The 57,362-nt window shown below is 70.1% G+C and carries 49 protein-coding genes and 5 pseudogenes (2 of these 54 cut by a window edge); 27 read left to right on the forward strand and 27 right to left on the reverse strand.

Annotation, left to right across the window (positions count from 1 at the left end):
• Positions 1-2,460: the 5' portion of a protein kinase domain-containing protein gene (locus ALI22I_RS09945; protein ID WP_077005169.1), read on the reverse strand. Its footprint begins 846 nt before the window's first position; 2,460 of the gene's 3,306 nt are visible here — the first part of the coding sequence; its start codon is at positions 2,458-2,460; its stop codon lies beyond the left edge, outside the window.
• Between the two features lie 319 nt (positions 2,461-2,779).
• Here ALI22I_RS09945 and ALI22I_RS09950 point away from each other — a divergent pair, with 319 nt between their 5' ends.
• Complete coding sequence (locus tag ALI22I_RS09950; protein WP_077005170.1) at positions 2,780-3,757, forward strand: L-threonylcarbamoyladenylate synthase; 978 nt, start codon at positions 2,780-2,782, stop codon at positions 3,755-3,757.
• Positions 3,758-3,809: 52 nt separating this feature from the next.
• On the opposite strand, the gene ALI22I_RS09955 is transcribed toward ALI22I_RS09950, so the two are convergent.
• Positions 3,810-4,451 carry a carbonic anhydrase gene (locus tag ALI22I_RS09955; RefSeq protein WP_077005171.1) on the reverse strand — a complete coding sequence of 214 codons (642 nt, stop codon included), beginning with the start codon at positions 4,449-4,451 and terminating at the stop codon, positions 3,810-3,812.
• 300 nt (positions 4,452-4,751) lie between these two features.
• Here ALI22I_RS09955 and ALI22I_RS09960 point away from each other — a divergent pair, with 300 nt between their 5' ends.
• Positions 4,752-5,675 (forward strand): ISL3 family transposase, encoded by a 924-nt coding sequence (locus ALI22I_RS09960; RefSeq protein ID WP_238598275.1) that lies wholly within the window; start codon positions 4,752-4,754, stop codon positions 5,673-5,675.
• A gap of 159 nt (positions 5,676-5,834) precedes the next feature.
• Positions 5,835-6,005: pseudogene (locus ALI22I_RS55505) on the forward strand (hypothetical protein); the annotation flags it as partial.
• Between the two features lie 43 nt (positions 6,006-6,048).
• On the opposite strand, the gene ALI22I_RS09970 reads toward ALI22I_RS55505, so the two are convergent.
• Positions 6,049-7,494: a family 43 glycosylhydrolase gene (locus ALI22I_RS09970; protein WP_077005173.1), complete on the reverse strand. Its 1,446-nt coding sequence runs from the start codon at positions 7,492-7,494 to the stop codon at positions 6,049-6,051.
• Between the two features lie 1,958 nt (positions 7,495-9,452).
• Here ALI22I_RS09970 and ALI22I_RS09980 point away from each other — a divergent pair.
• The gene (locus ALI22I_RS09980) at positions 9,453-12,200 is read left to right on the forward strand and encodes a beta-L-arabinofuranosidase domain-containing protein (protein ID WP_077005234.1); all 2,748 of its coding nucleotides are present in this window, start codon (positions 9,453-9,455) and stop codon (positions 12,198-12,200) included.
• A gap of 694 nt (positions 12,201-12,894) precedes the next feature.
• Here the strand turns inward: ALI22I_RS09980 and ALI22I_RS53415 are convergent.
• Together ALI22I_RS53415 and ALI22I_RS53420 are read right to left on the reverse strand one after the other, a co-directional pair.
• A complete protein-coding gene (locus ALI22I_RS53415; protein ID WP_238598253.1) occupies positions 12,895-13,047 on the reverse strand; it encodes a hypothetical protein in 153 nt (50 codons plus the stop codon).
• A gap of 51 nt (positions 13,048-13,098) precedes the next feature.
• Positions 13,099-13,242, reverse strand: coding sequence for a hypothetical protein (locus tag ALI22I_RS53420; RefSeq protein WP_238598254.1), 144 nt, complete (start codon positions 13,240-13,242; stop codon positions 13,099-13,101).
• 90 nt (positions 13,243-13,332) lie between these two features.
• Here ALI22I_RS53420 and ALI22I_RS53425 point away from each other — a divergent pair, with 90 nt between their 5' ends.
• Both ALI22I_RS53425 and ALI22I_RS09990 read left to right on the forward strand, forming a co-directional pair.
• Entirely contained in the window at positions 13,333-13,572 is a 240-nt protein-coding gene (locus tag ALI22I_RS53425; protein ID WP_338013481.1) for an RICIN domain-containing protein, read from the forward strand.
• 439 nt (positions 13,573-14,011) lie between these two features.
• Positions 14,012-15,100 carry an alpha/beta hydrolase gene (locus ALI22I_RS09990; protein ID WP_143532106.1) on the forward strand — a complete coding sequence of 363 codons (1,089 nt, stop codon included), beginning with the start codon at positions 14,012-14,014 and terminating at the stop codon, positions 15,098-15,100.
• 207 nt (positions 15,101-15,307) lie between these two features.
• Here ALI22I_RS09990 and ALI22I_RS09995 read toward each other — a convergent pair whose 3' ends face one another.
• Both ALI22I_RS09995 and ALI22I_RS10000 read right to left on the reverse strand, forming a co-directional pair.
• A complete protein-coding gene (locus tag ALI22I_RS09995; protein WP_077005175.1) occupies positions 15,308-16,546 on the reverse strand; it encodes an amidohydrolase family protein in 1,239 nt (412 codons plus the stop codon).
• Positions 16,547-16,723: 177 nt separating this feature from the next.
• Positions 16,724-17,236, reverse strand: a complete 513-nt coding sequence (locus ALI22I_RS10000) for a hypothetical protein (protein ID WP_077005176.1) — start codon at positions 17,234-17,236, stop codon at positions 16,724-16,726.
• 169 nt (positions 17,237-17,405) lie between these two features.
• Between ALI22I_RS10000 and ALI22I_RS50630 the strand changes: the two genes are divergently transcribed.
• From ALI22I_RS50630 to ALI22I_RS52350, 6 genes are all read left to right on the forward strand, one after another.
• On the forward strand, positions 17,406-17,909 hold the full coding sequence (locus ALI22I_RS50630) for a hypothetical protein (protein WP_179118173.1): 504 nt from the start codon (positions 17,406-17,408) through the stop codon (positions 17,907-17,909).
• A gap of 715 nt (positions 17,910-18,624) precedes the next feature.
• Positions 18,625-18,885 carry a hypothetical protein gene (locus ALI22I_RS10010; RefSeq protein WP_202970908.1) on the forward strand — a complete coding sequence of 87 codons (261 nt, stop codon included), beginning with the start codon at positions 18,625-18,627 and terminating at the stop codon, positions 18,883-18,885.
• A gap of 94 nt (positions 18,886-18,979) precedes the next feature.
• Positions 18,980-19,615 carry a cation diffusion facilitator family transporter gene (locus ALI22I_RS10015; RefSeq protein WP_077005177.1) on the forward strand — a complete coding sequence of 212 codons (636 nt, stop codon included), beginning with the start codon at positions 18,980-18,982 and terminating at the stop codon, positions 19,613-19,615.
• A 140-nt stretch (positions 19,616-19,755) separates the two neighbouring features.
• Positions 19,756-19,980, forward strand: coding sequence for a hypothetical protein (locus ALI22I_RS53430; protein ID WP_238598256.1), 225 nt, complete (start codon positions 19,756-19,758; stop codon positions 19,978-19,980).
• 133 nt (positions 19,981-20,113) lie between these two features.
• Positions 20,114-20,479 carry a hypothetical protein gene (locus ALI22I_RS53435; protein ID WP_238598257.1) on the forward strand — a complete coding sequence of 122 codons (366 nt, stop codon included), beginning with the start codon at positions 20,114-20,116 and terminating at the stop codon, positions 20,477-20,479.
• Entirely contained in the window at positions 20,433-20,825 is a 393-nt protein-coding gene (locus ALI22I_RS52350) for an integrase core domain-containing protein (RefSeq protein ID WP_238598258.1), read from the forward strand. The genes ALI22I_RS53435 and ALI22I_RS52350 overlap by 47 nt, the downstream gene beginning before the upstream one ends.
• Positions 20,826-20,833: 8 nt before the next feature.
• Here ALI22I_RS52350 and ALI22I_RS54590 read toward each other — a convergent pair whose 3' ends face one another.
• Positions 20,834-21,229 (reverse strand): NAD(P)-binding domain-containing protein, encoded by a 396-nt coding sequence (locus ALI22I_RS54590; protein ID WP_202970909.1) that lies wholly within the window; start codon positions 21,227-21,229, stop codon positions 20,834-20,836.
• A gap of 29 nt (positions 21,230-21,258) precedes the next feature.
• The gene (locus ALI22I_RS54595; RefSeq protein ID WP_202970910.1) at positions 21,259-21,675 is read right to left on the reverse strand and encodes an NAD(P)-binding protein; all 417 of its coding nucleotides are present in this window, start codon (positions 21,673-21,675) and stop codon (positions 21,259-21,261) included.
• 154 nt (positions 21,676-21,829) lie between these two features.
• Here ALI22I_RS54595 and ALI22I_RS10030 point away from each other — a divergent pair, with 154 nt between their 5' ends.
• The 4 genes from ALI22I_RS10030 (at position 21,830) to ALI22I_RS10045 (ending at position 26,248) form a co-directional block, all read left to right on the forward strand.
• The gene (locus ALI22I_RS10030) at positions 21,830-22,585 is read left to right on the forward strand and encodes an SDR family NAD(P)-dependent oxidoreductase (protein ID WP_077005178.1); all 756 of its coding nucleotides are present in this window, start codon (positions 21,830-21,832) and stop codon (positions 22,583-22,585) included.
• Positions 22,586-22,601: 16 nt separating this feature from the next.
• Positions 22,602-22,925 carry a hypothetical protein gene (locus tag ALI22I_RS10035; RefSeq protein ID WP_077005179.1) on the forward strand — a complete coding sequence of 108 codons (324 nt, stop codon included), beginning with the start codon at positions 22,602-22,604 and terminating at the stop codon, positions 22,923-22,925.
• 417 nt (positions 22,926-23,342) lie between these two features.
• Positions 23,343-24,824, forward strand: a complete 1,482-nt coding sequence (locus ALI22I_RS10040) for a family 43 glycosylhydrolase (RefSeq protein ID WP_077005180.1) — start codon at positions 23,343-23,345, stop codon at positions 24,822-24,824.
• Positions 24,825-24,862: 38 nt separating this feature from the next.
• Complete coding sequence (locus ALI22I_RS10045) at positions 24,863-26,248, forward strand: glycoside hydrolase family 43 protein (RefSeq protein ID WP_077005181.1); 1,386 nt, start codon at positions 24,863-24,865, stop codon at positions 26,246-26,248.
• Positions 26,249-26,381: 133 nt separating this feature from the next.
• On the opposite strand, the pseudogene ALI22I_RS10050 reads toward ALI22I_RS10045, so the two are convergent.
• Both ALI22I_RS10050 and ALI22I_RS10060 read right to left on the reverse strand, forming a co-directional pair.
• Positions 26,382-26,711 (reverse strand): annotated as a pseudogene (locus ALI22I_RS10050) (helix-turn-helix domain-containing protein); the annotation flags it as partial.
• Positions 26,712-27,950: 1,239 nt separating this feature from the next.
• Positions 27,951-28,553, reverse strand: coding sequence for an SIS domain-containing protein (locus ALI22I_RS10060; RefSeq protein ID WP_238598259.1), 603 nt, complete (start codon positions 28,551-28,553; stop codon positions 27,951-27,953).
• 86 nt (positions 28,554-28,639) lie between these two features.
• Between ALI22I_RS10060 and ALI22I_RS10065 the strand changes: the two genes are divergently transcribed.
• Positions 28,640-29,347: an SDR family oxidoreductase gene (locus ALI22I_RS10065; protein ID WP_077005183.1), complete on the forward strand. Its 708-nt coding sequence runs from the start codon at positions 28,640-28,642 to the stop codon at positions 29,345-29,347.
• 402 nt (positions 29,348-29,749) lie between these two features.
• On the opposite strand, the gene ALI22I_RS10075 is transcribed toward ALI22I_RS10065, so the two are convergent.
• Both ALI22I_RS10075 and ALI22I_RS48980 read right to left on the reverse strand, forming a co-directional pair.
• On the reverse strand, positions 29,750-30,838 hold the full coding sequence (locus ALI22I_RS10075) for a glycoside hydrolase family 3 C-terminal domain-containing protein (protein ID WP_077005185.1): 1,089 nt from the start codon (positions 30,836-30,838) through the stop codon (positions 29,750-29,752).
• A 16-nt stretch (positions 30,839-30,854) separates the two neighbouring features.
• Positions 30,855-31,217 carry an integrase core domain-containing protein gene (locus tag ALI22I_RS48980; RefSeq protein ID WP_077005186.1) on the reverse strand — a complete coding sequence of 121 codons (363 nt, stop codon included), beginning with the start codon at positions 31,215-31,217 and terminating at the stop codon, positions 30,855-30,857.
• Positions 31,218-31,625: 408 nt separating this feature from the next.
• Between ALI22I_RS48980 and ALI22I_RS10085 the strand changes: the two genes are divergently transcribed.
• The 5 genes from ALI22I_RS10085 to ALI22I_RS10105 all read left to right on the forward strand — a co-directional run bounded on the left by ALI22I_RS10085 (position 31,626) and on the right by ALI22I_RS10105 (position 39,811).
• Positions 31,626-32,501 (forward strand): SDR family NAD(P)-dependent oxidoreductase, encoded by an 876-nt coding sequence (locus ALI22I_RS10085; protein ID WP_077005187.1) that lies wholly within the window; start codon positions 31,626-31,628, stop codon positions 32,499-32,501.
• 47 nt (positions 32,502-32,548) lie between these two features.
• Positions 32,549-35,728, forward strand: coding sequence for a bifunctional cytochrome P450/NADPH--P450 reductase (locus tag ALI22I_RS10090; protein WP_077005188.1), 3,180 nt, complete (start codon positions 32,549-32,551; stop codon positions 35,726-35,728).
• A gap of 3 nt (positions 35,729-35,731) precedes the next feature.
• Positions 35,732-36,922 carry an MFS transporter gene (locus ALI22I_RS50635; protein ID WP_077005189.1) on the forward strand — a complete coding sequence of 397 codons (1,191 nt, stop codon included), beginning with the start codon at positions 35,732-35,734 and terminating at the stop codon, positions 36,920-36,922.
• Positions 36,923-37,064: 142 nt separating this feature from the next.
• On the forward strand, positions 37,065-38,411 hold the full coding sequence (locus ALI22I_RS10100; RefSeq protein ID WP_179118174.1) for a flavin-containing monooxygenase: 1,347 nt from the start codon (positions 37,065-37,067) through the stop codon (positions 38,409-38,411).
• Positions 38,408-39,811, forward strand: coding sequence for an aldehyde dehydrogenase family protein (locus tag ALI22I_RS10105; protein ID WP_077005190.1), 1,404 nt, complete (start codon positions 38,408-38,410; stop codon positions 39,809-39,811). The genes ALI22I_RS10100 and ALI22I_RS10105 overlap by 4 nt, the downstream gene beginning before the upstream one ends.
• 3 nt (positions 39,812-39,814) lie before the next feature.
• Here the strand turns inward: ALI22I_RS10105 and ALI22I_RS10110 are convergent, their stop codons facing one another.
• Together ALI22I_RS10110 and ALI22I_RS10115 are read right to left on the reverse strand one after the other, a co-directional pair.
• Positions 39,815-40,888: an AraC family transcriptional regulator gene (locus ALI22I_RS10110; protein ID WP_077005191.1), complete on the reverse strand. Its 1,074-nt coding sequence runs from the start codon at positions 40,886-40,888 to the stop codon at positions 39,815-39,817.
• Between the two features lie 89 nt (positions 40,889-40,977).
• Entirely contained in the window at positions 40,978-41,496 is a 519-nt protein-coding gene (locus ALI22I_RS10115) for a hypothetical protein (protein ID WP_077005192.1), read from the reverse strand.
• Between the two features lie 211 nt (positions 41,497-41,707).
• Between ALI22I_RS10115 and ALI22I_RS55510 the strand changes: the two genes are divergently transcribed.
• Positions 41,708-42,280 (forward strand): glycoside hydrolase N-terminal domain-containing protein, encoded by a 573-nt coding sequence (locus ALI22I_RS55510; protein ID WP_083751610.1) that lies wholly within the window; start codon positions 41,708-41,710, stop codon positions 42,278-42,280.
• 69 nt (positions 42,281-42,349) lie between these two features.
• Here ALI22I_RS55510 and ALI22I_RS55515 read toward each other — a convergent pair whose 3' ends face one another.
• The 4 genes and pseudogenes from ALI22I_RS55515 to ALI22I_RS10130 all read right to left on the reverse strand — a co-directional run bounded on the left by ALI22I_RS55515 (position 42,350) and on the right by ALI22I_RS10130 (position 45,780).
• Positions 42,350-43,804 (reverse strand): helix-turn-helix transcriptional regulator, encoded by a 1,455-nt coding sequence (locus tag ALI22I_RS55515; protein ID WP_443216920.1) that lies wholly within the window; start codon positions 43,802-43,804, stop codon positions 42,350-42,352.
• A pseudogene (locus ALI22I_RS55520) lies at positions 43,787-44,566 on the reverse strand (tetratricopeptide repeat protein); the annotation flags it as partial. The gene ALI22I_RS55515 and the pseudogene ALI22I_RS55520, both read right to left, overlap by 18 nt.
• Before the next feature lie 84 nt (positions 44,567-44,650).
• Positions 44,651-45,154, reverse strand: a pseudogene (locus tag ALI22I_RS55525) (ATP-binding protein); the annotation flags it as partial.
• The gene (locus tag ALI22I_RS10130; protein WP_077005195.1) at positions 45,151-45,780 is read right to left on the reverse strand and encodes an MBL fold metallo-hydrolase; all 630 of its coding nucleotides are present in this window, start codon (positions 45,778-45,780) and stop codon (positions 45,151-45,153) included. The gene ALI22I_RS10130 and the pseudogene ALI22I_RS55525, both read right to left, overlap by 4 nt.
• Positions 45,781-45,967: 187 nt before the next feature.
• Here ALI22I_RS10130 and ALI22I_RS10135 point away from each other — a divergent pair, with 187 nt between their 5' ends.
• Positions 45,968-47,122 (forward strand): serine hydrolase domain-containing protein, encoded by a 1,155-nt coding sequence (locus tag ALI22I_RS10135; protein WP_077005196.1) that lies wholly within the window; start codon positions 45,968-45,970, stop codon positions 47,120-47,122.
• 6 nt (positions 47,123-47,128) lie between these two features.
• Here the strand turns inward: ALI22I_RS10135 and ALI22I_RS50640 are convergent, their stop codons facing one another.
• Entirely contained in the window at positions 47,129-47,290 is a 162-nt protein-coding gene (locus ALI22I_RS50640; protein WP_179118175.1) for a hypothetical protein, read from the reverse strand.
• A 10-nt stretch (positions 47,291-47,300) separates the two neighbouring features.
• On the reverse strand, positions 47,301-47,498 hold the full coding sequence (locus ALI22I_RS10140; protein WP_238598260.1) for a hypothetical protein: 198 nt from the start codon (positions 47,496-47,498) through the stop codon (positions 47,301-47,303).
• A gap of 222 nt (positions 47,499-47,720) precedes the next feature.
• Between ALI22I_RS10140 and ALI22I_RS10145 the strand changes: the two genes are divergently transcribed.
• From ALI22I_RS10145 to ALI22I_RS10155, 3 genes are read left to right on the forward strand one after another with little or no spacing between them, the layout of a single operon-like run.
• Entirely contained in the window at positions 47,721-48,116 is a 396-nt protein-coding gene (locus ALI22I_RS10145) for a GntR family transcriptional regulator (RefSeq protein ID WP_077005197.1), read from the forward strand.
• Complete coding sequence (locus ALI22I_RS10150; RefSeq protein WP_077005198.1) at positions 48,113-49,018, forward strand: ABC transporter ATP-binding protein; 906 nt, start codon at positions 48,113-48,115, stop codon at positions 49,016-49,018. The genes ALI22I_RS10145 and ALI22I_RS10150 overlap by 4 nt, the downstream gene beginning before the upstream one ends.
• Positions 49,015-50,001, forward strand: a complete 987-nt coding sequence (locus ALI22I_RS10155; RefSeq protein WP_077005199.1) for an ABC transporter permease subunit — start codon at positions 49,015-49,017, stop codon at positions 49,999-50,001. Before ALI22I_RS10150 ends, ALI22I_RS10155 begins: the two co-directional genes overlap by 4 nt.
• A gap of 454 nt (positions 50,002-50,455) precedes the next feature.
• On the opposite strand, the pseudogene ALI22I_RS55530 reads toward ALI22I_RS10155, so the two are convergent.
• From ALI22I_RS55530 to ALI22I_RS10185, 6 genes and pseudogenes are all read right to left on the reverse strand, one after another.
• Positions 50,456-50,624 (reverse strand): annotated as a pseudogene (locus ALI22I_RS55530) (IS110 family transposase); the annotation flags it as partial.
• Positions 50,625-50,720: 96 nt separating this feature from the next.
• Positions 50,721-52,187, reverse strand: a complete 1,467-nt coding sequence (locus ALI22I_RS10165; protein ID WP_077005200.1) for an arabinofuranosidase catalytic domain-containing protein — start codon at positions 52,185-52,187, stop codon at positions 50,721-50,723.
• A 713-nt stretch (positions 52,188-52,900) separates the two neighbouring features.
• Positions 52,901-53,782, reverse strand: coding sequence for a hypothetical protein (locus tag ALI22I_RS50645; protein WP_077005201.1), 882 nt, complete (start codon positions 53,780-53,782; stop codon positions 52,901-52,903).
• 83 nt (positions 53,783-53,865) lie between these two features.
• Positions 53,866-54,810, reverse strand: coding sequence for a hypothetical protein (locus ALI22I_RS10175; protein ID WP_077005202.1), 945 nt, complete (start codon positions 54,808-54,810; stop codon positions 53,866-53,868).
• Positions 54,811-55,352: 542 nt separating this feature from the next.
• On the reverse strand, positions 55,353-56,297 hold the full coding sequence (locus ALI22I_RS10180) for a carbohydrate kinase family protein (protein WP_077005203.1): 945 nt from the start codon (positions 56,295-56,297) through the stop codon (positions 55,353-55,355).
• A gap of 62 nt (positions 56,298-56,359) precedes the next feature.
• Positions 56,360-57,362, reverse strand: the final stretch of a protein-coding gene (locus tag ALI22I_RS10185; protein ID WP_238598261.1) for a GH32 C-terminal domain-containing protein. 1,493 nt of this gene lie beyond the right edge of the window; only the last 1,003 of its 2,496 coding nucleotides appear in the window; its start codon lies off the right edge, out of view; it ends in the stop codon at positions 56,360-56,362.

Genomic DNA, 57,362 nt, shown 5'->3' on the forward strand with positions numbered 1-57,362 from the left:
CTTGGACACGCTCGGCGTCACCAAGGTCCAGATCATCGACTGTGGCGGCTGCAGCACCGCGAACGCGTACGCCGCCGACACGGTCGACAACAGCACGGCGACGAACCCGACCAGCGCACGGACACGGGCCCGGGTCCACACCGGAGCGCGTAATCGCACCCCTGTGGCGAACGACCGCGGCCGGATCGCGTACACCTCGCGCCACGCCGCCTCCATCGACGGCAAGTCCGGGTATCGCCGCTCGGCGTCGCGGTGCAGCGCCCGCTGGAAGAACCGGGTCAGGCCGGCGCGCAGCTCCGGGTCGAAGCGGTCGGCGGCCGGCTCCGGCCAGTCGGCCGACACCGCGCCGGGGTGCACGCTCCCGTCACCCCACACCGGCAGGACCCCGGACGCCATCTCGTGCAGGCTGACCGCTGCGGCGTACCGCTCGGCGTGGCCGTCGTAAAGCGGGCGGCGGGCGGAACCGAGGAACGGGTCGAGGTAGCCGCCCGTGCCGACGGTGACCTCCGTGAGCAGGGCATCGCTCAGCGAGAAGTCGTACAGGACCAGCTCCACGCCGGAGCCCGGGCGTTCGCAGAGCCCGAAGTTGTCCGGCTTGAGGTCGCGGTGGAACACGCCTGCGGCGGCGAGCTGGGCCAGCCCGCGGAGCACGTGCACGCCGTAGCGCTCCAGCTCCGGGCGTTCCAGCCGTCCTTCTGCCCGCAGCCGCGCGCCGACCGACCGGTTTCCGGCGTACTCCAGTTCAAGCACCGTGCGACCGTGCACCTCGCGCGGACCGGCCAGCAGCCGCACGACACCCGAGCCGCCGACGTGCCGCAGGACGTCGGCCTCGGCCCGCAACCGGGCAGCCCGCTCCTCGTCCAGCGCGACCTTGAAGACGCGCCGGTCCACGGTGCCATCGGCGGTGGTGCGCGCCACCTGGAGCGCACGGGCGGTCGAGCCGGTTCCCAACACGTGCTCGACCAGCCACCGCTCCTCCAGGTACTGGCCGGGTACTGCCACCAGCGGGTCGACGGCGGGCAGGTGGTCGGTGGCGAGGTGCTCGCGTTCGAGGGCGTCAAGGCGCTGCAGGAACCCGTCGACCGACAACCGCAGGCGCGGGTCGGGCCGCGTGGCGTCGAACACCAGGTCGGACAAGCCCTCGGCCACCCCGCGGTGCGGTCGTAGACCTTCCTCCACGGCGAGCCGGTCCCGCAGCTCCGCCCGCCGCCGCGCGGGTTCCTCGTCGGACAGCACCAGGTACGCGATCGCGCCGAGGCCGAACACATCGAGCGCGACCGGGTTTGCGCCCGGGATCTCCGATTCCGGCGCCAGGTAGGGGTCGTCCGGGTCGGAGAAGGACGCCGCGATGGTGTGCCCGACCGACGCCGCCGGCTCCTCCAAGCGGAACGCGGACCGCCAGTCCGCGATCCGCAGCACCGGCCGCTCGTCCGCGCTGACCCAGACCGACCGGGCCGACAACGCGCGATGGCACAACGCGTGCCCGTGCGCGTAGTGGACCGCCTCGGCCAGTTGGCGCAACAGGTCCAGCCGCTGCGCCAACGCTGGCTCCCGCAGTTCGAGGTGGTCGTCGAGCCGCAGGTCAGATGTCTTGTGCCGGAACAGGATCGCCCATCCGCCGGGGTGCGGGCCGAAGCGGACGGGTTGCACGACACCGCGGTGCACGATCCGCTGGAGCACCCGGTACTCGCGTTCGGCGGCCCGTTCGACCGCGCGCCTGGCCGTGGCCGTGGCCTGGTCCGCCGACAGGTAGATGCGCAACCGGCCTTCCTCCGCGATGTCGCCGTCGCGCCGGGCGAGCCGGTCCTCCCAGTCGACCCCGACGTTGAGCGGCCTGCGGTCGAGCTCCCACTCCCCGCCGAAGCGCAGGTGCGCGGTGGCCGCCCCGACGTCGGCCTCCGCCAGGAGGTTCGGCAGCACATCACGGGCGAAGTCGGGAGACACCTCGGTCCCGTCGACACCGAGCAGGTCACGCCACAGCCACGGCAACCCCGTGCTCTCCCGGTCGCGGCCGTAGACGCGTTGGCGCTGAACGTCGTCCATGTCCGCGACGAGACCGGACGCGGACAGGAACACCACCGGCTCCACCCGGGGCACCCTCTCGGACACGCCCAGCCGCCCGGCGGCGCGGTCCAGCACCGCCCTCAGTTCCTTGGCCTTGCGGTCCAGCAGGTGCAGCGGGTTGCGCAACGCCCGCCGCGTGCCGCCGTCGTTGAACCGCCAGTTGCCGGTGTGCGCCCGTAAGCTGCCGGGATGCGATTTGATCTCGATGAGGAACAGCCCGCCGGGAGCGGCGACGAGCAGGTCGCACTCGTTGACCCGCCCAGTGATCGCGGTGAACGTGAACGTCGCCCAGGCCCGGTACGGCCACTCCCTCCGCACCGACCGCTTGACGTGCTCAAGCGCGTCCTGCTCCCACCGGAACGGCGACACCTCCTCCTGAAACCACCACCGCTCCACACCGACTCCCTTCGGCAACCGATCACCGGATGCTAACGGTGACAACCGTCGGTCTGTCAGGTGTTTATCGAGCGGAACGCCCTGCACTCCGGCCGGCGGTTTTGCGGTCAGCGGCAGAGGGTGGGCGGTGCGCGACGACTGGATCCAGGTGCGCACGCGGTGAGTCGTCACGACGTCCCGGCGGACCAGACCTTGACGTTGAGGACAATGTAGTCGGCGTTGCTGCCGGTCGGACTATCCGGCACGGATGTGACGGGTGCTCGTGCGCGGCCGAAGGAGCCGCGAGAGCTGCAGAGCGGAACAGTGGAGGTTCACCGGGGTGAGGGCAGCAATCAGTGACATCGACAAGGCGGCCGGTGTGCTGCGTGCGGGAGGGCTGGTGGCCATCCCGACGGAAACCGTCTACGGGCTGGGTGCCAACGTCGAGGACGTCGCCGCCGTCGCCCGCGTCTTCCAGGTCAAAGGCCGCCCGCCGTCACATCCGCTGATCGTCCACATCGGCAGCGCGGAGCAATTGGGCGAGTGGGTCACGGTCGTGCCCGACACGGCCCGCCTGCTGGCCGAACGCTTCTGGCCGGGGCCGCTCACGCTGGTCCTGCGGCGCGGACCCCGGGTGCCCCTCGAAGCGACCGGTGGGCTGGAGACGGTGGCCGTGCGTGTGCCCGACCACTCCATGGCGCTGGCGCTGCTGTCGGCCTTCGGCGGTGGTGTCGCGGCACCGTCCGCCAACCGCTTCGGCTCGGTCAGCCCCACCACGGCGGACCACGTCCGCGCGGAGCTCGGTGATGCGGTCGACTTCGTGCTCGACGGCGGCCCTTGTCAGGTGGGCCTCGAGTCGACCATCGTCGACGCGACCAGCGAGACGCCGAGCATCCTCCGGCCCGGCGGGGTGACCCGCGAGGAACTCGAAGCGGCACTGGGCAGCCAGGTCTCGGTCGGCTCGACGAGCCGCGTCCGGGTGCCGGGCCAACACCCGTCGCACTACGCACCGCGTGCGCGGGTGGTCCTCGTCGAGCCCGAGGCGCTTCTCACCGAAGTGGAGCTCGCGCAGGAGGCGGGACACCGGGTCGGCGTCATCCTTCCGCCCTCCCTGGCCGATGCGCCGGTGAAGACGCATGCCGTGGTGGCCGTTCCTCGTTCAATGGCCGCCTACGCACGCCGGTTGTACGGGTTCCTGCGCGACCTCGACCAGTTGGGGTGCGACCTCATCGTCGCCTCCCTGCCCCCGGAGGAAGGCCTGGGCCTCGCGATCGCCAACCGGCTCCGCCGCGCCGCAGGACCCCGATCCACCACATGACCAGCACCGAGTCCACGGTGAAGCGGTGGGTTCGGTGGCTAGCCAGGCCCGATCACAATACGGACCGCGCGGTGACGTCGAGGCCGCGGTCCGCGACCACGTCCGCGCGGCCGTTGGCCAGGCGGTAGCACAGGCCCACCACAGCGGCCCGGCCCGCATCGACCCGCTCGGCGAGGACGCGGGAGCGGTTCAACAGCAGGTCCACCGTGTGCCGGACGTGCTCGGCGAGAACGTCGTCGGCACCCACGCGACCCGCGGCCCGCGCCGCCAGCACACTGGGCGTCACCCGTTCGACCACGTCCCGGATGTACCCGGCCGGTGCGGTCCCGTTCTCCACCGCGGCCGATGCGGCCCCGACTGCGCCGCACGAGTCATGGCCGAGGACCACGACCAGCGGGCAGTCCAGCACATCCACCCCGTACTCGATGCTGCCGAGCACCTCCGCTCCCACCACGTGACCTGCGGTGCGCACGACGAACAGGTCACCCAGACCACGATCGAAGATGATCTCCGCAGCCAGTCGGGAGTCGGAGCAGCCGAACAGCACGGCGAACGGACGCTGGCCCGGTGCGATCTCGGCGCGCCGTGCCGCATCCTGGTTCGGGTGCTGCGGAGCACCCGCGACGAAACGTCGGTTGCCGGCAAGCAGCAGCTCGAAGGCTTCAGCGGGAGTCGGCGACTGGATCTCTGACATAGCCCCAGCCTAATACGACAGCCGGTGCGCCCAGTGATCAGAAGGTGATCGTCCAGCGGTCGTGACCTGATCAGAAGCTCGTCGTCGCCAGCCGGTGTGAGTCCGGTCCGGGTAGCTGCCAGGAGGCGGCGGGCCCGGGGCTCTGTTTCTGGTTGTGTGATCAACAAGATGGCACTGGGAACGCGGCGCGAGGGTCTTCTGTGATCATGGCCGGTGTGTGTTGATCATGGCCTTGCCGCTCTCTTGCCGCACTTGGCCGAGGTCGCTGTCGAGCGGGTCGAGTCGATTGGCGCGAGCGTCGTGATCTGGGCTCGCCCTCGAACGCCCGACGCGTTGTGTCCGGGATGTGGTCTGCGGTCGAGCAGGGTGCACAGCCGCTACGACCGCAGGCTGGCTGACGCCGCGATCGGCGGGCGGCCCGTCGTGCTGCGATTACGCGTGCGCCGCTACTTCTGCGCCGGTGTCGACTGTCCGGTGCGGACATTCGCCGAGCAGGTCGAGGGCCTGACCGCGAAACACGCCCGCAGAACGGGATTGGCGCGCACGATACTGGAGCAGGTAGGCCTGGCGCTGGCCGGTCGCGCCGGATCACGACTGGCAACCCTGCCGGGGCTGCCCGCGGCTCACAGCACGCTGCTGCGCCTGGTCCACGCGCTGCCCGATCCCCAGGTCGGGACAGTGGCGGTGCTGGGCGTGGACGACTTCGCCCTGCGCCGTGGCCACGTCTACGGGACGGTGCTGGTCGACATCGAGTCCGGCCGCCTGGTGGACGTGCTGCCCGACCGCACCGCAGAGCCGGTGGCCGCCTGGCTGCGCGCCCACCCCGGCACCAGAGTCGTTTGCCGGGACCGGGCCACCGCCTACGCCGAGGCCGCCCGCGACGCCGCACCGGACGCGGTGCAGGTCGCCGACCGGTTCCACCTCTGGCGCAACCTCCGCGACGCGGTGGAGAAGATCGCCGCCGCCCACCGCGACTGCCTGCGACCACCCGAACACGCGACCGACGCCGAACCCTGCGGGCCCGAATCGGCGGCGCCTGCCGAGGCGACCGCGCCCGGCGAGCTGGAAGGAAAGCGGGCGGCCAACACCCGTCGACGCCACGCCGCGGTGCACGACCTGCTCGACAAAGGCGTGGCCATCACGGCCATCGCCGAGGCCTTGGGCATGGACCGCAAGACCGTGCGCCGCTGCGCGAACGCCGACACCGCTTACGCACGGTTCTGAGAGAGCCGGGCGGTGAGATCCCGCCCGGCCACTCGCCTTTGCCGCGATGCAGAAGAACCGGAACGGTTCGCTCTGATGGCCGAGTACGCCGGCCCCGACGACGTCACCGGTACCACCGTCGCCGTCCCGCCCGAGGGCGGGCGGTTCTCCGTCCGGCGCATGGCGCGGCTGCTGGGTGTGTCGACCTCCGGCTACTACGCGTACGTGAAACGTTGTGCGGCAACGGTGTTGACACCACGTCGGCAGCGTCGCGCGGACCTGGAGGTGAAGATCACCCAGGCGCACGAGGACTCTTGCGGGACCTACGGGTCGCCGCGGATCACCGCGGAGTTGCGGAATCAGGCAGACCCAGCTTTACGCCATCGGTGCTGCTCTAGCCACGCCGCCACAGCTGGACGGCGAAGCCGTTGCAGGTATAGAGCGAGAGCCGGGCACCGTTCACGGCCTTCCAGTCATAGTTGTCCAGGCACATGTTGCCGGCGACGTTGCGCAGCGAGAACCAGCCGTTGCCCTGGTCGATGATCTGCCACTGCTGGGCCGTCGTGTTGTTGCAGGCGACCAGGCCGACGTCGGCGTTCAGCGCCGTGCTGGCGTTGATGTTGGTCAGACAGGTACCGGTGTTGCGGTTGCGGATCTCGTACCAGCTGACGCCCTTGTAGTTGAATTCCCACTCCTGCGCGGCGTTGCCGTTGCAGCTGTACAGCCGAACGAGCGCGCCGGGCGTGGTGTCGAAGTCGTAGTTGTCGACGCAGCGGTTGCTGTACTGGCCCCGGATGCCGGGCGCGGTCATTCCGTTCGGCAGCGGCTGGCCGAAGAACGGGGCGCCGTTGTCGCTGAAGTAGAGCTGCTGGAAGCGGGTGTGCCGGTTCGGGTCGGTGAGCGCGTCCGGCGTCGGGTTGGCGTAGTCACGGGCGTGATAGACCAACACGTCCGTGCTGTTGTCCTCGGCCACGGTGAAGCTGCCGTGGCCCGGGCCGTAGACCCCGTTCGCGGTCTGGAACACCGGGTTCGGGCTCTTGCGCCAGGAGGCAGGGTCCAGCAGGTCCGCGGTGTCGTCGGCCGACAGCAGGCCCAGCTTGTACCGGGAGTCGGTCGCCGAGGCCGAGTAGGCGATGAACACGCGGCCGTTCTTGACCAGCGGCGATGGCCCTTCCACCACGCCGGCGACGCCTTCCATCTCCCAGGCGTACGTCGGACGCGCGATCTCGGTGACCGTGCCGGTGATGCCGGTGGGGCCGTTCATCCGGGCGATGTACATGTGGCTGTTGAAGTTGGTGGACGGGCTGTCCTGGGCCCAGGTGAAGTAGCGCACCCCGCGATTGACGAACGAGGCCGGGTCGAGCTGGAAGGAATCCCAGCCGGTGTTGAAGCGCTGGGGCGCGCTCCATGCGCAGGTCATCGGATTGGCGCAGGTGTTGCGGATCCAGTAGAGCCGCTGGTTGAATCGCGCGGTGCTGGGCGAGGCCGAGAAGTACATGTACCAGGCGCCGTCGATGAACTGGATGTCCGGCGCCCAGATCCAACCGCTCAGCGCGCCGCTCGACGGCGCGGTGAACGCGTTGACCGTCGCGGCGCTGCCGAGGCCCTGCAGGGTCGTGGCGCGTCGCAGTTCGACCCGCTTGTAGTCGGGGACCGAGGCCGTCATGTAGTAGTAGCCGTCGGTGTGCTTGTAGATCGCGGTGTCGGCGCGCTGCTGGATGACCGGGTTGTTGATCGTGATGAACTGCGCGCTGGCCGGCGGGGCGAACACGGTCAGCAGCACGATGATCATGCCGAGCGCGACCGCCAATCTCTGACGGACGCGGGTGAACGTTGCCATAGGTGGGCTCCTTGGGGGAAGGAGGGGACCGCGCTGGCGAGCCAGGCGGGTTCTGGGACACGAGCAGGTGCTATGTGAGCGCTAACAGCTTCTTCAGCGGTTACGGGGATGTCAACAGCAGGTTTCGGTGCGCTGGCCAACGCAGGCTTGTGCCGTAGGCGTCGTGCGTCACCGGAGGTGAGCTGCCGGTCATCGAACCGGAGGTGTGAGCGTTCACGTAGGTGAGGGCCTTGGCGACGTTGATGCGCGGCGCTCCGGCGCGGCCACGCGGCCGGATCGGCGGGCAGGCAGCGAGCCCCGCCGATCATGGGCAAGCGGCAGCCGGGGGCTCGCTGTGCCGAGCGGCGGGGTGAGCGCCACAGCGAAGCCTCAGCGCGAACATCCCGTGAAGGCGCGCTCAACGGCCCGGCAGCCCTGCTGCCACGGGACAGCGGGACGGTAGAAACACGAGTTCACCGGCGCGGTGCGGATCGAGCGATCCTGGTCGTTCGGCATCGGCGTGAACCGCTGGGCCTGGAGCCGTTCGACGACGACGGCTACCCGCGTCGCCGAGCCGTCCTGCCACCACAGTTGGCGAAACATCCGCCGAGAAACCGGCCGTCTCGCCGCCCTCGGAAGATGTCCCGAGAACGGCCCCATCGTGACCCGTCAGGTCTGGTCGGTCCACCACTTCTGGCCAGCCTCTCGGCCCGGTCGAACTCGTCGTCGATCGCGACCACGCGGCGGCGAGCACGGAGGTGGCGATGGAGGCGCGGTAGCCGGACTTCCAGTGCACCCACACTTCGCCCGGTGGCACTTCGTCGAGACGGTGCAGTAGGTCGTGCAGCGGCACGTGCACGGCTCCGTCGACGTGCTTAGCCCGGGTCGGCGGCGGCCGCCCGCTCGGGTGCGGTCAGGGCTTGGGAGGTGATGAGCAGGCACGCGGCGACCAGTATCGCCGCCAGCCGGGCGCGAAGCGCGGACATGTACCTCTCCTGTCGTTCTGCAAAGGCCATCACCGGGCGTGGAGCCGCACCGCCGTAGGTTGTTAGCGTTAACAATCAGGGCTTCGCTCGTGCGACGTCATCCGGTGTCCAGGGGTTCTCCTCTGCGGAGCGGTACCGGCACGCGATGCGCTGACCGACAGATCGGCAGCAGCACGGGAATCGAGGCCGTAAGGGCGGCCCAGGGCCGTCCGAGCCTTGTTTCGCGCCGGTGTCCAGTGCGTTGCGGCACATCCTGCAGCGAGCAGATCCCGGAAGTCAACGCCCAGTTCCGCATCCGATCACCGTGGGGCGCGTGGTGTCCGTCCAGGGCGGCCCCTTCGGGAGGGGCGTCGAACGTGTGCCAGATGTCGGACTCCGGGCGACGCGCAGGCCTTCGGGCGAGCCGGTTCACGCCGTCCGGTGATGGCGGCGAATGGTCCGTTGCCGAGGTTCGCAGCAGGGCGCGGCATGAGGCCCGACGGCTGGTCGCTAATTCTGTTAGCGCTAACAGAATTGCCACGTCTCAGTAGGCGCGTCCGGCATCGGACTGTTGACAACGCGCCAACGTGGCTAGTATCTATACGTTATACGTCACCAAGGTTGGCAAGACGCGCCACGCAGGCTGGATTGTTAGCGATAACATCTCTCCAACCGGTGGTTCGGACTGCGTGCGACCCCAACGGAGAGGTTGTCGACCATGCGATACCCGGCCGTGCCGCGCACCGAACCCGTTACCGGGCCACTGCCCTGGTGAGAGCAGGGGCGGTCGCCGCCTCACTGCTGGTGTCCACAGGGGTGACACCCGCGTCCTCCGCGTCGACCGGTCCGACGCTGACCGACACGGCGCCCGCGTACTGAAAGCGCGGGGACCGGGCGCAGGTCTGCCTCACCGATCGACACGGGCGTCCGTCGTTGATCAGTTCATGTTGACGAGCACAAAGGGTGTGCCTGCGGCTGTTCGTGGCAGCGGCGGCAGCCGATCCAGGGAGCACCATGTCATCCTCACCCTTGAACCGTCGCAGGTTGTTGCAGGCCGCGGGGGTCGCCGCCCTCGCGACCGCCGTGCCCGCCGTGGTCCCGTCGGTGGCTCCGGTCGCGGGGGCCGCGGTGGTGCCGCCGGTCCGCGGCGACGTCGGTGTGTCGGCCGCCGGGTTCGACCTCAGCGAGGTCCGCCTCACGTCGGGCCGTTGGCTGGACAACCAGAACCGGACCCTGTCGTACCTGCGGTTCGTCGATGTCGACCGGTTGCTGTACAACTTCCGCGCGAATCACCGTTTGTCGACGGGTGGTGCGGCGGCGTTGGGTGGTTGGGAGGCGCCGGACTTCCCGTTCCGCACCCACAGCCAGGGGCATTTCCTGAGCGCGTGGGCGCAGGCGTGGGCGGTGTTGGGTGACACGGCGTGCCGGGATCGGGCGAACTACATGGTCGCGGAGTTGGCCAAGTGCCAGGCGAACAACGCCGCGGCCGGGTTCAACTCCGGTTACCTGTCGGGGTTCCCGGAGTCGGACTTCGACGCGATGGAGGCGGGCTCGCCCAAGTCGGTGTCGTACTACTCGCTGCACAAGACGCTGGCGGGTCTGCTGGACGTGTGGCGGTACATGGGCAGCACGCAGGCGCGTGACGTGTTGCTGCGGTTCGCGGGCTGGGTGGACTGGCGGACGGGTCGGTTGAGCACCGCCCGGATGCAGAGCATTCTCCAGACGGAGTTCGGCGGGATGAACGCCGTGCTGGCCGATCTGTACCAGCAGACCGGGGACTCCCGGTGGTTGGCGGCGGCGCAGCGGTTCGACCACGCCGCCGTGTTCGATCCGCTGGCCGCGGGCCAGGACCGGCTCAACGGGTTGCACGCCAACACGCAGGTCCCGAAGTGGATCGGCGCGGCCCGGGAATACAAGGCCACCGGCACCACCCGCTACCGCGACATCGCGTCCAACGCGTGGGACATCACCGTCGGCGCGCACACCTACGTGATCGGCGGCAACAGCCAGGCCGAGCACTTCCGCGCGCCCAACGCCATCGCCGCCTACCTCAACACCGACACGGCCGAGGCGTGCAACACCTACAACATGCTCAAGCTGACCCGCGAGCTGTGGCTGCTGGACCCCGACCGGGCGTCCTACTTCGACTTCTACGAACGGGCGCTGCTCAACCACCTGATCGGCCAGCAGAACACGGCCGACCCGCACGGGCACATCTGCTACTTCACCGGTCTCAACCCCGGGCACCGGCGCGGCAACACCGGGCCCGCCTGGGGCGGCGGCAACTGGAGCACCGACTACGGCACGTTCTGGTGCTGCCAGGGCACCGCGCTGGAGGTCAACACCTCCCTGGCGAACTCCGTCTACTTCCACAACGGCACCACGCTCACGGTGAACCTGTACACGCCGTCGGTGCTGACCTGGGCGCAGCGGGGGATCACCGTCACGCAGACCACGACCTACCCGGCATCGGACACCACCACCCTGACCGTCACCGGCAGCGTGAGCGGGTCGTGGACGATGCGGCTGCGCATCCCCGCCTGGACCACCGGCGCGACGGTCGCCGTCAACGGCACCGTGCAGGACATCGCCACCACCCCGGGCGCCTACGCCACCCTGACCCGGTCGTGGACCTCCGGCGACACGGTCACCGTCCGCCTGCCGATGCGCGTCGTGATGCAGCCCGCCAACGACAACCCCGCCGTCGCCGCGATCACCTACGGACCGGTCGTGCTGTCGGGCAACTACGGCAACACCACCTTGAGCAGGCTGCCCGTGCTGGATCCTGCCTCGATCACCCGCACCGCAACCTCGGGCTTGGCGTTCACCGCGCGAGCCGACGGCGCGACGGTCAACCTCGGGCCGTTCTACGACGCCCACGGCCACAACTACACCGTCTACTGGAGCACCAGCGGCGGCGGGGGCGGCTCGGCTGCCGGCTACCGGTTGGTCAACGCCGCCAGCGGCCTGGTGCTCGGCATCCGGGACATGTCCACCGCCGACGGCGGCCTCGCCCTGCAGTGGAACGACACGGGCACCGCCGACCACAACTGGGAACTGGTCGCCGACGGCAGCGCGGTGCGGCTGCGCAACCTCAACAGCGGCAAGGTCCTCAGCGTGGAGAACATGTCCACCGCGGACAACGCCCGCGTCCTGCAGTGGAGCAACACCGGCACCGCCGACCACAAGTGGACCATCCTCGACAACGGCGACGGCACCCACAAGCTGCGCAACGGCAACAGCGGCAAGCTCCTGGGCATCCTCAACGGCTCCACCGCCGCAGGCGCGCAAGCCGTGCAGGACCCGGACAACGGGACCGCCGACAACCGCTGGCGGTTCGTGCCCACCGGCGCCCGCCGCGTCCAGAACCTCGCCAGCGGCCTCGTCCTGGGCGTGCAGGACATGTCGACCGCCGACGGCGGCCTGGCCGTGCAGTGGGACGACAACGGCACCGCCGACCACCTCTGGACCGCCGTCCTCGACCCCGACGGGTACTTCCGACTGCGCAACTCCCACAGCGGCAAGGTCCTCGGCGTCGAGAACGCGGCCAACGCCAACGGCGCCCGGGTGCTCCAATGGGCCGACAACGGCACCAACGACCACAAGTGGCGGCTGCGTCACGGCGCGAACGGCTACTTCCGCATCCAGTGCGGCAACGGCGGGCGCGTCCTCGGCGTCAACGGCGCCTCCACCGCACGCGGTGCGCAAATCATCATCTGGGACGACTACGGCGCCAACGACCACCTCTGGCGCTTCATCTGATCCCATCGGCGCGACGGCTCACTCATTCCTGTGCCGTGCCCCCCGGTGACGTGGGACAGTGCCGCCGTTGAGGCTGATGCCGCCGGTGCCGGCAGCAATGCCGGCCCGCACAACCGTCCAACCCGACTACGGCGCTCAAGACCGCCAGCACGGTCGCCGGCACACCAGCTGACCACAGCGAGGGGTGCCGCCATCCCTCGGTGGCGGCACCTCCCGGAAGGGAACGGCGTCTCATGACGGAGGCATTGGAATGGAGCGTGTCCGATGTGGTCGTGCGGGTGGAGCCGTGGGGTGCCGACAGCCTGCGGGTGCGGGTGGCGCGGGACAGCCTGCGTGACGACCTGCCCGGCGCGTTGCTCATCCCGAAGCCACCAGCCGGGGACCCCGTTGTCGGGGAGCGCCGCATCGTCAACGGTGCGATCACCGCCGAGCTGGACGAGCGGGGGCACCTGCGGTTCGTCGACACCGCGAGCGGTGCCGAGTTGCTGGCGGAGGCTCCGCCGTACATCTGGTGGCCGGGTCCGCGGCACTTCACCTCCGAAGGGCTTGAGCAGCGCTTCCGCGGCTATCCGGGCGAGCGGTTCTACGGTCTGGGTCAGCACGGGCACGGCAGGCTCGACCAGAAGGGCTGTGTGATCGACCTCGTGCAGCGCAACGGCGAGGTCACCATCCCGTTCCTGGTGTCCAGCCGCGGCTACGCCACTGTCATGGGCTGGCCGGGCGGCACGCTGGACATCGCGACGCTCAACGCCAACCGGATCAACCTCGGCTCCCTGGTGTCGGCCCGCCTGCTGAACTCCGCCGCCGGGTCGTACATCGACCTGCCCAACCGCAGCCAGGACGGCACGGCCCTGCACCTGACGATGCCGTCGTCCGCGCCCCCGTTCGCCGCTCCGGCCTACGTGGTGAAGCTGACGTTCTCCGGCCAGATCCCCGTCTTGGGCGCGGGTCCGGTGCCCACGGGCTGGGCCCGGATCGCCAACGCCGCCACGGGCCTGGTGCTCGACAGCGGCGGCGACGTCGGCTCCGGGGCACGGCTCAAGCAGTGGAAATGGGACGGCAGCACGACCTCCAGTGGCAGCTGGTGGACGCGGGCGGCGGCTACGTCCGCATCGTCAACCGCACGAACGGCATGGTCGCGGACAGTTGGGGCGACGCCACCAACGGGGCACCCGCCCAACAGGCGCCGTGGAACGGCGGCAACAACCAGCAGTGGCGGCTCAACAGCGTCGGCAACGGCCGCTACCAGATCGTCAACCGCGGTACCGGCACCGCGTTGGACGGCATGGGCGACTCGACCGTAGGCGCCACCTGTGGCATGTGGGCCCCCAACTCCAGCCCGAACAACCACTGGACCATCACCGCGGTGTGACACTCGGCCGCCGCGCGACCCACCCGGGCCGCGCGGCGCTTACCGGTGCGGCTGACTTTCGGGCCTCGATCGCGAGAACTGGGAACCCGCAGCGCTAACCACATCTCAATTGGGGTTGTTGTGAGTCGACAGATCCAGCTTGACGGCTCGGCGGTAGCAGATCACCGCGCACGCCGGCAACACGCCCTGATGAGACGCGGAGCTTGACCGCAGATCCAAAAAGGACATACTCGGCCCGTGGCCGGTGAAGGAGCGGACCGGGTACTGGACTTATGACGGCGGTCGGGGCCGCGGACAAGGTCTGGGTGCCCTGCGACGAGAGGACGCGGACGCGGTGGCGTTCCACCGGCGTGCCGCGGCGCCGCGTCGAGTCGGTCTGGCTGTCCACGTTCACCTTCTGGGGGCTGAGTGTCCCCAGTGATGCCGAAGGAAGTCCTCGGTGAGTTTGACCCTGCGCATGGCCACCCGCGCGGTAGTGGCCGCGTTGAGCCTGCCCGACCGGGTGATTCGCGCGATCGTCGGCGCGCCCGTCCAGGTCGAGGGGGCACGGCTGAGTCCCACGGCCCAGCTGCTGATCGCGCTGGAGCGGTTCGTGCCGAGGGCCGACCCCCAGGTGGTTCCCGACCTGGTGGCGGTCCGCAGGGACTACGACATCGTGTCGTCGGTGCTGCTCGCCGGTGTCGCGCGTGACGTGCGGGTGCACGACACCGTCGTGGCCGGCGCGCGCGGCCCGGTTGCGGCGCGGGTGTACAGCCCGCCCGGTGCGTCCGGTCCGCTTCCCCTGCTGGTGTTCTTCCACGGCGGCGGTTTCGTGCTCGGCAGCGTGACCAGCCACGACGGGATCTGCCGCTTCCTCGGCCGGCACGGTGGCGTGCGGATCGTGTCCGTCGAGTACGCCCTCGCCCCGGAGCACCCGTATCCGGCCGCGGTCGACGACGCCTACGCGGCGTTCCTGCACGTCGTCTCCAACGCGGAACGCTTCGGCGGCGCCGGCGACGCGGTGGGGGTCGGTGGCGACAGCGCGGGCGGGGCGCTCTCGGCCGTCGTGGCACAGCGGTGCATCGACGACGCGGTGACGACGCCGGCCTTCAACCTGATGCTCTACCCAGCCGTCGACGGGATGAGTGAACACCGGTCACGGCAGCTCTTCGGGCGCGGTTACTTCCTCGACAGCGACATGGTCGACTGGTACCGGTCCTGCTACTCACCAGACCCCGTGCGGCTGTTGGAGCCGTACGCCTCGCCGTTGCGCGCTCCCGATTTCCGCAGGCTGCCGCCGACCTGCGTGGTCACGGCGGGGTTCGACCCGTTCCGGGACGAGGGGACCGAGTACGCGGACCGGCTCAGGGCCGCCGCGGTGCGGGTGACCCACCTGCACCGCGACGGGTTGGTGCACGGGTTCGCTTCGTTCCTGGCCTGCGACAGACACGCTCGGCGAGCGATGCGGGACGTCGCGGCGGAACTGCGTCGCATGGCCGCCGCGGCCGCGGCCCGCATCGGCCCGGAAGCGACGTCCAACGGCGTTTGAACGGTTCCGGGGCATGCACGTCCGCGCAGGTCGTTCGCGGGGAAATCAGTGCGCGTGGTGATAGTGCTGGTAAGGAAGCCACGTCCCAGGGTGTGTAAGGAACGAACAGTGAGGGTGTGGGAGTACACCCATGGGCTCAGTCCGGCGCAGCCGAGGCCGACGGCTCCGAGAAGGCGGCCGGTGGGCGGGAAGGCTCTGGTGGGGTGTTCATCGCAGGCCCGCTTCTCCTGGCGTGTGCGGCAGTGCGACGGGGTGCCCGGCCCGGTAGACGGCCTGTACGCGGCGCAGCGCGGTGGGGTCGGTGGTCGGGTCTGCGTGGACGGCGAGGAGGTCGGCGTCCCATCCAGGTAGCAGCCGTCCCTTGCTGCGCTCCAAGCCGCAGGCGTGAGCCGCGGTGGAGGTGGCCGCACGCAGGGCTTCGAGGGGTGTCAGGCCGATTGGGCCGGCGAGCTGGGCAATGCCGTAGGGCAGGACGTCGTGGGGCTTGTCGGAGGCAATGCCCGCATCTGTGCCGGCGGTCAGCCGTGCGCCGGCCGCATGCAGGGCGGACCTGGCCTGGTTGATCACTGACCGCCGGACGTCCGCCGCAGCTGACAGAGGCTGGCCCGAGGGCAGCGCCCCCACGGTCGTACCGACGAAGACACCGCTCGCGGCAATGCGCTCCACCAGGTACGGGTCGGCATCCACACCGCCGGCGGTCATGAAGGTGACATGCTCGAGTGTGTCGAACCCGGCCTCCAACGCAGCGGCGATCGAATCCGGCCCATGGACGTGCGCGACGGTCTGAAGACCGAACCGGTGTGCCTCCTCGACGACGACGCGCAGCTGCCCCAGCCCGTACTGCTGCTGGTGCGGGGAACTCCCGGCGGTCATCACTCCGCCGCTGGCCATCACCTTGACCACGTCGCTGCCGCGCTCGTAGCGATCACGCACCGCCGCGCGCAGTGCCTGAGGCGAGCCGGTGGTCTCGCCTCCCAGGAAGTGGCAGTGTCCCGCGGGCGTCGTGATCGGCGGGCCGGCCGCCACCACGTGCGGGCCGTCCTGAGGGCAGTCCGCCCCTTGCCGGCGCACCGCCAGCGACAGGTAGTTGCGGTCGCCCAGATCCCGCACGGTGGTGATCCCTGCCCGCAGCGCCTTCCCGGCAGCGGCACGCATGTTGTCGAGCACGATGCTGTCGTCGGCGGCCATCAGATTCGCGGCGGCCTGGTTCGTGGCATCGAAACCCAGGTGGACATGGGTATCGATCAAACCTGGCAGGAGCCAGGAACTCGCTCCCAGATCCCGGACCACCGCACCCTCAGGCGGCGCCGCACCCGAGGTGTCGACGTCTTTGATCTTCCCGTCCTCGACCAGAACCATCCCCGGCCCCAGCACCCGCTCGCCGTCGAACAGACCGCCCGCCCTCAACGCCCACAGCACGTTCGAGGCCGTCGTGCCGATCGTCATGATGCTCCTGCTGCGGATACCGGGTCTCAAAGGCAAGATGCTACAGACATGGGAACACGCACGACGGCAGCCAGTAGCAGGCGCCGCCGGACAACAACTGGCACTGGTCGGCCCCGGCATGCGGATCTGTGTCAGGGCGATGGTGTGCAGGGTGTTGTTGAGCAGCCCGGCCGGTACCTACATACAAGTCGGCGCCGCACCCCGTGCCGTCGGGTAGACAGCGTCCGACGGGTACCGCAGCGCGTCCAGCTGCGGCCAGTTGTCCCACAGGTCGTTGACGACACACCACATGTTGGCGTTGGCGGCGACGTGCGCGCCGTTGTCGGTCGACGTCGGGCCGGGGGAGAGGCTGAGCACCATGGGTCGGCCGCTGCGCTGGATCGCGAGCTTGTAGCCCTCGATCTCGGCCTGCCGGTAGGTCGGCGCGGCGATGTCGTCGATCTTGACGTAGTCCACGCCCCACGAGGCGAGGAGCTTGAACTGGGAGTCCAGGTAGGACTGGGCGCACGGGTTGCCCATGTCCAGGCCCCAGTTGAGGTTGAGCCAGGCCGCGGTGGTGCCGTTGTCGATCTCGTTCGCGCGGCAGTTCGTGCCCGGCACCGGGAGGTTGTCGGCGACCACCTGGCGCGGGATGCCCCGCATCAGGTGCACGCCGAACTTCAGGCCCGCGGCGTGGATGTAGTCGGCCAACGGCTTGAACCCGTTCGTGCCCGCGGCGGAGGGGAACCGGGTGGTGTCGGGCAGCAGCAGGCCGTCGGCGTCGGTGCGCAGGCGGGGCTGGAAGTTGGCGTCCTGGTTCGGGCTCCCCGTGCCGGCCCGGGTAGTACCAGGCCCAGTCGATGACGATGTACTGCCAGCCGTGCTGCTCGAGGTTGTCCCTCATGTAGTCGGCGTTGGCCTTGACCTGGGCCTCGGTGACGTTCCAGTTGAAGACGGTGTCGAACGTCTGGCCGTACTTGCCGTCGCGGTCGCGGAGCAGGAAGCGCAGGGACTCCATTCGATGCCCGAGGTCGGCGGCGAGGTTCCTGGCCTGCTGCGTCGTCCACTCCTGGGTTGGGTGAGCGGTGACGCCGGTGATGTGAAGGCGTCTGGTGCCGTGTTCGAGGAACACCAGTGCGTACAGGCGCCTGCTGAGCACGGTATCGAGGTGGAGGAAGTCCGCCGCGATGATGCTTTGGGCCTGGGCGGTGAGGAACTCCCGCCAGGTCGGACCGGCGCGGCGGGGTGCCGGGTCGATGCCCGCGGCATGCAGGATCTGCCGGACCGTCGAGGCGGCGCTCCGGTGGCTGAGCCGGGCCGGCTCGCCCTGGCTTCGTCGGTGGCCCCACCGCGGATTCTCCCTGGCGAGCCGCGGTGCGAGTGACCTGACCGCGGCTCGGGTGGATGGACGTCCGGTGTGTCTGCGCGCGGTGTGGTCCCACTTTCCGGTGACGAATCCGCGGTGCCGGCCGCGCAGGGTTGTGGGAGTGACCGGGAAGACCTCCCGCCGGCGCCGCCGGTCCACCAGCCCGGACAGGGCGGCGAACCGGAACCGGTCTGCGGGCTCGTAGCGGACCGGCTGGCCGGTAGCCGTCGAAGGACCGCGTTCTCGTGGCGCAGCACGAGCAGTTCGGCGTCCTTCGCCGCCTCGCTGCGGAGCAGGACCGACGGAACAGACAGCAACTCCCGGGTCACCCTCTACACCAGGGACGCGATCACCCAGGCATGCTCTCAAGGGGCGCTCTCATCGTTCTACCAGCGGCGATGACTTTTCGAGCGGCACAGGTTCGGACTGCGTTCGATCATCGTCGAGAGGCTCCTCGATCAGGACCCTCAAGCCTTCGCCTGGTAGGTAAGGCCGAAGTCCCAGTCAGGCGGGACGACGTCATCGCGGATCACAGTCCGCCCGTAGACGTCGACAACTTTGAAATGGTGACGATGAAGGCCTGACGGAGCTTGCGGGTGGACGGGGCGGAGAAGACGGTGCTGACCGAGCTCACCACGGCCTGCCCGAACGTCCCGATCACGGCGGTGGACGTGGACACGATCCGCTGATACACGACTGGGACAGCCTGGGCTGGCAGCCCGAGGCGGCGCTGGTGGGGGCAGCTTCGGGGGCGTTCGCCAACGTGCCGCCGCCGTCGCTGGTCCCGGTCGAGAGCTCGGCCGCGTTCATCGAGGCGTACCAGGAACTCCGCGGGCGTGCGTTCACCGCGGAGGAGTGGGAGATCGCGTGGGCGGGAGCATGTGGACGGCGGTGCACAACGCGCGTTGGGAAAGTTCTGCACGGTGACGCGCCGGTGTCCCTCAACGCTGTCCGGGAGCAGGCGGCTGAGCGCCTCCGCAGAGCGAACTGCTGACCACGGCTATGATCACGCCGCCGGTGATCAGGCGATTGTTCGGCCGATGCCGCCCTGACTCCCTGATCCAGAGATCGTGCCTTGAGGAGCAACCGTGAAACAGCCCGAGGCGCTGCCGGACGTGAGCGGCGATGCCGCGCGAAAGGCCTTGGTGCTGCAGTACATCACGATCGGCTACAACGTGGTCGAAGGCGTCATCGCGGTCGGCGCCGGTCTCGCCGCGGCGTCGGTGGCGCTGGTCGGCTTCGGGGTCGACTCGGGGATCGAACTCGTCGCCGCGCTGCTGATCGCGGTCCGGCTTCGTACCGCGATCCGCACAGGTGCCGTCGACGAACGCAAGGAGTACCGGGCTCTGCGCTTCGTGGCACTCACGTTCTTCGCCCTGGGCGCTTTCATTCTCTTCGAGAGCATCCGCGAAGTCGTCGTCCAGGCCAAGCCGGAGAAATCGTTGGTCGGTATCATTCTGACCGGGATCTCTGTCGTGACCATGTCCTTTCTCGCCGCCGCGAAACGCCGGAACGGACTAGCGATGAACTCGCGGCTCATCGTTGCCGACGCGGCGGAAACGCGACTCTGCGTCTGGCTGAGCGTGACCACGTTCCTCGGCTTGGTGGCTTACGCCGTGCTCGGCTGGACCTGGCTGGACGCGGTGGCAGGACTGGTCATCGCGCTCTTCGCCATCAACGAAGGGCGTCGCGCCTGGGCTGGCGAGCTGACGTGTGACGTGTGACCTCAGCCGGCCGCGCACCGACGACGTCATGCGCGCCGCCTGCCTCACCCTGCGCACCCTGTGGGGTTCCAGAACTCCGCACTCGGGCGCTGAGCTGCAGCGATCGCGCATCATGGACGGTAGGGGCATGATCATGGGGCGTGGCGTTACGACTGCTCTACCTGATCTTCGTCCGGGTCGTTGGCTGGCTGGTTCTGCTCGGCCGGTCGTCGGCGGCCAAGGACGTGGAGTTGCCGGTGCTGCGGCACGAGATCGCCGTGCTGCGCCGGACCAACCCTCGCCCGCGGTTGGACTGGGCCGACCGCGCTGTGCTCGCCGTGTTGGTGCGACGCCTACCTTCTGGTTACGACACCACCGGCTGGTGACCCCAGGCACCGTCCTGCGCTGGCACCGACGCCTGGTCGCGAAGAAGTGGACCTACCCCAACCGCACCGGCCGACCACCGATCGATGACACCGTCGTGGCGTTGATCGAGCGGATGGCCCGCGAGAACGCCGCATGGGCTACCGCAGGATCCAGGGCGAGCTGCTCAAGCTCGGCCACCGGGTAGCCGCCTCGACCATCCGCCGCGTGCTCAAGCGCCTGCGGATACCGCCCGCACCCCAGCGCGACATCGACACCTCGTGGCGGCGATTCCTGCGCACCCAGGCCGCGAGCATGTCGGCCTGCGACTTCTTCCACGTCGACTGCGCCCTCACCCTCAAACGCGTCCACGTGTTCTTCGTGATCGAAGTCGCCACCCGCTACGTCCACATCCTCGGCACCACCACCCACCCCGACGGGGGCATGGACCACCCAACAAGCCCGCAACCTACTCATGGACCTTGGAGACCGGGCAGACGGCTTCCGGTTCCTCATCCGTGACCGGGCCGACCAGTTCACCGCCTCGTTCGACGCGGTCCTCGCCGACGGCGGCATCAAGGTCGTGAAGATCCCGCCACGGTGCCCGCGAGCCAACTACTACGCCGAACGGTTCGTCGGCACCGTCAGACGCGAAGTCACCGACCGACTACTCATCCTCAACGAACGCCACCTGAAAACAGTGCTGCGGCGCTACGTGGCCCACTACAACCACCGCCGACCACACCAAGCCCTACAACTCACTCCGCCACGACCAGACCACCCGATCGCAGAGCCGAGCCGTACCTCGATACGCCGCCGACCAGCCCTCGGCGGCATGATCAACGAGTACGAACCCACAGTCGCCTAATCCGCGGGTCAGACAACGTGGCCGACTTCTGGCACCCCACACGGGCTTTGCAGGCCAAGGCGACGCGGGTCGCCGTTCAGCAGCCGCAGGAGCGCGCCGAAAACCCTTTGCTCCAGCCACATCGGCAGTTTCGGGCCACTCGCCGCGATGGTGTCCACCGGGCGGCCGAACAGGTGCTTGGGGATGAACCAGTAGCCGCGCCGCATGCTGATCACGGCGTGGTCGGCGCTGCGGGCGACATCGCAGGCGATGTCACAGCCGGAGTTTCCGGCGCCGACGACCAGGACCCGCTTGCCCTTCAGCTCGTCGGCGCTGCGGTAGGTGACCGTGTGGCGCACCTCGCCGGTGAAGTTCCCCGGCACCTCCGCGACGTTGGGGTACCACTGCACTGCACGCCCGAGCACAGCACCACGTTGGCGTGCCGGCTGCGCCGTCAGTCGGCACGCGCGACCGTCCAACCGCCGTCGGCGTCCTTGTCCACCTTGGTGACCTCGACGCCGAACTCGATGCGCCCGGTCAAACCGTAGGCGTCGGCGAACGAACGGAGGTAGGCGAGGATGTCCCGGTGCGGCGGGTAGTCGGCGTAGGACTCGGGCATCGGGAACCCGCCGAAGCCGGACAAGGTCCTGCTGGAGATGAAGTGCGCCGACTCGTACATCGGGCTGCCTGGGTTGTCGATGTCCCAGAGACCGCCCACGGCGCTGTGGCGTTCGAGATGGGTGTACGGCAGACCGCGTTCCGCCAACGCCCGTGCCACCGCGAGCCCCGCCGGTCCGGCGCCGATGATGCAGGTGTCGCCGGACCGCGCGCTTCCGTCGTCACGATGGGAGACGCCCTCGTTGACACTCATGCGCAGGGCCCTTTCCTCGGAGTTCACCTGGACGCAACGCTATTCGGCCGGGTCCGCCCGAATAAGGGCCTGCGCGGCCACACACCGGACACCGGCGGCCGGCGCCGTGGCTGGTTAGACCCGGCGGGCACGGTCCGGCGTTACGCTCCCGCCCATGTCCACGGCCCTGGTCACCGGCGCCGCCGCCGGCATCGGCGCGCAGTTCGCCCACCACCTCGCCCGCATCGGCTACGGCCTGGTGCTGGTCGCCCGCGACGAGGAACGACTCGACCGAACGGCCGCGGCCCTGCGCGCCGAGCACGGCGTCGCCGTGGAGGTGCTCGCGGCCGATCTGGCCACCGAGGACGGGATCGCGGCGGTCGAGCGGCGCGCGGCACTGGGAGCCGACCTCGTCGTCAACAACGCGGGCTTCGGCCAACGGGGCGATTTCCTCGCCTCGGATCTAGTCGGGGAACTGGCCATGCTGAAAGTGCACTGCGAGGCGGTGTTGCGCATCACCCGCGCCGCGCTGCCCCCGATGCTCGAACGCGGCAGCGGAGGCGTCATCAACGTCGCCTCTGTGGCCGCGTTCTTCTCCCGCGGCACGTACAGCGCGTCCAAAGCGTGGGTGATCACGTTCAGCGACAGCGTCCGTCAGCAGGTCGACGGCAGCGGAGTGCGGGTGATGGCGCTGTGCCCGGGTTGGGTGCGCACCGAGTTCCACGAGCGCTCCGGTATGGACACCACGGGGATTCCCGGGTTCCTGTGGCTCGACGCGGACCGACTCGTGGCGGCGGCGATGCGTGACCTCCGCCGCGGGGTCGCGGTCAGCGTGCCCGGCGTCGCGTACAAAGTCCTCATCGGACTCGGCAAGATCCTGCCCCGACGTGTCACCACCGCGTTGTCGGCCCGCGCCGGCAGCCACCACTGAACGGCAGGATCACCACATGCCCTTCACCGCCTCACGCGGCCTGGTGCGCCAGACCGAGCGCTGGTTCGTCCGGCGTGGCGCGCCCACCATGATCGAGGGGTACAGCTTCGTCGGGCACGTGCTGTCCCGGATGCTGCCGACGTCGGCCCTCGTGACGCTCGCGAGCCTGGCTTGGCGGGCGAGCGCGGCCGGTTCTGTCGCGGTGACATCGGCTGACGGCGGCCTCCAACCCGTCACGGATCTGGTTCCGGGACCAGTCTGCCACCACAGCCGTCGCCGTCGCGCCGCATCCGTCCAGGCCGCGCGGTTGTTGTTAAGAGTGTTAACGCTAACAAGCTGACTGCGAGGCGATCTAGAAGTAATGACGTTATCGCTAACATGTTTCGTCGGGGTACTTGTCCGTCGCGAAACCGGTGAGTTACGGTGCCGCCACCGCTCCCCGGCGTGTGACCCGGCACACGACGAGGCGCGGGCAACCCGTTCAGCTCGCAAGGAGGCGACGCATGGCTGCGCGCGAGTTCCCCGCGTCCGGGATGACATCGACCGGCGACCTGAGACCGACAGCCCGCCGATCCGTGCCGGTTTCCCCCGGCCGGTAACCGGATCCCGGTAGCCGAGCGGTAGTCCCGCCCGCGGCTTCCCCTCGCACCGCTCCACCGACGGTGGAGTGCGCTGCGCCCTGCCCGCGTCGTGCGGTCGCGGTCGTCCGCACCCGCACGAGCGGGTCCCGAAATCCCTGTGGCACCAGGAGTGGTCAATGCCGTTCACCCAGCCAAGAGGAGCCGCGCGGCGGTTCCTGTCGCTCGCCGCGGCCTGTGTCGTGGCGCTGTCGTCAGTGCTGGTCGGCCAGGGCGTCGCGGTCGCTGCGGCCGGCCCGTCGTTCGTCAACCCCGTCGTGCCCTTGCCGAACAGCGCGGACCCCACGCTGGTCACCTACAACGGCGCGTACTACTACGTGGCGACGACGTGGACCTCCGACATCGTGATGCGCAAGTCGACCACGATCGCCGCCCTGCGCAGCGCCCCCGAGCAGAAGGTCTTCACGGCCACCCAGGACGACGGCTGCTGCACGATGTGGGCCCCGCACCTGGAGCAGATCAACAACCGCTGGTACCTCTACTACTCGGTGCAGCCGAAGGCGGGCTTCGGCGAGCGCCGCACGCACGTGCTGGAGAGCGCGGGCAGCGACCCGTTGGGGCCCTACACCTACCGCGGCATCCTCAACCTGATGCCCAACGGCGGCTGGGCGATCGACGGCGCGGTGCTCAAGCTCAACGGCGCCAACTACTTCCACTTCTCCGCGTTCGGCTCGGACGGTCTCCAGTCGTTGTTCATCGCGCCGATGGACACGCCGTGGTCGGTCTCGGCGTTCGGTACCCGCATCTCCGCGCCCACGCTGGCCTGGGAGCGGCAGAAGGACGAGGTGAACGAGGGGTCGTTCGCGCTGCAGCGCAACGGCCGCACGTTCCTGACCTACTCGGCCAGCGCGTGCAGCGGTCCCGACTACAAGCTGGGCATGCTGGAGTACACGGGCGGCGACCCGCTGGCCCAGAGCTCGTGGTCGAAGTTCCCGAACCCGATCTTCCAGCGCAACGACGCGAACGGAGTCTACGGCCCCGGCCACCACTCGTTCTTCACCTCGCCCGACGGCACGGAGACGTGGATCGCCTACCACGCCAACGACTCGGCGTCGCAGGGTTGCGGCACGACCCGCTCCACCCGCGTGCAGAAGATCTCGTGGAACGCCGACGGCACGCCGAACCTCGGCACGCCGGTCTCCACCTCCACCGTGCTCCAGGGCCCCTCCGGTGAGACCGGCGGTCCCGTGGCGCGGGTGCACATCAAGAACCGGCACAGCGCCCTGTGCCTGGACGACTACAACTTCGGCCTCAAGCCCGGCGCCGAGGTCCGGCAGTGGACCTGCAACACCGCGCCCGTGCAGGACTGGTACCTCACCCCGGTCGGCGACGGCTACTACGAGATCTTCAACGGCTACAGCGGTCTGTGCCTGGACGACAAGGACTTCGCCACCGCGCCGGGTTCGCCGGTGCAGCAGTGGACGTGCAACGGCCTGGCCGCCCAGCAGTGGCGGCTGACCACGACCAACGGCCGCACCACGCTGGTCAACAAGCACAGCGGGCTGTGCCTGGACAACTACAACTGGGGCACGCAGCCCGGTGCCGAGGTCCGGCAGTGGACCTGCAACGGCCTGGCCGTCCAGCAGTGGGACCTCGCCTGATGCGGACACGGCAGCACGGATCGCGAAAGGAACCGATCATGCTACGACTCGCGCGGCTGGCTCTCTGCTGGCTCGCCATGACAGCGCTCGCCGTGGGCGTCGGCGCCACTCCGGCGCAGGCCCAGACGGCCGACGCAGCCTACGTGATGGGGTACTTCAAGGAATCGCTGAACGGTTCGGGCAACGTCAACGCCGTCCACCTCGCCGTCAGCAACGACGGTCTGGAGTGGACCCCGCTCAACGACAACAACGCCATCCTCACGCCGACCGCGGGCACCAAGGGCATCCGCGACCCGTTCATCACCCGGCTCAACAACGGCACGTGGGTCGTGCTGGCGACCGACATCCCCGTGGGCGGCTCGTTCACCAAGCCCAACCAGAACATCCACGTCTGGACCTCGCCCGATCTGGTGAACTGGTCGGCCGACCGGCTGCTCAACGTCAACAGCACCAACACGACGTCGTTCAGCTGGGCGCCCGCGGTGCACTGGGACCCCTCGCGCAACGCCTACGGCATCACGTTCTCCACCATCCCCCCGGGCGGCTCGCACGCGGTGATCTCCGTCGCCTACACCACCGATTTCGTCACCGCGACCGCGCCGGTCGTGTTCTTCGACGCCGGCACGGCCGTCATCGACTCCCACGTGATCACCAACGTCAACGGGATGAACTACCTGTACTACCGCAACGACGCCACGACCGGGATCATCGGCGCCCGCTCGACGTCGCTGGAGCCGGGCAGCTTCACCCGCTACAGCGGCGCGATCGGCGACAACCGGTGCACCGAGGCGCCGACGCTGGTCAAGTCGCTGACCGCGAACAAGTGGTGGCTGTGGGCCGACACCTACTGCCCCAACGCGAAGTTCGACCTGTGGGAGGGCGACCTCGCCGCGGCGACGTGGACCAAGGTCGGCCGGCAGTCCTACACCGCGCCGCTGAACGCCAAGCACAACACGATCCACCCGATCACCGCGGCCGACCGTGACCGCCTGCTCGCCCGCTACGGCGGCACGAGCTGGAACCGGGTCAAGTCGCTCAACTTCCCGGGCCACTACGTCCGGCACGCGAACTCCGTCGGCCGCATCGACGAGCAGCCGTTCGAGCCGCACCAGGACTCGCAGTGGCGGCTGCGGGCCGGCCTGTCCGACGCGAACGCCGTGTCGTTCGAGTCGGTCAACAGGCCCGGCTACTTCCTGCGGCACCAGGGCTTCGAGGTCAAGCTCATGCAGAACGACGGCACGTCGACCTTCGCCGCCGACGCCACCTTCACCCGGGTCGCCGGCCTCGCGGATTCCTCCTGGTCGTCGTTCCGCTCGGTCAACTACCCGACCCGCTACCTGCGGCACTCGGCCTTCGTGCTGCGCATCGACGAGATCTCCACCGCGACGGCCCGCGCGGACGCGACCTTCCACGTCGGCTACTGACCACGTCCGCGGACGTGGCCGGGCAGGCCACGTCCGCGGACCGAGTCCGGGCACGGTGGGGGAGCGGCCTTCCAGGCGGCGATCGCCGGAGCGCTCAGTGAACTCGCGTGACCACTACGTCCAGGTACGTTCATAAGTGCCGGCTGACCGTGCGCACCGAGACGGTCACGCCCTCGGCGGCCGGCTCCAGGGCGATGCGGCGGGCCGACCACTTGCGGTCCCGGCGCAGCCGCTCGATCCGGGCCACCACCTCGGCCGGGGTGGAGGTGGGCTGGTGGTGCGGCACGCTCGGGCGGTCGGCCAGGCCGGTCTCGCCGAAGCGGCGGTGGCGGTTGACCCACTTGGAGGCGCACTGCCGGGAGATGCCCATCTCGGCGGCGACATGCGCGATCGGGCGGGTTCGGCAGCGTCGGACCAGGCGGTGGCGGCCTTCGACGGACAGCGGGGCGTTACAGTGGAGCACGGGCGGCTCTTTGTGCTCGGCGGATGTGTTGGTCGCACTTCCATCCTGCCGCCGAAAGACCCGTCCCCTCGTCTCAGCCCCTACCGGCCGTCACCAACGTCATGGCCCGCAACAATTAGTGGCGGTTTGCGCTGAACGAGGGCGCAGGCAGACACACCACCAGGGCGTGGTACTGCGCGAGCAGGTCACCGGCGTCATCGCCAACCGCGTCCACACCGCCGACGGCCACGACAGCACCCCGGCGGCCGTGGTCTGGGCCACCGGGTACAGACCGGACTACAGCTGGCTGGCCATCCCCGCGACCGGCACGGACGGCACACCGCAGCACACCGCAGGGGACCAGCCCCGTTCCCGGCCTGTACTTCCCTCGGTCTGCCGTTCCAGTGCAACCGCGGATCGGCCCTGCTGGGCTGTGTCGGGCACGATGCCGCCTTGCTCGGCGCGCACTTGGACCGCCACCTGGTCGCCGGCGCCGTCAGGGCCTGCTCCGGGCACCCTGCCCAGCGCGGAACACACACGCGTTCTGCCGGATCCACCTCAGCACGCCGGTCCCGCACGGCGCGGTGACGGTCGGTCGTCGGACTCCTCCCGCGCAGTCCGCGCCCGCCGCGATCGCGTCGGAGCTGGGTCCTGCCGGCCCTGCAGTCGGTCTGCGCCATGGGCCCTTGGCCGGGTCGTACCCGATGCGCAGGTCGCCGGTCACCCGCTTGCGCCACGCCGGTTCCGCCGCGGGGCCTTGAGCCGCCGCACCTCCTCGTCGCCGAGCAGCACGGTGCTGGCCGAGGGCGACGACTGCTGGACGCCGCCACCCCGACAGTCCAGAACGAACTGTGGACCTGGCTCGCCGACCCGCTGACCGGGCGATCACTCGACCGACCGGGGTCCGCCGTCGCCGTCCTGCGACGAACTCCGGAGGACGAGCGGGTCGGCATGCCGACCGGGTGGCACGCTGCGTTCCGGGTACCTTTCAGGGCGTCGGAACGCTTGTCGTCGGCCGGAACATCGGCGAGGGCATGGCGCCCTCTATGACGCGCTCGACTGCGATGGTGTCGACGTCGTCCGTGTGTGGAATCTTGCTGCCTCGCGAAGGCTCCCGGGAGCGGCGGACGGCCGCGACCTAGAGCATTGGCACGTGGGCTCGGTAGTGGTTGAGGTGTCGCTCGTTGGCGGTGTCCCCGTCGGGGAGGTTGGAGCTTTGCCAGAGGGGGACGGACACGTGGTTTGCCGCGGCCAGTGTGGTCAGGCGGACCAGCAGGAGGTTCCACAGGTAGGCGGAGCAGAGGGTGGACAGGGCCGCGGTGGTTCCGCTGGGGGTGGGGACCACGGCGTCGCCGGGCGGGATGTCGGTGTCCAGTAGAACGTCGGCCAGTTCTCCGAGTTTGGCGAAGGATCGCGCCGGGGCGTTGTCCATGTGGGGCGGGAGGAGAACGCGACGACGTAGGCGCCCCGTCGCTTGAGTTCATGGGCGATCTCGACGGGGAAGGCGTTGACGCCCGAGTTGGAGAAGATGACACCGACGTCGCCGGGTTGGACCTGGGCTTGCGCGATCAGCGTCGCGGCCAGTCCGGGGACTCGTTCCAGTTGGGTGCTGGCCTGGGCGCCGTGCAACGGCAGCAAGGCGGGGTGGAACAGCGGGCGCACGCAGGCCGGCCCGCCCGCGCGGTAGAAGGTCTCCAGCACTGCGGCCAGGCTGTGTCCCGCGGCCGCGGTGTGCACCAGCAGGTCGGCCCGGACGACGTCGAGGAGCCGGTCGGCCACTGTGTCGAGTGCGGCGGCGTTGCGGTCTTCGATCAGGCGGAGATGCTCGCGCATCGCGGTGCCGAAGTCGCTGGGAAAGTCCACGGGTGCTCCTCGCTGGGGTGGCTGTAGGCGGCAAGCCACCACACATGGTCTAGACCAAGTTGCACTTCCGGGGTTAGTCTGCCTCCGTGAGCGATCCCGTGTTCCTGATCACCGGCGCCTCCCGAGGTATCGGAGCCGCCACCGCCCGACTGGCCGCCGAATCCGGCTACCGCCTGGTCCTCGTCGCACGCGACCAGCGCCGCCTGGCCGACCTCGCCACGCGGTTGGGCGCCCCCGACCGGACGTTGCCGATCTCCTGCGATGTCACCGACTGGGAACAACTCGGCGGGCTCGTCACCCGGGTACAGGACACCTGGGGTCGGCTGGACGTGGTCTTCGCCAACGCCGGCGCCAGCGTGGTGACCTCGTTTCTCGGCAACCACGGCGCGCCGCCGGACCAGTGGCGGGACATGGTGCTCGCCAACGTGTACGGCCCCGCGTTGACCGCGCGTGCCGCACTCCCCGCGTTGGTCGCCTCCGGCGGTCACCTCGTGCTGACCGGCTCGGCCGCGGGCCGCGGGGTGCGGCCGGGCAGCCTGTACTCGGCCACGAAATGGGCCGTCACCGGCCTGGCCCAGTCCATCCGCGCCGAGTGCGTCGGCACCGGCGTCCGGGTCACCCTGGTGCAACCCGGCCTGGTGGACACCGGCGGGATTCCTCCCGAACGGTCCCATGACCCCAAACTCGATCCCGCCGACATCGCCCGCGCGGTCCTCTACGCGGTCAGCCAACCGACCACCGTGGACGTCAACGAGATCCTCGTCCGCCCGGTCGGTCAGGACCCCCACCGCTGAACCGCACAGGTGTTCCGGGTCCACCCGACCTCGGCGTCGCGGGGTGAGGGCTGATCGTCCGATTCGGGTGTGCGGACGACGCCCGACCCCTGCCACGTCGTGACCGCCCACCTACCGCTGCCGCCACGGGCACGCCGGTGCCGCCACCACGCCACCGGACGTACGCAGGACCCTTACCCGGACGAAGACCATCTGCTCGCCCGCGTCGGCGAACTGCTCGTACATCCACGGAGCCGACGCATCGGGTTCGGAGGGTGGTAAGGACATCTGAGCCGGCGACCACCACCGCGTGGTGCGCCTCCGGTTCGACGACCGGATGCCGCATCCGCCGATCAGTGCCAGGTCGGCGGATGCGCACGGGGTCGGACGCCGCACCGTGGTCGGACGTCCTCGACAGGGGCATCAACGTCGGACGGCCACCTCGATGACGATTCGGTGGTCGACGTGCTCGTATTCGCGCTTGCGCAACCGCCGGGCGGGTCCGGTGAGTCGTACCTCGGCGGTGGCGGGCAGGTCCTCGCTCGACCGGCCCGCCGCCAGGACGATCACGCCGGGTTCGACGACGAGGTGGCCGTCCAGGCCGGTGTAGGCGAAGTGCTCGGCGTGCACGCGGAACACGACAATGGCGCGCTCACCGGCGGCAAGGTCGACCGCGGCGAAGGAGAGCAGGGCGCGGACCGGGCGGGCGACCTGTGCGACGGGGTCGGTGCCGTAGAGCTGCACGACCTCGACGCCTGCCCGGCCCCCGGTGTTGGCCACGTGGACGGAGACCTCGAACTCCTCGTCACACCCGACCTGCGTCCGGTCAACGCGCATGTCTGCGACGTCGAAGCGGGTGTACGACAGGCCGTGGCCGAAGGGGAACGTCGGGCTGGGGTCCAGGTTGGACAGCGCCGACTGCTTGCCGCCAAGGGGTGCGTGCAGATAGGTGTGCGGCTGGCCGCCGGGGGAGGAGCCGATCTGCGCCGGGAGCTTGCCGCGGAAGTTCGCGCGTCCGGCGAGCAGGCTCGCGAGCGCGGGGCCGCCCTCCTCGCCCGGCAGGAACGTCTGGACGATCGCGGCGGCGCGGCCGTGGAACCGGCCGACGGCGTAGGGGCGGCCGCTGCACACCAGCAGCACGGTCGGCGTGCCGGTGTCGAGCACGGCATCCACCAGCTGCTCCTGGACGCCGGGGAGGCGCAGGTCCTCGACGTCGCAGCCCTCTCCGGAGGTCCCGATGCCGAACATGCCGGGCAGGTCGCCGACGACCACCAGCGCGATGTCGGCCGCGCGGGCGAGGTCGACGGCCTCCTGGATGCCGGAGGTGTCGGGTTCGCGGACCGGGCAGCCGCGGACGTGCTCGAACTGGACGCCGGGCAGTTCGACGGCGAGCGCTTCGCGGAAGGTCGGCGCGGCGACGCCCAGGCCCAGTTCGGGGCGGTCGGACAGGACGTGGTTGGGGAACGAGTAGCACCCGAACATGGACCGTGTGGGGTGCCAGAAGTCGGCCATATGGTCTGACCTGCGGTTAGGCTGCTGTGGGTTCGTACTCGTTGATCATGCCGCCGAGGACTGGTCTGCGGCGTGTCGACGTGTGGTTCGGCTCTGTGATCGGGTGGTCCGGTCGTGGTGGGGTGAGTTGTCGGGCTTGGTGTGGTCTGCGGTGGTTGTAGTGGGCCGCGTAGCGGTCCGGCACCGCCCGCAGGTGGTGTTCGTCGATGATGAGCAGTCGGTTGGTGACTTCGCGTCGGACGGTTCCGACGAACCGCTCGGCGTGGGTGTTGGCCCGTGGACACCGTGGTGGGGTCTTCACGACCTGGGTGCCTGCGCTGGAGAAGGCCGCGTCGAACGAGGAACGAGTCCGCCAAGCCGGCCCCACCCACGCCCCCACGGGCACGAACCAGCCGGGGCCAAACAGTGGGGATCCGAACTGGCGGACGCAGCTCGGTGACGACTGGCGCCGGTCTGGACCGGCAACCGCACCCGCTTCCGCCTCAACCCAGGGCGGAAACCGCCAGCTCAACGCCGCCCTGCACCGGATCGCCCCGCACCGCCGCCAGTCGTCGGTGCCTGCTCACTGAACCGACCGATTTCGCTGTGTGATCGCCGCTGGAGTCAGGTCGCCCTGCTGCTGCCCGACGTGGCCGCTGTGGTCCCTTCCGTGGCCGCGTCGGCCAGTTCGCGGTGGACGCCGAGTGAATAGCGTCGTCTTCGTCAATCTCGACACGCGGGGAACAAGGCGTGTCGCCCGGCGGAACCACACAGACGCTCGTTACCCGACCAGAAGGACAGCGCAGACATGAACTACGACTTCCGGGACAAGGTCATCGCGGTCACGGGAGGTGCGGGCGGCATCGGCAGCGCCATGTGCCGGCGGTTCGCCTTCGGGGGCGCGAGGTGCGTCGTGGTCGACATCGACGAGATCCGCGCCGTGAGGGTTGCGGGTGAGTTGCCGGGCAGCGGGCATGTCGGCATCGGATGCGACCTGATGGACTGGGGGCAGGTCGAGCGGCTCTTCCAGCAGGTCGACGCGGCCTTCGGCCGGCTCGACGTCCTGGTCAACAACGTCGGCATGACCAGCACCGAGCGTTTCGACGTGCGCGACATCCCGAGCATCGAACGGGAGGTCGGGCTCAACCTCGTGTCGCCACTGGTCACCACGCGGCTCGCGATCCCGTTGCTGCGCGGCTCGCGAGACCCCAGGGTGATCAGCACGGTGTCCCTCGCCGGCATCTTCCCGCAGGCCGAGACGTCCGTCTACTGCGCGTCCAAGTTCGGGTTGCGCGGCGCGATGCTGTCGATCGGGCTCGACCTGCGCGAGAAGGGGATCCTGGCCGGATCGGTGCTGCCGTCGGCGACCGACACGCCGATGCTGCGCCTGGAGGCCGTCGAGGGCGGCAACTCGATGCAGTTCCAGGAGCCGCCGCAGCAGCCGTCCGACGTGGTGTCGGCCGTCGTCAGCATGCTGGACAAACCGCGGCTGGAGGCCTACGCCCGGCCGAGGGAGTCGCTCAGCGCGCGACTGGCGATGCTGGTGCCCAACCTGCTGCCGAAGATCCTTCCCCTCTTCCGCAAGCGCGGTGACCGCGGGATGGCCCGCTACCTGGAGGACCTGGAGCGCCGTGGCCTGGCCCGTCGGACCGATGGCCGCTGGGAGCTCGTGGCCGAGCGCTGACCCGTACGCGGCCCCGAACTCCTACCACCGCGAAAGGCAGAACCCCGATGACCCACGTCCACCAGACCGAGCCGATTCCCGAGCGCCCATCCTGGCCACTGGTCGGCCACGCCCTCGATATCCCCAGCGGTGTCGACGGCCTGCTGCACGTCATGGCCGAGGCCAAGGAACTCGGGCCGCTGTACCGGGTGCGCGTCTTCGGCCGGGAGATCAACTTCGTCTCCGGGCTCGACCTGGTCACCGAGCTGTCCGACGAGACCAGGTTCCGCAAGAACCTGCACCCCGACCTGGTGCTGCTGCGCGACATCGGCGGGGACGGGCTGTTCACCGCCTACAACGACGAGCCGAACTGGCGGAAGGCGCACGACGTCCTGATGCCCGCCTTCTCGTTGGGCGCCATGCGCGGTTACCACTCCACGATGCTCGACGTCGCCAGGACGCTGATCGCGAAGTGGGACTCCGCCGCGGGGACGAGCGCCGTGGAGGTCGCCGAGGACATGACCCGGCTGACCCTCGACACGATCGGGCTGTGCGGCTTCGGCTACGACTTCGAGTCGTTCGGCCGCGCCGAGGCGCACCCGTTCGTGACCGCGCTGTCGCGGGCGCTCGACTTCGCCCAGACCAAGGGCGAGGCGCTGCCGTGGACCGGCCTGTTCCAGTGGAACAAGGCCGAGCAGTACCGCGAGGACCTCGACTACATGAAAAACCTCGTCGACGACGTCATCCGCCGCCGCAGGGCTTCCGGCGACACCAGCGTCGACGACCTGCTCGGCCGGATGCTGCACACGCGCGACGAGCGGACCGGCGAGCCGTTGGACGACGTCAACATCCGCTACCAGGCGATCACCTTCCTCATCGCCGGTCACGAGACGACCAGTGGGGCGCTCTCCTTCGCGCTGTACTACCTGACCAAGCACCCGGAGGTGCTGGCGCGGGCACAGGCCGAGGTGGACGCGCTGTGGGGCGACGCCGCCGATCCCGAGCCGGAGTACGGTGACATCGGCAAGCTGACCTACATCCGGCAGGTGCTCAACGAGGGCCTGCGGCTGTGGCCGACCGCCCCGGTGTACGCGGTCGAACCGATCGAGGACACCGTGATCGGCGGCAAGTACGCGGTGCGCAAGGGCGAAGGGCTGCTGGTGCTGATCCCGCAGCTGCACCGCGACCCGGCCTGGGGCGACAACGTCGAGCTGTTCGACCCGGAGCGGTTCACGCCCGAGCAGGAGGCGGCCCGGCCCGTGCACCTGTTCAAGCCGTTCGGCAGCGGTGAGCGCGCCTGCATCGGTCGTCAGTTCGCGCTGCACGAGGCGACGCTGGTGCTCGCGCTGCTGGTGCACCGCTACCGGCTGATCGACCACACCAACTACCAGCTGAAGATCAAGCAGTCGCTCACGCTCAAGCCGGATGACTTCACGTTGCGGCTGGCCCGGCGCACCAGCGCCGAGCGCCGCCTGCCCGCGGCCACCGCGAGCAGCGCCGAGCCCACGACCGCCGCTGCCGCCGTTGCCCGCCGCGCGGTCGGAACCGCGCTGACCCTGCTGCACGGCTCCAACCTCGGCACGTGCACGGGCATCGCCGGTGACCTGGCCACCGATGGTGACGAGCGCGGTTTCACCACGACCGTGGCGCCGCTGAACGACGTCGCGGGCAAGCTCGGCGCGGATGGCGCTCCGGTGGTGATCGTGGCCGCCTCCTACAACGGCCGCCCCACTGACGACGCGGCGCGATTCCTCGCGTGGACCGAAGAGCTGGAACCCGGTTCGCTGGCGGGCCTGCCGTACGCCGTGCTCGGTGTCGGCGACCGCAACTGGGCCGCCACCTACCAGCGGGTTCCCGCGCTGATCGACGAGCGGCTGGCGGCGGCGGGCGCGACGCGGCTGCTGGAGCGCGGCGCCGCGGACGCCGCGGGCGACTTCGCGGGCACGGTCGACCGGTGGACGGCCGACCTGTGGACCGTCCTGCTGGAGCGCTACGGCACCGCAAGCGCGCCCGCCGCGGCCGAGACGGACACCGCTGCCGGGGTCTACGAGCTGGAGGACGCGTCCGAGTCGGTCACCGGTGAGCTCGCCGCCCGGCACGGTGTGCAGCCCATGGAGGTCCTCGAAGCCCGCGAACTGGTGGACCTGGACCACCCGCTCGGTCGCTCCAAGCGGTTCCTGCGCGTGCGGTTGCCCGAGGGCGTCACCTACCGCACCGGCGACCACTTCGCGGTGCTCCCGCACAACCCCGAGGGCTTGGTGCGACGGGTCGCGGACCGGTTCGGCCTCGACCTCGACCGCACCGTGCGGGTCAAGTCCCGGCGCCGTGGCCGCAACAGCCTGCCGGTCGACCGGCCGCTGACCCTGCGCCGCCTGCTGACCGACCTCGTCGAGCTGCAGGACCCCGCCACCCGCGAGCAGGTGGCCGTGCTGGCCGAGCACACCGCGTGCCCGCCGGAGCGCAAGCCGCTCGACGAGCTGGCCGCCGCGGGCGACCTCCACCACCGCAGCGTCCTGGACCTGCTGGAGCGGTACCGCGCCTGTGAGCTGCCCTTCGAGCGCTACCTCGAGATGCTGCCGGTGATGCGGGCCCGTCACTACTCGATCTCGTCCTCGGCGCAGGCGTCACCGGATGAGGTGGACCTGATGGTGTCGCTGCTGTCGGCGCCCCACCGCGGCGGTGACGGCACCTTCCACGGCATCGCGTCGCACTACCTGCAGACCGTCGACGCGGGCGACGTGATCCAGGCCAGGGTGCTCGCCGCCGGCGACGCCTTCCGCTTGCCGCTCGACCCGGAGATCCCGGTGATCATGGTCAGCGCCGGCACGGGCGTCGCGCCCTTCCGCGGCGTGGTGCTCGACCGCATGCACACCGGCGATCGCGGGCCGCTGCTGTCCTACTTCGGGTGCGACCACCCCGATGTCGACTACCTGCACCGCGCCGAGATGGAGGCGGCGCAGGACGCGGGAGCGGTGAGCATGCGCCCCGCGTTCTCGCAGGCTCCGGAGAACGGCGTGACCTACGTCCAGGACCGCATCGCCGCGGAAGGCGACGAGGTCTGGGAGCTCCTGCAGCGCGGCGGCCGGGTCTACGTCTGCGGTGACGGGCGGCGGATGGCGCCGGCGGTGCGCGAGGCGTTCCAGGACCTGTACCGCAAGCACACCGGCGGCGACGACGACCAAGCGGCCGCGTGGCTTGCCGGGTTGCAGGAGTCCGACCGGTACGTCGAAGACGTCTGGGCGGGCTGAGCGGTGGGGAAGCCGAGCGGTGCGGTGTTGTCCCTCGGCGTCGCGGTGGCGCTGGTCGCCGGGGTCGCGATGGGCAGCGCGGGCACGAACGTGATGCCCGTGTTCATCGACGACTTCGCGGCCCGCGACGGGTTGTCCGGCGCGGGGGCGGGACTGGTCGGTGCGGCGCAGCTGACGGCGACCGCCGTAGTGACGCTCCTGCTCGCCGCCCGCGCGGCCAGGCCGGGACGGGTAGGGATGGCGCGCCTCGGCCTGGCGCTGACCGCGTTCGGGTCGGTCTGGGTGGCCGCGGCCGACGACCCGGTCACGTTGCTGCTGACCAACCTGCTGCTGGGCGGAGGTCTCGGGGTCGTCTACGCGGCGGCCACGGCGGCGCTGGCAGCGGTCGAGGACTCCGACCGGGCCTCCGCGGTCGCCGTCGCCGGCACGGTGGCCGTCGCCGCATTGATGATCATGGCGGTGCCGGTCGCGAACGAGCAGTGGGAGGGAGCCGGGTTCCTCGTGCTCGCGGCGTGCTGCCTGCCCGCCTGGTTCCTGGTGAGCAGGCTGCCGGAACGCCCCACCTCGGCCACGGGCGCCCCGGCCGAGGCTCGGCCGGGCCGTCCCTCGGCCGTGCTGCTGATCGGCACGGCGGTGCTCTGGGCCGTTACCCAGGGCACCTGGGCCTACGCCTCCGTCCTCGGCCGTGAGCACACCGGCATGGAGACGTCGACCGTCTCGGTGGTCCTGGCGGTGTCCAGCGTCGTGGCGCTCGCCGGCGCGGTGGCGGGAGCACCCGCCGCCCGCCGGTTCGGCCGGCTGACGTCGATGGTGGTCTTCGTCGTCGTGGAGGCCGTCGCGATGGCGGTGGTCGTGATCAGCGACGAGCCGGTGCTGTTCACCGCGGCGGCGGTGGTCTGGCAGGCCTGCCAGCTGGCCGTCCTGGTCCAGATGGTGGCCGCGGCGGCGGTGCTCGACCCGTCCGGGCGCTGGGTCGCCTCGCTCAGCGGCGCCTCGGCGCTGGGCACCGGCGCCGGCCCGCTCGCCGTGGGGCTGCTCCTGGACAACGCGGGGGCGCAGGTGCTGGGCGTGGCGTTCGCGATCGGCATGGTGGTCGCGTCGCTACCCCTGCTCCGGATGACCACGGCCGCCGATCGCGGGCGAGCCGATCGCGGGCGACAGGACGGACCGGTGCCCACCGCCGCACGGCCGTAGCCGCCTTTCCGATCGCCTGGTGGGTGAGCCGGTCGAGCGGCCGCTGAGGTCCCCTCCCTGACCGGCGAGGCCAGTTCCTGGTGAACGCCGAATGAATACGGTCTTCTCAGACCGCTGAACCGTCGATCAGAAAGGCGGGTTCGTGGACGACACCCGGTACGACACGTGCGTGATCGGAGCCGGCCCGGCCGGGCTCGCGGTCGCGCGGGCACTGGCGGAACGGGACCTCCCGTACACGCACGTCGAACGGCACACCGCGCCCGGCGGCATCTGGGACATCGACAATCCCGGAAGCCCGATGTACGAGTCCGCCCACTTCATCTCCAGCAGGACCCGATCGGGCTTCGGCGGGTGGCCGATGCCCGACCACTTCCCGGACTACCCGTCGCACCGGCAGGTCCTGTCCTACCTGAGGTCGTTCGCCGACGCGTACGGACTGACCGGCCGCATCGAGTTCGGTACCGGGGTGCGCGCCGTCGCCAGGAATGCCGACGGCTCGTGGACGGTCACCAGGGGCGACGGGCGGGAGAGCGTTCACGGGCAGGTGGTGGTGTGCACCGGTGCGCAGTGGCATCCCAACATCCCCGAGCTGCCAGGGCGCTTCACCGGCGAGATCCGGCATGTGGTCGGCTACCGCGGCGAAGAAGCGCTGCGCGGCAAGCGGGTGCTCGTCGTGGGCGCCGGCAACTCCGGGTGCGACATCGCCTGCGACGCGGCGCGGGCGGCCGACCACGCGGTGATCAGCATGCGCCGCGGCTACTGGTTCATCCCCAAGCACGTGTTCGGACGTCCCGCGGACACACTGGCCGGCGCCGGGCCGAGAATGCCGATGTGGCTCGAGCAGAAGCTCTTCGGCGCGCTGCTGAGGATCCTCGACGGCGATCCCACCCGTCTGGGCCTGCCCAAGCCGGACCACAAGCTGTTCGAGACGCACCCCGCCATCAACTCCATGCTGATCCACCACCTGCGGCACGGGGACATCACGGCCAAACCCGGCATCACCCGCGTCGAGGGCAGGACCGTGCACTTCGCCGACGGCACCTCGGACGACTTCGACCTGATCCTCCTGGCGACCGGTTACCTGCACAAAGCGCCGGTGGCGCAGGAGTACTTCGGCGACGAGCAGCACCCCGAGCTGTACCTGTCGGTGTTCTCCCGCGAGTACGAGGGCCTGTTCGGCGTCGGTTTCGTGGAAACCAATTCCGGAGCCTACCGGCTCTTCGACACCCAGGCGCAGCTGATCGCCGGGTTCATCGAGGACAGTCGGCGTGGACTGCCCCAGGCCGAGCGGTTCACCCGCATGATCCGCGACGACCGCCCCGATCTCACCGCGGGTCTGAAATTCGTCGCCTCACCCCGCCACACCGGTTACGTCGACAGCGGCGCGTACCTGAGGTACGTCACGAAGGTCGCCAAGGCGATGAACTGGCCCACCGAGGGCAGGCCGCCGTCGGTGGCCGCCGCCCGGCACGAAGAGGTCGTGTCGTGACGACGCTGGAAGTCCGCAACCCCGCCACCGGCGAGCTGATCACCACGCTGCCCGCCACCAGCGCGGCCGAGGTCGCGCGGGCAGCCGGGCGGGCCCGGCTGGTGCACGAGAGCGGGATCTGGTCCCAGGCGCCGCCGCGCGAACGGGCGGCGGTCCTGTTGCGTCTCGCCGACCTGATGGAGCGCGACGCCGAGATCCTGGCGCGACTGGACAGCGAGGACGCCGGCAAGCCGATCACGGAGTGCCGCACCGGCGACGTGCCCGGCGCGATCGAGTCGATGCGCTGGTTCGCCGAGGCGGCGGACAAGGTTTTCGGCCGCGTCGCACCCACCGGCCCCGGGCACCTCGGGGTGATCACCCGTGAGCCCGTCGGGGTGGTCGCCGCCATCCTGCCGTGGAACTACCCCCTCGCCATGACCGCGTGGAAGGTCGGTCCCGCGCTCGCCGCAGGCAACTGCCTGCTGGCCAAGCCCGCCGAGGCGACGCCGCGTTCGGCGCTGCACCTGGCGTGCCTGGCCGAGGAAGCGGGGTTGCCCACCGGTGTGCTGACCGTGTTGCCGGGCCACGGCGAGGTGGCGGGCGCGGCACTCGCGCGTGATCCGGTGGTGGGAGCGCTGTCGTTCACCGGCTCGACCGCGACCGGCCGCGTCGTCCTCGCCGAGGCCGCGCGCACGAACTTCAAGCGCGTGTCCCTGGAGATGGGCGGCAAGAGCCCGCAGGTGCTGATGGCGGACGCGCTCGACTTCGGTGACGACCTCATCGACGACATGGTCGACGCCGCGTTCCTCACGGCGGGACAGAACTGCACGGCTGGTTCGCGCGTCCTGGTCCACCAGGAGATCGCCGACGAACTCCTGGTCCGGTTCGTCGCCGCTGCCCGTGCCCTGGTCATCGGCGACCCCGCCGAGCCCGAGACCCGGATCGGGCCGCTGATCAGCCACGACGCCAGGAGTCGCGTCGCGACGGCAGTGGAGGAGGCACGTGCGACCGGTGCGCGCGTCCACGCCGCTGACCTACCCGAAGACCTGCACCCCGGCGGCGCCTACTACCCGCCGACCGTCGTCACCGATGTTCCGGTGGAGGCGCGGCTGCTCACCAGCGAGCTGTTCGGGCCGGTCGTCAGCGTCCAGACCTTCGCCACGGAGGAAGAGGCGATCCGCATGGCCAATGCCACCGAGTACGGGCTGGCCGCCTCGGTGTGGACCAGGGACCTCGACGTCGCCTGGCGGTTGGCGCGCGGTGTCCAGGCAGGCGTCGTCTCCGTCAACTCCTACAGCGAGGGCGACATCACCACGCCCTTCGGCGGCTGGAAGCAGTCGGGGTTCGGTGGCGCGGAGAAGTCCACGACCGCGTTCGACCAGTGGACCAGGGAGAAGACGGTGTGGATCCGCACGCGGTGATCCTCAGACGGGTCCCTCCGGGTCGAGCACCGCTTCGCGCAGCTGCAGCGGCGTCACACCGTGCCATCGGCGTATCGCACGCCGGAGCGCGCGGACGTCGGAGAAGCCGACCCGGCGGGTGATGTCGGTCAGCGTCAGCTCCGGTTGGCGGATCAGCTGTTCGACCTGTTCGCGCCGCACGCCGTCGACGAGCGCCTCATAGGTCGTTCCGCACTCGGCGAGGCGCCGGCGCAACGTGCGTTCTCCGGTCGCGTGCCTGCGGGCTTGCTCGGCGAAGGTGGGGACGGTCGGCAGGCTCTGCGCGATCGAGATCTCCAGTACCTCCAGCAGATCCTGACGAGGGCGGCGGGACGCGGCCTGCGCGTCCAGGACCTCCAGCGTCGAGGCGTAGGTGACCGGGTCGCGGCCCGGCATCGCGGTGCGCGCCCACGCGGCTGGGAACACGAAAGCGTTGCGCGGAGCCGAGAAACGGACTGGACACCCGAACAGGTCTTCGAACGGGCCGGGGTCGCGCGGAGCGGGGAAGGTGAACTCCACCAGCCGTGGCCGGAACTCCGGGCCGAGCACCAGGCGGGTGACCGTGACAACGTTCGCGAACGCCTCGTCGACCAGGAAGGTGCCGACGGCGGGGTCCAGGGCCGGATCGGGCAGGTCGGCCCACAGCGTGAAGCCGGCGTCGCCCTGCCCGGCCGACCACACCACCATCGCCCCGGAGAGGTTCTGGAACCGCACACCTGTCTCGACGGCGTCCCTCAGGGTGTCGGCGGCCATGAGGGCGAACCCCATCAGGCCCCACGCGGTCGGGTGCTGCCTGGCTCCCACCCGCAGGCCCAGGTGTTCGTCCCCGGTCAGCTGCACGGCGCGGCGGATGACCTCGCTGCCCTGGCGGTAGGACACCCGCAGCTCGACGGACTGGAGCATCGTCTCGTCCAGGCCGACGCGGGCGAGCGTGGGCCGCAGGTCGGCGCCGAGCTCGTCGGACAGCGCGGTGAGGTAGCGCAGGATGATCGGTGGGATCGTGGCCGAGGTACTGCGATTGGTGGGGCGAGCAACAGTGTTCGCCGGCTCAGCGGACATCGCACGGGTCCTTTGTGATCGCTCTACTGCGGAAGGCGCGACCGGACCTCGTCGCCGGTCGCTCAGGTTGGTGATTCGGCCGTCGCGGCTCATCGCGCGCCTCGCACATCACGGAGCCGGCTCTCGTGCCGCACCGCCAGGCAGACCGCGCGGAACGCCGGCGTCCACTCGATCCCGCCGATGACCGGTGCGAAGAACCGCTGCCGGTGGTCGGTGTCGCTCATCGAGGTGATGGTGACGTACATGCTGCCGAACGCGGCGAAGAGGGCGGCGTTGCGCAGTAGCGCGATCGGCACGGACGGTAGCAGGTCGGAGGCAACGGGCGGTGCGCCGATCCACTGCTCCGCCGTCTCGGGCGTGATCACGATCAACCCCAGGACGATGAAGAACCCGAACAACGCCGGCCCGACCACGACCGCCCGGAGGAAGATCCTCACGGTCACCCACGCGGCGATCGTCACCCCGAGCGCGACGCCGAGCAACGTCCACCAATGGGTACCCTCGGTCTTTAGCGGCACGAGCCAAGCCAGGCCGGCGACGGTCATGAAAACCAGCGCGGGCAGCATCCGGCGTAGGATGTGGGAAACAAACCAGTAACCCTCGATCATGGTCGGAGTTCCTCTTCGGACGAACCAGCGTTCGGTCTGGCGTCCGATCCCACGGGATGCGGTGAACGGCGCGGCGCAGATGATGCCCGCTCATCCGAGGGCGGGGTAGTGGTGCGTCGAGGCTGCGAACCCACGCATAGTGAACCCATCGTATCTGGTTGCCTACATGATCGTGCTGCCGGCGTGGCAGGCGTGGAAATGGCCGTGAATGATGTGCGGCGGACGCCGTCGGCGGCGCGCGGAAGTGTCGGCTCCCGCGGGCGACTCCGCCGGCGGCGTGGGCGGGTCGGCAGCCTCTCCGCCTGGCCTTCACGCAGGATTCTTCGGAGGTCTCTCGTTCGCGCAAGATCCGCTCTTCACGGTCGTCCGGCACCACCGCGATCGGGACACCCTTCGACGGACTGTCCGGCATCGACTACGACCGTGCATCGGGCGCCTGCTGCGCCGGCCGCACATCGTCCGCAGTTGCTCCAGCCCCGCGACGCCTGAGCAGTTGCAGTTCAACGAGAAGTCCCTGTGGACCGGTGGTCCAGGTTCTGCGGGGTACAACTTCGGCAACTGGACCTCGCCGCGGCCCGGTGCGCTCGACGAAGTCGTCAACGCCATCAACCAGAACGGCTCGGCCGACCCGGCGTGGGTGGCGGGCAACCTGGGCCAGCCCAAGACCAACTTCGGCGCCTACCAGACCTTCGGCGACCTCCGTCTGGACATGGCCGGGCACGGCACCGGTTTCACCGGATACCGCCGGCTCTCGGAGGACGTGGAGATCCTCCCGTTCAACTGACACCACCCGATTCCGAATAACGTCCACTGTAGACAGCGGTGGCGAAGCGATACCGCACGCCGGAGTCACCTACGAGAGGGCGCGGGCGAGTTCGCGGCGGCCGCTGATGCCCAGTTTGGTGTAGATGCGGCCCAGGTGGTTTTCCACCGTTTTCGGTGTTACGAACAGTTCCTGGGCGATCTCGCGGTTCGCGCGGCCGGTCACCGCGAGGTCCGCGACGCGGCGTTCGCTCGCCGTCAGGGCCTGCACGCCGGCGAACATCAGTTTGCGCGGGCGGTCGCCCAAGGCCTCCAGGGCGGCCACCGCGCGGGTGCGCAATGCGATCGAGCCGCAGTCGGTGGCCAGGTCGATACCGTGGTGCAGTGGTTCGCGGGCCTCGCTGCGGCGTCCGGCCACGCGCAGCGCCTCGCCGAGGTCGACCAGTGCGCGAGCCAGGTGCAGCCGGGCGGGGGAGGACTCCAGGATCGCCACGGACTCGGCGAGCAGGTCGAGCCGGTCGTCGGGGTCGGCGTGCGCGAGGACCCGCAGCGCGGCACCGACCTCGGTCGGCGTGTTCCACTTCCGCGCCACGGCGACGAGTTCGCCGGCCAGGGCGCGTGCCTCGTGCTGCTCGCCGAGCAGCAGCAGCGCCCGCACCGCCGGAGCCCGCCAGGAGATCGTCGGCGGGTCCACCCCGACCGCGTCCAGCAGGTCGCGTTGCCCGAACGCCTCGGCGCGCGCCAGTTCCGGGTTGCCCCGGGCCAGCGCGACCCCGGCGCGCGGCTCGTGCAGCCAGATCGTGGGGATCACCCGGGGCACGTCGAAGTGCTCGGCGTCGAACCGCTCGAGCAGGGCCGCAGCTCCGTCGACGTCACCGCGTTCGAGCGCGCTGTAGGCGCCGAAGTGGGTCGCGGTGGCGCGCAGGGCGATCACGTGCGGCACGGGGTCCTCCTGGGAGACCGCAGCCAGCACGCCCTCCGTCTCCGCCTCCACGAAGGCGAGGTTGCCCAACTGCCAGTTCAGGAAGATCGCCGGGCTGCACACCATCGCGAACTCGACGGGCGAGCCGCGCCGGTGCACCCGCTGCTTGGCCCGGTCGATCTCGCGCCGGGCGTCGTCGAAGCCGTCGGCGGAGATCAATGCCACCAGGGCCACCACCCAGGCCACCATCGCGTCGGTGCTGCCGGCGCAGTCCTCGAAGTAGGCGCCGCCCGCCAGCGCCCGCCGGGCCGTGGCCGCGACCTCCTCGGCGGGCCACACCTCGTAGCGGCCGGTCTGGGCCAGCAGTCCGAGCAGGGTGCGCTCGTCCGGGGTGATTCCGGGTAGGTTGGCATAACCGCGCAGGTGCGCGGACGCCGCTTGCCGCTGTTCGGGCAGGAACGACCTGATCACGGCCAGCCGTGCCTCCAGGTGCATCCGGCCGGCTTCCCGTGCGCCGGCCGGCCGGGCAGCGATCGCCCGGGTCAGCTCGTCGATCGCGGCCTGCGGGCCGTCCACGACCGCGGTGGCCGACGCGGCGGCCGCGACCAGTTCGGCGTCGGGCATCCCGGCCGCGGCCTCCCGCAGCTGAACCCGGGCCTCGCGCGCGTTGCCGGTGCGCAGCAGCGCACGACCCCACTCGGCGCGCACCGCCGCGTCGTCCGGGCGTTCACCGACCGCGCGCTCCAGGTAGGCGGCGGCCGTGGCGCCGTCCCCGGCGGCCAGCAGCGCCACCGCCGCCTGGCGCAACACGTCCACGGCGTCTGGCAGGGTGCCCCGGGGCGCGTGCATCAGGTGCGCGGCGACGCGGTCCGCCGGCGCACGGGCCGCGCTGAGTTCTGCGGCGGCGCGGGCGTGCAGCGCGGCGCGCGACATCGGCCCGAGGTCGGCCAGGACTGCCTCGCGCACCACCGGGTGCAGGAACGTGAGGTGGTCGGCGTCGTCGGCGATGACGTGCGCGGCGACCAGCGCCTCGGCCGCCGCCGGCAGGTCCGCGACGTCCACCTCGGCCACCGTTCCGGTCAGCCACGGGTTGCCGCCGGGGCCCAGCACGGCGGCGGCCCTGGCCAGCCGGACCGCGTCGGCGGGCAGCCGGCCCAGCGTGGCCCGGACCACCGTGCTCGGACCCAGCCCACCGATCTTCTCCGCCGTCGCGGCTTGGTCCAGCGGCAGCCCGAGGGTGTCCAGCTCGTCGAGCAGGACCGTCACGAGGAACGGGTTGCCGCCGGTGGCGTCGTGCAGCGCGGTGACCACGTCGGGGTCCGGCGGCCCGCCGCGTGCCGCCGCCAGCGCGGTCAGCGCCTCGCGGGTCAGCGGGCGGGGCAGCATGCGCTCGGCGTGCCGCGAGTCGCTCAACTGGGCCAGCGGCCCGGAGTTCTCCGGGGGCCGGGTGGCCACGACCAGCGCGATCGGCAGGTCCGAGATCCGTCGGGACAGGTAGACCAGGAACTGCAGCGAGGGCAGGTCGGCCCAGTGCGCGTCGTCCACCGTGATCAGCAGCGGCCGGGTGGCGGACAGGTCGACCGCCACCCACCACAACGCGTGCAGCGTGCGGGCCAGTTCGGCTTCGCTCGGGTCCGCGGCGGCGCCGTCGAGCGCGGCCAGTGCCGCACCGGGCGGCCCGGCCAGGATCGCGTCGCGCACCTCGCCGCGGTAGCGGGAGACCGACCGTTCGACCATCTGGCGGACGACGCCCCAGGGCATCGCGCTCTCCAGCGCGTCGCCGATGGCCTGCAGGCGGCCGAAACCCCGTTGCTTGGCCATCTCCCGGCAGTCGCGCACCAGCTGGGTCTTGCCGATGCCCGCCGTGCCCTCGATGACGACGATCCGGCCCTCGCCCCGGGTGGCGCTGTCCAGCGCGGCGGCGATCCGCCCCAGCTCCCGGTCCCGTTCGAGGGTGTGGTCCGCGCGGCTCATCCGACCAGTCGGCGCAGCCGGTCGGGGGCGCGCAGCGGTCTGCCGTGCCCGAACAGGACGAGCCGGGGCCGCAGCTCGGCCAGCCGGCGCATCGACTCGCGGTTGCGCTCGCGGTCCCAGGTGAGGAAGTCCGGCGGTCCGGAGACCCGCGCCAGCCGGAAGAACACGTCCCCGCAGATCAGGACGCCGTCGTGGTCGCGCCAGAGGGCGATGTGACCGGGGGAGTGGCCGGGGACGTCCAGCACGGTGAACCCGGCGACCTCGTCACCTTCCCGCAGTCCCCGCGTGACCGGGTGCGGGTCGGGCATCTTCATGTGTGACAGCAGTTTCGGCAGCCGGCCGGGCGCGGTGACCGGGGTCGCGGTCTCGATCGCCTCGATGTCGCGCTGCCCGGCCCACAGCGGCAGGTCGAACTCGTCGCACAGGGCGTGGCTGGAACCGAAGTGGTCGGGGTGGGCGTGCGTGACGACGTGCGCGCTGATCTCCCGGCCGCGCAGCCGGCGCGAGATCCGGCGGCGGGCGGCGCGTGTGCCGGCGTCGACCAGTACGTCCTCGACCAGGTAGGCGTTGATCATGTGGGGTGGGCGGCCCAGCAGTTGGTGGACACCCGGTGCCAGCGGTCGCATCCGAAAATCGTAGCGGCCGGGACCGGCTGGGCGCTTTCACCGAATCGTGGGGGGTGCGGTGGGACCCCCCACGATTCGCGCGCCGGGATGTGAGGGGTCGTCCCTCATGCCCTGGGGGTGGGCGCGGGTCGAAGGTTGTCCCAGCGCCGGCGCACCGGGCCGGGGCGGACTTCCAGGGGAGGAAGAGATGAGGAAGGCGAGCATGATCGCGGCTGCGGTCGCGGCGATCACCCTCGGGGGGACGGGCACGGCGGGGGCCGACATCGCCACGCCGCTGGTGGACGTCGACACCGCCAAGGTGGCGCAGTCCCTGCAGGCCGCGCTGGGGAGCGGGGCCACCGTCGGGTACGGCTTCGCGATCACCGAGAACGGCAAGCTGGTGCAGACGGGGGCGGCCGGCAAGGCACGGGTCGACACGGGCGTCGCGTTCACGCCGTTCACCCGCATCGAGATCGCGAGCTCGACCAAGAACATCGTCGCGGCGGCGCTGCTCAAGCTCACCGAGGCGGCGGGGCTCACGCCGGAGGCCAAGATCTGGCCGTACCTGCCGCCGGACATGCGCGAGGGCGCCGACCCGTCGTGGCAGAACGTGAAGATCAAGCACATCCTGGGGCACCAGTCCGGGCTCGGCCAGCTCTGGCAGAACTCGTCCGGCGTGGAGCGCAAGAAGATGACCGGGCTGTACGCGGGCATCAAGTACACGATGACCAAGCCGGTCACGCCGAACGAGGCCAAGGAGGGCTACGCCTACGAGAACCTGAACTACGACGTCGCACGGGTGGTCATCTCGCGGCTGTGGCGGCTGACCGACCCCGACCGGGGCCTGCCGGACTGGATCGGGTCGACCTCGCCGCCGTGGACGCTGCACTACGTCAACGAGCAGCTGCTCGCCCCCGCCGGCATCCCGTGGACGACGTGCCTGGCGGAGAACCCCGACACCGAGGGGCGGGCCTACAACCGGCTGAACACCGCCATCGGCGGGTCGCTGTTCGAGATGTCGGGCTTGGACTTCGAGGCGTGCGCGAGCCACCGGGGCCTGCGGATGTCGGCCGTCGAGCTGGTCCGCTGGCAGGTGTACCTGCGCTACGGCACCATCGTCTCGCCGACTGTGCGCCAGTGGATGGACACCCTGGGCCTGGGCTGGCGCCCGTACGACTACCTGCCCGCCGGCGGCTACGCCCACGGCGGTCGGGTCCACGACGAGGACGGCCGGGCGGTCCGCACGTGCCACGGCAAGTTCGCGGGCAACGTGGAGGTGTCGCTGGTGGTCAACAGCTGGATCGGTCCCAACGACACCCACCCGTGTGAAACGGTGGCCAACGCGGTGAAGGGCGCCAGCTGATCCAGGTTACTGAGACCGGACGATGTGGCCCTCGGTCAACAACGGTCCCGCCGCGGTCGCGACCTCGTCGGTGGGCTGGCCGAGCTGGCCGACACCTTCGCGCCGGTGGGTCGGACGGATGTCGCGCAGGCGCTGGCCGACGGGGTCAAGTGGCCGTTCACCGTCCACCAGGGCACCACTATCGCGGCGCTGCTGACCGCCGCGCTGGCCGGTCCGCAGGCTCGTAGCGGAGCGGGCTTGTCAGTTGCCGCCGAAGGATTGCGTTCTCGTGCCGCAGCACGAGTAGTTCGGCGTCCTTCGCCGGCTCGCTGCGCAGCAGCACCGACGGGACGGACAGCAGCTCCCGGATCACCCTGTACAGCAGGGACACGATCACCCGGACACGCTCTCAACTCATTGGTGCCGCTGCTCTACCAGCGGCGATGGCTTTCGAGCGGCACAGGGTCGAGCGGGTTGTCGTGCAGGCAGCCGACGCGTGCCGCTGCCCCTCCACGCCCGACGGTGGGCTCGGATCCCCTGCCGCACTCGACGCGTCTGCTTGCCGACAGGCGATTTTTACTGTTTTACTATGTCACTAGTAAAGCAGTGGGAGGGGTTCATGTTCGTCTTCCGGATCGACAACCGCTCGGGTGTGCCGCCCTATCTCCAACTCGTCCAGCAGGTGCGTCAAGCCGTGCTGCTGGGCTTCCTGCGGCAAGGTGACCGGCTGCCCTTGATCCGCGAGGTGGCCGAGACCTTGGCGATCAACCCGAACACGGTCGCCAAGGCGTACCGGCAGTTGGAGCAGGAGGATCTCGTCACCGGTCGCCCCGGGCAGGGCACGTTCGTCAACGAGGCGCCGACGGCGGGGATGTCCGCCGCGACGTACACCTCGTTGCGGCGCGGTCTGGAGACCTGGTTGAACCGGGCCCACGCCGCCGGGCTGGACGAGCAGGCGGTCAACGCGCTCTTCACTGCTGTCGTCAACCGAGCGAAGAATGAGAACATCGCATGACAACAACCGAGTACGCGCTCCGAACCGACGGTTTGGGCAAGCGCTACCGTCGGACGTGGGCGCTGCGCGACTGCACCCTGTCCGTGCCGACCGGCCGGGTGATCGCTCTGGTCGGCCCCAACGGTGCGGGCAAGAGCACGCTGCTGCGCCTGGTGGTGGGGTTGCTCGCGCCGACGTCCGGCACCGTGGAGGTGCTTGGCCAGTCCCCGGCCGCCAATACCCCGCAGGTGCTGTCCCGCATCGGGTTCCTCGCCCAGGAGCACCCGCTCTACAAGCACTTCACCGTCGCGGACCTGCTCCACATGGGCCGCTCCTGCAACCTGCGCTTCGACCAGGGCCTCGCCGAACGGCGGCTGGCGCAACTGGACATCCCGCTGGACCGCAAGGCCGGTGCCCTCTCCGGCGGCCAACAAGCCCAGGTGGCACTGGCATTGGCGTTGGCCAAGCGGCCGGACCTGCTCGTCCTGGACGAGCCGATGGCCAGCCTCGACCCCGTCGCCCGACTCGAATTCCTCCAGGCCCTGATGGGCGCGGTCGCCGCCGACGGCATGACCGTCCTGTTCTCGTCCCACGTCGTGCCCGAGTTGGAGCGCGTCTGCGACCACCTGATCGTGCTCAACCACAGCCGGGTCACGCTCGCCGGGGACATCGAGACGCTGTTGGCCGAGCACCGGCTGCTCGTCGGTCCGCGCACGACCGCCGATCTCGACAAGGCGGGCACGGTCGTCGAGGCCTCCCACAGCGACCGGCACACCACGCTGCTGGTGCGCGATGGCGGCGGGCCGACCGCGCCCGGCTGGCAGGCCAACCCGATCGGGCTGGAAGACCTGGTGCTGGCCTACCTGCGTCGCCCGACCCGGCACGACGTCGAGGCACCGGCCTTCTCGGAGGTGCCGGCATGACGTGGCTGGCCTGGCGGCAACATCGCGCCGAAGTGTTCACGCTGAGCCTGCTGGTGGCGGCGATCGGCCTCTTCCTGCTCGTGGCCGGGTCGTCGATGCGCTCCCTGTTCCCCGACGGTGCCGCGGCCTGCGCGGGCGGGCTGACCGACGGTTCCGACGCGTGCTCGACCGCTATCAGGCGGTTGAACGAGGAGCACGGGTACGCGTCCAAGATGCTGTCCCTGCTCAACCTGGTGCCGTTCCTGATCGGCGCGTTTCTCGGCGCGCCGTTGGTGGCCCGCGAACTGGAAGCCGGCACCTGGCAGTTCGCCTGGACCCAGGCGGTGCCGAGGATGCGCTGGCTGGCGGTCAAACTCGGTGCCCTGGGCGCGCTGACCGCGACGCTCGCCGTCGCGCTCACGGCGTCGATCACCTGGTACCGGCAGCCGTTGGACGTGCTCAACAGCCGGTTCACGACCGACGCGTTCGACCTGGAAGGGCTCGTTCCGGCGGGGTACGCGCTGTTCGCGTTCGCCGCCGCCACGGCGGCGGGCGCGGTGCTGCGGCGCAGCCTGCCCGCGCTCGCGGTCGCGCTCGGCGCCTACCTCGCCGTCCGCGTCGTCGTGGCGGGTTGGTTGCGCCCGAACGTCCAGGCGCCGCGGAGCATCATGGAACGCGTGGCCGCCGACGATGCGACTCTCGACGCCGGAGGTTCCCGGATATCGACAGGTGACCGCGCCGACTGGATCATTGCGTCGGGCTACGCGGATCCGTCGGGCCGTCACCTCTCGGTCTACGAGGCCGTGGAGATGGATGTCGCGGCACGGGCCGCCGGAGTGGATTTCAGTGCGTACATGCACGAGCGCGGTATCCAGCAATGGGTCCTGTACCACCCGGCCGATCGCTTCTGGATGTTCCAACTCATCGAGGCGGCCATCTTCGTCGGCCTCGCGGCAGCCCTGCTCGCACTCGTCGTGTGGCGGATCAAACGCCGCGTTTTTTGAGCGCACCGTGCTCACCAGCCATGCGCACCCATCGCAGTGAGGTGCTGGTCGCCGGGCTCGACGAAACCGGGACAAGCTGGCGATGCCATGCCAGGGTGGAACGCGCCGAAGTGGCCGTCCGGGCGTGGCTTGCGGACGCGGGCACACCAGGGTCAGGCCTGCACAGGGGCTTTTGGGGTGCGGCGGAGCTTCGTGCAGATGGCCAGGGCGAGGGAAGCGAGAGTGACGTGGCGGTGCCGGCCGGTCCACGAGACGAGGACCGCGGCAACGCGGTGGAGATCCGGTTCCCCGAGAGAGTCGCCCTGTTCCGTCCCGACCGCTCGATCGAGTGATCGCGGCGGTGGACGGCCGCAGCGCAGATGACGAGATGGTAGCGGGTCCGGTGCACGGCACCGGAGAAACACCCGGCTGACGGAGAGGGCGTCGCCGATCTCCAGGCGGCGGCGGCGAGCGGGGCCGCGTCGGCGATCACCAACGCAGCCCGCTCGCCGGTCTTCACGCGGCCTGGGTACAGGTCGGCGATCGGGCGCATGACAAGGCCCGGTAGGTAGGCGACCTGGCACCCGGCGTCGGGGCCACCGCGACCCGGCAGTTCCGACGGTCGCGGCCTGTCCGAGCACGACCGGGCCCGACAGCGGTGCCGCCGCTGTCGGGCGCCAGGCCCGTGGTGACATCGCCGGCCGGTCGGGAGGGGAACGAAGCCCGGCGACGGGATCCGGTCAACCGCGCAGGCCCCATCGTTGGTTCACGCCGCCGTGGCACGACCAAAGGATGATCTTCGTGCCGGCGGCCGTCCCGGCGCCGTCGGCGTCCAGGCACAGGCCGGACTGCACACCGGTGATGGTGCCGTTCGAGTTGACGTTCCACTGCTGGTTTGCCTGGCCGTTGCAGTCCCAGATGATCACCTGGGTGCCATTGCTGGTGCCCTGACCGTTGGCGTCGAGGCACTTGCTGCCGTAGATCTGGAGCCTTCGGTCGGACGTGTAGGTCCAGCGCTGCCGGTCGACGCTTTGGCAGTCCGCCAACTGCACCTGGAGCCCGTTGGCGGTGGAGCCGTTCGGCACTTCGATGCACCGGTTGGACTGGCTGCCCACGACCTGGACGTTCTGCCGTGGGTTGCCGTCGCCGGGTGGGGCATACCCAGCAGCCGCGATGTTGGCCTGTACGGCCTCCTCGGTGGCGTTCGACGGGTAGCCGGAGGTCAGGACGCCTTCGTAGAACGTACCGGCGCCGGAGACGCTGTTGTCGCCGCCGATGCCCAGCAGGATCGCCCCCTCCTTCTTCATCGGGTGGTAGCCGGCGGGGCGTGGCCCGTCGAACACGGTCGTCAAGCCACCCGACTGCGCGTTCCCGCTCCGGATCGCCCAGTGGTTCGACTCGCCCTTGACGATCGCCGTCACGAAGCGGTGGTTGATGGGCGGGTTCCGGTTGTACCCCGCGTTCACGCCGGAGAACAGGCCCCACTCCAGATCGGCCATGACCCAGGGACCTGCGCCGTCCCCGTAACCCCACTGCCGGTTGGCACCGAAGTAGACGGTCTCCATGATGGCGCGCTCGTCGGCCTCGCCGTCGGTCTGCGCATTGCCGTAGTCGAAGCAGCACCACTGGTTGTAGTGGGTGCCGTCGACGACGGCGTAGATGCCCTCGGGCTGGTCGCCGGTCGCGACGCCGTTGGTCCGGTTGTTGCGGTAACCGGTGCCGGGCGAGATGTAGACGCCGTAGGCCTTCTGTCCACCGACGGTGACCGGGGCGGCCGTCGCGACGGCGAGGTTGTCCCACCCACCGGGAAGCGGGCCGGGCCAGTGGCCTGGGGGCGCCTGCGTGAGGTGGTTACCCCGGCCGCTCTGGTCGTAGATGATGCTGATGAGGCAGGTCGCGCCGGCGCAGAACGAGTCCTGGGTGGCGGCATTGGCCACACCGCCCGCACTGAGCACGCCGACGTCCCGCGTGGTGTTGTCCGAGGACCGCTTGACTTGGTACAGCGCACCGTTGTACGCGCCGTACAGCGCCCGGGTCGTGCTGTGCGCGGCCACGCACGGTGTGCCGCCCGAGGCGTAGATGTCACACGGTCCGGATGCGGCGGCCTGGGCGCTCGGTGCGTCGGGAAGCACGGCCGGTCCGGCTGTGATGGCGAGTACGAATGTAGTTGCGACGGCCGCCGTGAGGCGGCCTGATCGGCTTCTCATACCAATCTATGCCTTTCGTGTGCACCACGGCGGGGATGCCCGCCGTGTCCGGAAGCCCTGCCGTGGCCCCGGATCGGCTTCTCGGAATCAGGTTGGGACGAATCGGCACCGCCGGTCGGCACGCCCGATGGGTGGACCATCGCACGACGTCGGTGCGGTCGTTGGTCGCCCGGACGCCGATGTCGGTATCGGGCCGCTGCCACGCCGGGTGACGATGGAGTGGGCCGTGGTCTTGCAAGCCGTGTCGCCGATGTCGAGGTGTGCCTGGGTCGGTCTGGACAGCAGGCGTCCATGGAGTCCTCCAGAAGAGGGAGGAAGGCGCGGGATCGGCGATAAACCGTATCGAACCGGTTCGCGTGAGCCTAGGCATGATCGCGAAAGCTGTCAACGGTGCAGATGGGCGTTCCGGGATCACCCCAGCTTTGTACTGTGCCGGACACTGCGACGATGCCGTTGATGCGAGTCGAATCGGTTCGACTGTCATGCAACCGCTCAAGCTCGGCCACAGGGTGGCCGCGTCGACCATCCGCCGTGTGCTCAGGCGGCTGCGGATACCGCCCGCGCCGATTCCGGAACACCGAGACCTCCTGGCGGCGGTTCCTGCGTGCTCAGGCCACGAGCATGTTGGCGTGCGACTTCTTCCATGTCGACTGCGCCGTCACGCTCAAGCGCGTCTACGTGTTCGTCGTGATCGAGGACGCCACCCGCTACGTCTACATCCTCGGCACCACCACCAACCCCGACGGAGCCTGGACCACCCAGCAAGCCCGTAACCTGCTCATGGATATCGACGACCGAGCCGATAGCTTTCGGTTCCCGAACAGTTCGGTGAACCAGCGCACCGCGAGGAGATGGCCGAGGCTGTCGGTCTCCAGCACCCGGCGCAACGGTTCGCCGAGGCGGTAGGTGAAGCTCAGTCCGCTCGGGGGGAACGGTTGGTCGATCTCGCGGCCGCATCCCGCACACACCACGGGCGGCGGAAGTGCTCCCATTGGCAGCCAGGAGCGTGCGCCGCCCGCCGTGCATTCCACGGGTGCGCCGCGCACCAGCAGGTGTCGACGCTCGGCCCACTGCACCCAGCGCGATGCCGCCTCGGCGTCTCCGCCGAGCGCGGTGCGGAACTCCGCGAACGCCAAGTCGCGCCCCTCTCCAGCGGGGGCGATGGCCGGATCATCCCGGCCCAGGTCCCGGGCCGCCTGCTCCAGCACGGCGTTGTCGACGTTGTCGACACCGAGAGCACGCAGCTGTTTGTGGGTGTGGGTCCACCGCTTCTTCCACCACGACATGCCGCTGCGTTCCCCGAGCCGGTAGAGCAGGTCGATCAGTGGTGGGTGCAGTAGCCATCCCACCTCGTCGATCGAGCCCAGCGAGTGGAGCAGCGTCACCGCGGCAAGCCCCGGTTCGGAGGGCTTGGCCGGCAGACCTCGGCTTCGGGCGACAGCGGCCAGGCAAGTCCACGACGGCGGCCATGCCACCTCGATGCTGTCACCCCGGCGCAGCTGCCCCAGGCTCGCCTGGGCTGCGCCACCGCGGAAGGAACGCCCGAACCGAGGGCCGCGCATCGTGCCGTCGGCGGGCAGTGGGCGATCGCGCACACGCACATCGATAATCACATCCGAGCCTTTGGTCGCCCACCGCAACGGCCGCAGAACGTCCAGGTCGGAGTCTCCCAGCGGACTCAGGCGTGCGCGCCCGGATGTCCAGAAGCCGACCTGGGTTCCGGGGCGGCCGGGTGCCGGCCGAAGGTCAGCAGATCCTCATGTGCCGCGACCACGATGCGCGGATCGTCGCCTGCCAACTCCTCAAGCCGGGACGAGGGAACGGATGCGCTCGTCAGGTGGCATTTGCCGCCCGCGAAGCCGAACATCGTGGCCCTGCCGGGCTCACTGAGCATGCGCAGAGCCTCGAGGGTGAGTTCCGGCAGCGGGATGCCGATCGGCAGCACCCTGCTGTCGCCGTGCGCCGCTCGCAGGTTCCATAGCAACGCCAGATCCTCGACGGAGCCGGGGGACACCGCGACGATGATGTTGGGGCCTGCCGCGCGCCGCGCCGGGAAACGGGACGGAAACGTCTTGCTGTGTCCGAAGAACCCGGTATCGGGCTCCATCCCGTACGCCAGGTGGAAGTTGCTGAGTTCGCGGGGTTTGATCCGGTCGTGCTTCTCCAGCCGGGCCACGAGATCGGACAGGGATCCGGTGGTCGACACGCCCTCGACCGGGAACAGTTCCTCGAACGCCAGATCGGCTCGGAGGAAGTCCGCTTCGAGTCGTTTGGGATCGGGTGAGACCGGTAGCGTGCCGAGGACGGCGGTGTAGACGGGACGCCACGGGTCGTCAGCGGCCAGTTCGACCACCTGCACCGGGCGCGGCCAGTCCGCGGGGCCTTCGCCCGAGACGGCGACCACCATGGGGGTATCCCAGGTCCTGGTCTGCTCGACACGCGGCGGGGTGGTGATGTCGACATCGGCTGTCACGTGGTCGACGGCCTCGGTGAGCAGCAGTTGGTTGTAGGTTTCGGGGATCCGTCCGTGCTCGACTGGAATCAGCGGGCGGCAGGCTCCACCCCAGACCTGGCACAACTGCTCGATTCGAGCCAGGACGCCTGGGAGATCGCCGCTGTCCACTGCCCACGCTGACCGGATCGGTCGCAGCCAGGTGGAAACCTCGTGCGGCCGTCCAGGAGCTCATCGTCGAGAAGTCCGCGCACCGCAGCAGGCTCTCACAACGCCCAGGCGACTGCCGTGTCCGACCCGCCCGCCGGCTCCACTGCGTCCTTCCCAACCTCGATACTTCCGGACCTCAAGGCACGGTGGCGGGAGACGCAGGGCAGGTGGCTTGCTTCTCTCGGCCAAGCGAGAGCCACCACCACGGCGGACGCCAGACCTTCAAGGTCGAGAACAGCGAAGTACTGGCCCGGATGACCAGTGAACGCATCGGGCGAGACATGTACCGCATTCATCCTCGGTGAAGGACTGGCCGTGCACGGCGAAGAAGCCGCAGGCCGATGCCAAAGTCGACTCCTGGTCGCGGGGCGTCGACCTTGACGATCACACAGCGGACCTGATTACAAACTCCGCCGCGCATCCGGATCCGGCACAGTCAGTTGATCACGCAACCATGGACAGAGTCGCTCGATTGACAGACCCGGACCTCGCCTCTGTCGAGGTCAGAAGATCGCGGGACGGGGGTTGGTGGGGAGCAGTTCGTCGAACCACGGTGGGTCTGCTCCGGGGCGGGTGCAGGTGAGGGCGGCGACGCGTTGGGCGTAGGCGAGGATTTCGGTTAGTTCGGGTTCGGTCAGTGCCGCTACACCGGTTCGGGTCAGCAGGTCTTTCCGGTCGAGGGCCGCCAGTAGTCCGGCCATGAAGGCGTCTCCCGCTCCGACGGTGTCGGCGAGGTCGACGGGCACGGCGGGCAGGTCGATCCGGCCGGCCGGGCCGGAGGCGTGCACGCCCTCCGCGCCACGGGTGACGACGACGAGAGTCGGCCCCATCTCGTGCCACTCGGCCACGACGTCGGCGAAGGGGCGGTCCGGGGCTATCCAGCGCAGGTCGTCGGCGCTGACCTTGACCACGTCCGCCATCCCGAGCCAGCGTCGCAGCCGGGCGCGCACCGCGTTGTCGTCGTTGACCAGGGAAGGGCGGATGTTGGGGTCGAAGGTGACCACGCGGTGCGGGTGTTCTCGGGACAGCAGGGTTTCGAACGCCGCGGCCATCGGCTCGACGGCCAGGGCAAAGGAGCCGCCCACGTGCAGTGCCGCGTGCGACGGGAGGACGGTCGGCAGGTCGGCCACCTGCCAGCCGCCGTCGGCGCAGCCGTCGATGTAGAACGAGTAGTCGGCCGCGCCTTCCCGGTCGACGTCCACGACAGCGAGCGTCGTCGGGGCGGTGGACCGCACCACGTAGCCGAGGTCGACGTTGGAGGTCTCCAGGTGGGCGCGCAGCAGTGCGCCCAGGCGGTCGTCGGCCAGCCGTGCCAGCAGGGCGCTCGGGGTGCCGAGCCTGCCGAGACCGACGGCGGTGTTGGCGGGGCTGCCACCGGGAAGGGGACGGTAGCCGCCGGCGTGGTCGGGCACGAGGTCGACGAGGGCCTCGCCACCAACGATGATCATCTCGTGTTCCTTGTCGGGGAAGCGGTGGTGGAGCCGGAGCCAGGCTCCACCACCGCGGGCGGTCAGCGTCGGTAGGTGCCCATGTCCCGGATGGTGAGGCGGTCGGTCCGGGCTTGGCCGCCCTCGGCGAAGACCTCCACCCCGTCGCTGGTGGGGTCGGGGAAGACCTGACTGGTGATCACGGCTTGGCCCGCGCCACCGAAGACCTCAACCGATGACCAGTCCACCAGGGCGCGCAGCGTCACCTTCCCGTTCACGGCGGCCAGCGGCGCGCGTTGCACGGCGGGGAACTCGGTGCTGAAGTCGGTGCGTCCGGACCGGGTCCGGTCGACGTACAGCTCACCGGTCGTGGTGTCGTAGCCGATGACTGTCTCCTGGCCTGTCCCGCTGAGCACCTTGAGTCCGAAGCGCTCGGCGTCGCGGAGGGAGAAGGTCGCCTCGATGTCCAGGGCCTGACCTTCGGCGTGCCTGCCCAGTGACCGCGAGCCTTCGCGGATGGTGCTGCCGTGCAGGAAGAACGGCTGCCCGCGGTGGAGGCGGTCGAGGGCGCGGACCGGTTCCTGGACCAGCTTGACCTCGCCGCCGATGGTGCGCAGCCCCATCTGCCTGGGGACGCTCTGCGCGCTGCGCCACGGTGAGGTCGGGATGTTGCCGGCGTACTGCCAGTTGTTCATCCACCCGATCGTGTAGCGCTTGCCGTCCGGGGCGTTTTCCCACGACACCGGCGCGTAGTAGTCCTTGCCGTAGTCGACCCAGTCCGCCCGCTCCACAGTGGACTTCGCGGGTGCGTCGGCGAGCGCGAACCGGTCGACCATCACGTGTCCCCAGCCGGCGGTGTTCATGTCCACCACGGAGATTCGTGCCTGCTTGCCGAGGTGCTCGCGCAGGTCGAAGGAGGCCCAGTCCAGGGTTTCGCTGTCCGCTCCGGTGGCCGTCCGCACGACCTTGCCGTCCACGAGGAGGTTGACCGAGGTCTCGGTGGAACGCGGCTTGGCCGGTGCGTCGGCGAGCACCACGTGGTCGACCAGGATGTGCCCCCAGCCGCCGGTGTTGCCGTCCACGACC

Origin of the sequence: Saccharothrix sp. ALI-22-I (genome assembly GCF_001984175.1) — a bacterium.
Taxonomy (GTDB): Bacteria; Actinomycetota; Actinomycetes; order Mycobacteriales; family Pseudonocardiaceae; genus Actinosynnema.

What these genes read in the sequence shown, in the direction of transcription:
- ALI22I_RS09955 (WP_077005171.1), bottom strand. Translation starts at nt 4,451, where the DNA reads ATGTCAGAGATCCAGTCGCCGACTCCCGCTGAAGCCTTCGAGCTGCTG.
- ALI22I_RS09970 (WP_077005173.1), bottom strand. Translation starts at nt 7,494, where the DNA reads ATGGCAACGTTCACCCGCGTCCGTCAGAGATTGGCGGTCGCGCTCGGC.
- ALI22I_RS09980 (WP_077005234.1), top strand. Translation starts at nt 9,453, where the DNA reads ATGTCATCCTCACCCTTGAACCGTCGCAGGTTGTTGCAGGCCGCGGGG.
- ALI22I_RS53425 (WP_338013481.1), top strand. Translation starts at nt 13,333, where the DNA reads ATGGTCGCGGACAGTTGGGGCGACGCCACCAACGGGGCACCCGCCCAA.
- ALI22I_RS09995 (WP_077005175.1), bottom strand. Translation starts at nt 16,546, where the DNA reads ATGACGATCGGCACGACGGCCTCGAACGTGCTGTGGGCGTTGAGGGCG.
- ALI22I_RS53435 (WP_238598257.1), top strand. Translation starts at nt 20,114, where the DNA reads ATGGGCTACCGCAGGATCCAGGGCGAGCTGCTCAAGCTCGGCCACCGG.
- ALI22I_RS52350 (WP_238598258.1), top strand. Translation starts at nt 20,433, where the DNA reads ATGGACCTTGGAGACCGGGCAGACGGCTTCCGGTTCCTCATCCGTGAC.
- ALI22I_RS54595 (WP_202970910.1), bottom strand. Translation starts at nt 21,675, where the DNA reads ATGAGTGTCAACGAGGGCGTCTCCCATCGTGACGACGGAAGCGCGCGG.
- ALI22I_RS10030 (WP_077005178.1), top strand. Translation starts at nt 21,830, where the DNA reads ATGTCCACGGCCCTGGTCACCGGCGCCGCCGCCGGCATCGGCGCGCAG.
- ALI22I_RS10035 (WP_077005179.1), top strand. Translation starts at nt 22,602, where the DNA reads ATGCCCTTCACCGCCTCACGCGGCCTGGTGCGCCAGACCGAGCGCTGG.
- ALI22I_RS10040 (WP_077005180.1), top strand. Translation starts at nt 23,343, where the DNA reads ATGCCGTTCACCCAGCCAAGAGGAGCCGCGCGGCGGTTCCTGTCGCTC.
- ALI22I_RS10045 (WP_077005181.1), top strand. Translation starts at nt 24,863, where the DNA reads ATGCTACGACTCGCGCGGCTGGCTCTCTGCTGGCTCGCCATGACAGCG.
- ALI22I_RS10075 (WP_077005185.1), bottom strand. Translation starts at nt 30,838, where the DNA reads ATGGCCGACTTCTGGCACCCCACACGGTCCATGTTCGGGTGCTACTCG.
- ALI22I_RS10085 (WP_077005187.1), top strand. Translation starts at nt 31,626, where the DNA reads ATGAACTACGACTTCCGGGACAAGGTCATCGCGGTCACGGGAGGTGCG.
- ALI22I_RS10090 (WP_077005188.1), top strand. Translation starts at nt 32,549, where the DNA reads ATGACCCACGTCCACCAGACCGAGCCGATTCCCGAGCGCCCATCCTGG.
- ALI22I_RS10110 (WP_077005191.1), bottom strand. Translation starts at nt 40,888, where the DNA reads ATGTCCGCTGAGCCGGCGAACACTGTTGCTCGCCCCACCAATCGCAGT.
- ALI22I_RS10115 (WP_077005192.1), bottom strand. Translation starts at nt 41,496, where the DNA reads ATGATCGAGGGTTACTGGTTTGTTTCCCACATCCTACGCCGGATGCTG.
- ALI22I_RS55510 (WP_083751610.1), top strand. Translation starts at nt 41,708, where the DNA reads ATGTGCGGCGGACGCCGTCGGCGGCGCGCGGAAGTGTCGGCTCCCGCG.
- ALI22I_RS55515 (WP_443216920.1), bottom strand. Translation starts at nt 43,804, where the DNA reads ATGCCCGACGCCGAACTGGTCGCGGCCGCCGCGTCGGCCACCGCGGTC.
- ALI22I_RS10130 (WP_077005195.1), bottom strand. Translation starts at nt 45,780, where the DNA reads ATGCGACCGCTGGCACCGGGTGTCCACCAACTGCTGGGCCGCCCACCC.
- ALI22I_RS10135 (WP_077005196.1), top strand. Translation starts at nt 45,968, where the DNA reads ATGAGGAAGGCGAGCATGATCGCGGCTGCGGTCGCGGCGATCACCCTC.
- ALI22I_RS10145 (WP_077005197.1), top strand. Translation starts at nt 47,721, where the DNA reads ATGTTCGTCTTCCGGATCGACAACCGCTCGGGTGTGCCGCCCTATCTC.
- ALI22I_RS10150 (WP_077005198.1), top strand. Translation starts at nt 48,113, where the DNA reads ATGACAACAACCGAGTACGCGCTCCGAACCGACGGTTTGGGCAAGCGC.
- ALI22I_RS10155 (WP_077005199.1), top strand. Translation starts at nt 49,015, where the DNA reads ATGACGTGGCTGGCCTGGCGGCAACATCGCGCCGAAGTGTTCACGCTG.
- ALI22I_RS10165 (WP_077005200.1), bottom strand. Translation starts at nt 52,187, where the DNA reads ATGAGAAGCCGATCAGGCCGCCTCACGGCGGCCGTCGCAACTACATTC.
- ALI22I_RS10180 (WP_077005203.1), bottom strand. Translation starts at nt 56,297, where the DNA reads ATGATCATCGTTGGTGGCGAGGCCCTCGTCGACCTCGTGCCCGACCAC.